Origin of the sequence: Streptomyces sp. NPDC005962, from assembly GCF_040629205.1 — a bacterium.
GTDB lineage: Bacteria > Actinomycetota > Actinomycetes > Streptomycetales > Streptomycetaceae > Streptomyces.
Genome location: NZ_JBEXVE010000010.1, coordinates 54,583 through 112,108, shown reverse-complemented (window position 1 = coordinate 112,108; position 57,526 = coordinate 54,583). Strand labels below are relative to the sequence as shown.

Here is a 57,526-nt window from a genome sequence, read left to right as displayed (position 1 = left end):
GTAGTTCACGATGCCGAGTTCGAGCGGGGCCGGATGGGTGAGGACGGTGCCGGTGGCGGGGTCCTCCAGCCGCGCGTAGTTCTTGATGTGCCAGTAGTTGGTGCGTGGCGCGGTGACCGAGACCAGGTACTCCCAGGAGTCGACCGGCCGTTGCTGCCGGATGAGGTTGCCGAGGTCGGGGTTGAGCCCCACCGCGTCGTGGCCGATGTCGTCGAGGAAGCGGATCGCCTCGTCGGCGCTGCCCAGATACGTGTCCTCGTACAGCTCCAACGACAGCTCCACGCCGGCGTCGGCGGCGTGGTCGCCGAGTTCCCGGAAGCGGCGTACGGCCAGGTCGCGCACCCCGGGGTCGGCCGAGGCCACGTCCCCGGGCACCGTCCAGAACCACAGCGCCCGCTGCTGCTCGGCGGTCAGGGTGTCGTGGAGTCCGAGGCAGACGATGTCCGCGCCGAGGGCGGCGGCCGCGTCGATGGTCCGGTGCGAGAAGGCGAGGTTGCGCTCGCCCCGCTCCGGGTGGATGACGCTCTGCCGGACCACGCCGACCCCGGGCACCGCGAGCCCGGCGTCGTCCAGGACCTCGCCGAGCGCGGTCAGCCGGGCCGGGTCCAGGTCGCCGAGCGGCAGCCAGGCGGTGGACAGTTCCAGGTGGGTGAAGCCCTCGTCGACGACGGGCTGCAGGAGTCGGCGCCACTCGTCGGGGTCCAGCTTCTCCACCGGGGTGCCGTCCGCCGCGTGCGGCGGGAACTGGAGCATGGCGGCGGCGATCGGCCAGTCCTCGGGCGTGTGGGGCACGGCGAGCCGGGACGGCACGGCCAGGGACGGCCGCTCGGTGTGCACGGGTGTCTTATCCAATGCGAAGACCTCCGTTGATGTTGTAGGTCGCGCCGGTGATGTACCCGGCGTCCTCGCCGAGCAGGAACTCGATCAGCGCGGCGACGTCGCGCGTCGTACCGAGCCGCCCGACCGGCAGCTGCGCCAGGAACGTGGGCTTGCGGTCGTCGGTGATGCGGCCGCCCATGATGTCGGTGTCGATGGTGGCCGGTGCGACCACGTTGACCGTCACTCCCTGCGAGGCCACTTCCAGCGCGAGCGCGCGGCTGAACGCCTCCATCGCGCCCTTGGACGCGGCGTAGGTGGACTTGCTGTACGTACCGCCACCGTTCTGCATCGCCGTCGACCCGAGGCTCACCACCCGGCCGTAGCCGCGCTCCACCATGCCGGGCACGACGCGCTTGCTGACGACGAAGGTGCCGGTGGCGTTGATCCGCATGACGCGTTCCCAGGTGGCCAGGTCCACGTCGAGGAAGGAGAGCGGCGAGCTGATGCCCGCGATGTTGGCCAGCGCGGTGACGGGCGGCAGTTCCGTCTCGAACGTGGCGACGGCGGCGTCCACGGAGGCGGGGTCGGCGATGTCCGCGACCACACCGGCCGCCGCGACGCCGTGTTCGGCGCCCAGCGCGGCGGCCACCTTCTCGACCTCCGCGTCGACGTCGAGCAGGCCGAGGCTCCAGCCCGCGGCGGCCAGCCGCGCCGCCAGCGCGCGGCCGATGCCGCGCTCCGACGCCGCTCCGGTGATGACCGCCGTGCCGCGCTGCCCGGGTTCGTGGTCCGTCATGTCGTGTCCCTCTCGTCGTCGTGTTCGTTGGAATGGCCCCAAGTGCCTTGTGGGAAAGGGCCGTTGACCGTCTCGTCGGGATGCTCGCCACGGCTCACCGCGATCAGCGAGGCCATCACGCTCGCCGAGACGGCGGCGGTGTACTGATCCGTCCAGCAGAGCGAGTGCGGGGCGAGGATGACGTTGTCCAGCCCGGTCAGCGGGCTGTCCGCCTTCAGTGGCTCCTCGGTGAACACGTCCAGGCCGGCCCCGGCCAGCCGCCCGTCCGACAGCCGCGCGGTGAGCGCCCCCTCGTCGACCACCACGCCCCGCGAGACATTGACCAGCCGGGCGGTCGGCCGCATCAGCGAGAGTTCGCGCTCCCCGATGAGACGCCGCGTACCGGAGTTCGCGGCGACGGTGACCACCACATAGTCGCTCTCGGCCAACACCCCTTCCAGGGAACGGAGTTCGATGCCATTTTCGACCGCCTCACGGCCGCGGTCGCTCCGGTTGTACGCCAGCACCCGCAGCCCCTGCGCACGCACCCGGCGCGCGGTTTCCAGGCCGATACCGCCCAGTCCGACGATGCCCACCGTCGCACCGGTCAGCCCCGCGCCGCGCCACACCCCGCGTTCCGCCCACCGCCCCTCCCGTACCAGGCGGTCCTTGACGACGAGGTGGTGCGACAGCGCGTACAGCAGCGCGATGACGGAGTCGGCCACCGGCCTTCGTACCGCGGCGGCCGTGTTGGTCACCAGCACCCCGCGCCGGGCGCAGGCATCGGTGTCCACGGCGTCGAAACCGGCGCCGAAGCGCGCCACGTGCCGCAGCCGCCCGGAGACCGGGATGGACTCGGCCGAGACCCGCTCGTGGCCCAGTACGAGGACCGCGTCCGCCGCTTCGAGCTGGTCGGGCCGTAGCTCCTCGACCTCCTCGTCCAGCACCCGCCACGCCAGCCCGGCGTCGGTCAGCCGGGACAGTCCGATATCGCCGAAGACGGTCGTGCCGTCCCGCTCGGCATAACCCCGGGTGACCACGACCTGGTACGCCACGATGTCACCCGTTTCCCTGAGAACCGGCGGCGGTGGAAAGACCGTCGATCGCCTCGATGTCCGCCGGGGCGAGTGCGAGCGCGACGGCCGACAGGTTCCGCTCCATCCGGTCCCGGTGCGCGGACTTCACGGTCACGGCGACCCGGTGGTGCAGGTTCCAGGCCAGGACCACGTCGCGTGCCGAACGGTCGTAGCGCCGCGCGATATCGGCGAGCACCGGGTGGTCGAGGTCGGTGCTGCGCAGCGGGCTGTGCGCGCTGAGCACCACGCCGCGCTCGCGCAGCGCTTCGGCGAAGTCCGCGTCGTAGTCGCCCGGACCCCACTGCACCTGGTTGACGGCGGGATACACCCCGGTGGCCTCGTGCAGGGCGTCGATGAGCTCGATGGAGTAGTTGCTGACGCCGATGGCCCGTACGAGCCCCTCGTCGCGGGCGCGGAGGAACTCGCGCCAGCTGCTGACGCCCGGGAAGCCGCCCGGTGGCCAGTGGATCAGCCATAGGTCGGCGTAGTCGCAGCCGAGCGCGGTGAGGCTCTCCTCCAGCGTCAGCCGTTCCCGGCCGACCTGGTCGGGCGGCATCTTGGTGGTCACGAACAGTTCGGACCTGGGCAGGCCGCACGCCGTGAGCGCCGCGCCGACGGCGGCTTCGTTGCGGTAGCGGGTGGCGGTGTCGACGAGCCGGTAGCCGACCGAGAGCGCGGTCAGCACGGCCTCGGTGGCCGTCTCGCCGCGCATCGGATGGGTGCCGAAGCCGAGCAGCGGCATGACGCGGCCGCCCGCGTCGGCCGTGGGCACCCGGCCCGCTCCGGGCCGGAGGTTTCCGGGCTGGAGGGTCGTATCCATGACGGTTCTCCTCGTTGAGTGGTGGCGGGCCGGTGTCGGCGGGGCGGTTCCGGCGGGGCGGTTCCGGCGGGTCAGTGCAGTTCGACCAGGCGCAGTGGCGTCCGCGCCTGCGGCTCCGCGCCCGAGGCGGTCACCACGGCGGTCTCCGCCAGCTCGACCGCGCCGCCGCCCGGCGCCGTGACCCGGGTCCGTACGCCGAGCACCATGCCGGGCTGGGCGACCACCGCGCTGTCACGCGGCAGCGGTGGCGCCGCCGCGCCACCGCGCAGCGTGACGATCCGGCATGCCGCGGTATGCCCGGCGGCCTCGCGGTCGAACGCCTCGTAGCCCTCGCGGAGCGGCTCGCCCGGCCGCAGCGCGGCCAGCAGCGAGGCTGTCGCGGCGGCAGAGGTGTCCCCGGCGGCGCGCAGCGGGGCGTCGGGCTTGCCGAGTACGGCGCTCGCGGCGGCGTATCCGGCGACGCCCTCCAGCAGGGGGTGCAGGACGTAGCGGACGGGTGTCCCGGCGATCAGCCGGGCGGTGCCGGGGTCGTGGCCGCGGACGGTCACCAGATCCGATCCGGCCGCCGGGCCGTCCGTACCGCCGTCGCCGCCGTACGGGTCGTACCAGCCCAGCAGGCCACCGGCCCGGCGGATCGAGCGGTCGACGTTGCCCGACAGTTCCCGTACGTCCATGCCGACGCACAGGTGGTCCATGACCGCGGTGTAGCCGACGGCGGCGAGTTCGGCGGCCGCGGCGAACGCGGGCAGTTCACCGGGCCCACAGCTCGCCAGCTCGGCGAAGAGCAGGTCGGCGGCGGGGCGCAGCCGTATCCCGGCGGGGACGGACGCCTCCCACGGCAGGGCGGCGTCGGCACCGACGGCGCCGTCGGCCACACCGCAGGCGTGCAGCGCGGCGGTGAGGTCGCCGTCCGCCGCGCTCGCCACCGTGCCGTCGGTGGTGAGCAGGACGGCGGCACCGTCGGCGAGGCCGGGAGCCGATCCGAGGGCGTACCGGCGCCCTCCGGGCGAGGTCAGCAGCAGGGCCGCGAGGCCCGCCTTGTCCATCTGTTCGCGGAGCCGGTCCAGCCCGGTTCCGGCCTGGCGCGTGGCCGTTGTCGCCACGGGACCACCGTCCTTCCGAATGTGCGGGGCATGTGCGGGGATGTACGGGTGCGGGTCAGCGCTTGAGCGGTTCGAAGGCCGTCTCGCGGATGCGCAGCGCGGCGAACCCGGCCGCGGCGGAGGTGAGGACGAGGTAGAAGGCCGGAATCCAGGTGCTGCCGGTCGCGACGATCAGCGCGGTGACGAGCAGCGGGGCGGCGCCACCGAAGATCGCGGTGCCGATGTTGTAGCCGAAGCCGTAGGCCACGGTGCGGATGCGGGTCGGGAACAGCTCGGCGAGCGTCACCTGCATCACCCCGTTGGTACCGGCGAAACACAGCGCCATCAGGACCGCGCCGACCGTCGCCAGGGCGAAGGACCCCTGTGTCAGCAGCCAGTAGCAGGGGAAACCGATGACGACCATGCCGAACGCCGAGACGGCGAGCATCCTCTTGCGGCCCACCCGGTCGGAGAGCCGCCCGGCGTACAGCACGGCGAACGTGCCGACGGCGAGCATGATGCCCGTGACAAGCAGGCCTTCCAGCGCGGAGAAGTGCATGTCGTTCTTCATGAACGAGGGCATGTAGATGAACAGGATGAAGTAGCCGGAGCTGTTGAACAGCGGCAGCACGATCGTCATCAGCATCGCGCGGCGGGATTCCCGGCCGGAGAAGGCCTCGCGGAGCGGGCTGCCGGTCACCCGGCCCTCCTCCTCGGCCTTGGCGAACTCGGGCGATTCGTCGGCCAGGCGTCGCACGATCAGGCCCAGGACGCCCAGGGGCAGGGCGAGGAGGAACGGCAGCCGCCAGCCCCAGGCCTCCATGGACGAGCTGCTGAGCACGGCGGTGAGCAGGGCGGTGAACATGGTGCCGAGCAGCATCGCGATGAACGTGGCGGCGTTGGCGTAGGAGACCACCTGGCCCCGGCGCCCCTCTCCGGCGTGTTCGGCGAGGAACGAGTTGCCGTTGCCGACCTCGCCGCCCATCGCGAAGCCCTGCACGAAGCGCAGCAGCACCAGGGTGATCGGCGCCCAGGCGCCCGCCACGGCGTAGCTCGGCAGGGCGCCGACCAGGCCGGTGGACAGGCTCATCATGATGATGAGCACCAGCAGGACCCGCTTGCGGCCTATCCGGTCGCCCCACGACCCGGCGACCGCGGCGCCCAGCGGGCGGAAGAAGAACGGGATGGCGAAGGCCAGGAACGTCAGCAGAACACTCGTGGCGGGGGCGTCGCTGGGGAAGAACACGACCGCGAGCGTCCCGGCCACGAAGCCGTAGACGGCGTTGTCGTAGAGCTCGATGAAGACGCCGATGAGGCCACCGATGATCGATGCTCTCGTCGCTTTCGTCTTCGGCGCCGGGGGCCTCTGTGCGACCGGCGGGGCTTCGGAGACCTTGCTGTTCACGGGGACTACCTTTCTCAGAGGTGACGCCATTGTCACCGGAAGGAAATTTATGGCCGTCGGGCCGCCAGGGGGGAGGGGGCGGGCGGAATTCATGGGCGTCGGAGCAGGGATACCGAATGCGCGAGTCCGGAGACTGCCTCTCGAATGGTGTCGGAGTCCAATGCGAAGCTGGCCCGGAAATGGCCGGGGCAGCCATAGGCGTCACCGGTGATCACCACGACGCCGGAGGTCTCCAGGAGGTGCTCGGCGAAATCGGCGTCGGAGGCGAGCGCCGTCCCCGAGGGGGTCACGGCACCCGTCAGCGCGGACGCGTCGGTCCATACGTAGAAGCCGCCGCGGGGAACCGACGGGCGCAGCCCCTCGATCGCGTCGAGCCCGGACACGAGCAGGTCCCGGCGCTCGCGGTAGATCGCCACCGTACGGTCGATGAACCCCCGGCCGCCGTCGAGCGCGGCGCCCGCGGCCGCCTGGCTCACCGACGACGGGCAGGAGGAGCTCTGCGACTGGAGCGTGCCGATCGCCCCGCACAGCGACGCGGCCCCGGCGCCGTAGCCGATCCGCCAGCCGGTCATGGCGTACGCCTTGGACACGCCGTTGACCAGGAAGATGCGTTCCCGCAGGTCGGGGGCGACGGTCACGGCGCTGGGGACCGGCTCCGCGCCGAAGTTGATCTCGTCGTAGATTTCGTCGCACAGCAGCGAGACATGCGGGTGCGCGCGCAGGACATCGGCGATCTGCCGCAGTTCCTCCTCGCTGTAGACCGCGCCGGTGGGGTTGTTGGGCGTATTGAGCACGACCCATTTCGTCCGGTCGGTGATGGCCGCGCGCAGCCTGCCCGGGGTGAGCTTGTACCCGTCCGCAGCGGTGGCGGCGACGACCACGGGACGCCCGCCGTTCACCGTGACCATGTCCGGGTAGGACACCCAGTACGGTGCCGGGACGATCACCTCGTCGCCCTCGTCGAGGGTCGCCACGAACGCCAGGAAGATCAGCTGCTTGGCGCCGCCGCCCAGGCAGATCTCGCCGGTGCCGTAGGAGTGTCCGGTCTTGCGCCGCAGCCGGGAAATGATCGATTTCTGCAGAGCGGGCGTGCCGTTGGCCGAGGTGTATTTCGTCTCGCCCTCGCGAATTGCCGCGATCGCCGCGTCCTTCACATGGTCCGGCGTATCGAAATCGGGCTCACCGATCGTCAGCGGAAGAATTTTGCGGCCCGCCGCCTGAAATGCGCGCACCCGGTCCGCGACCCGGGAACTGGGCGATTCCCTGACGCGCGACATCCGCTCGGCCAGGACGGGGGTCCGCGGTACCTCGGGAAAGGACATCCCTTTCCTCCTTCGATGGTGCGAGTGCGATGGATGCAAGGTGTCGAGATGAGAGTGCGGGTGTCAGGAGAGTGCGGTGTCAGGAGAGTGCGGGTGTCAGGAGAGTGCGGCGAAGGCGGTGCGGGCGCGGAGCGCGACCCGGTCCAGGAGCCGCCGTCGCTCCAGATAGGCGACGGTGGCGGCGGCCGCGCTGGTCCGGCGGAAGCGGATCTCCTGCCCGGGCCTGAGCTGCGCCGCGACATCGAGGGCGCGCGAGGTGAGCACCGCGAGCACCGGGTAGCCCGCGGTGATTCCCCGGCCGCGCATCAGGACAAGCAGCTCATCGCCCGCGGGGACCTCGACCGCCCCGACCGGCACGCCCCGCGAGAGCACCTCGCCGGTGACGGAGCGCTGCGGCACATGCCCGGCCACGCGGAGGCCGACATGGTTGATCCGTGGGGTGACCGTGTACGGCGAGTCGAACAGCCGCTGGAGCCCGGTGCCGAACTCCGCGGCGTCGGGTCCCTCGATGACCTCCAGCACCGCGGGCACCCGGCCGATGTCGCGGGGGATGCCGAAGTCGAAAACGGTGGCGCCGAAGGCCCGGTTGACCAGCGGTGGATGGGAGCGGTGCAGGGAGAGGGACATCCCGGAGGTCACCGGGGTGCCGAACTCGATCATCGAGTCCGGCGCACAGCTCCCCATCAGCAGGGGCACGTCGAACGACCCGTGCACGGCGACGTACGCGCGCAGTCCCGTCTCGGCGATGCCCACCCGGACCGTCTCCCCCGCCCGCACCGACAGCGGTGACCACGCGGGGTGCGGCAGGCCGTCGACGGCCGGTTCGGCGGGCGCGCCGGTGACGGCCATGAGGACGTCGTGGCTGGGCCGGAACGTGACACCGAAACCGGTGGCCTCGATCAGCGGCGCGGTCGGCGCGTTGCCGACCAGGGCGTTCGCGGCGCGCGCGGCGAACTGGTCGAGTGCGCCGTTGACCGCCAGCCCGCGCGCGGGGCCGGAGGCGCGGCCGAGATCGGTCACCACACACGCCGTCGCGGCCTCCACGTACAGCTCGGGGCGGTCAGTCATGGTTCCGGTAGCGCATCGGGACGCCGAGCAGACCGGCGTACGTGGCCTCGTCCACGGGGAAGAACCGGACCCGGTCCCCCGGCCGGTACGGCACGACGGCCTCGCCGCCGTCGGCCCCTCCTGCCCCACCGGTCCTATCTGAGCCATCCGTCCGCAGGATGGTCAGCGGCGTACGGCCGATCTGCCGCCAGCCACTCGGCGCGGCGACGGGCCCGATCACCGCCTGACGTCCCGCGACGGAGATCGCGCCCGGCGGCACCCGCAGCCGGGGGGTGGCGAGCCGGGGAACCGGGACCCCGAATTCCGGACCGTCCGTCATGGCCGACGCGGCGGGCCCGCCCAGACAGCGGATGAGATGTTCCTTCGCGCAGACGAGGCCGACGACCTCCGCCACCGGGACACCGACCACACCGGCGACCCATTCCAGGTCGGGACCCGCGTCGCCGCCGAACAGCACCGGCACGTCGATCACGCCGGGGGACGGCACCGCGCTCCCCACGCAGGGGGCGGCGTCCCAGGAGCGGATGTACGACATGATCGCGTCGCCCGTGGTGTGGTACGGGTCGAACTCCACGAGCACCGCGTCGTACGTCGGCACGGCGGACACCGTGGGGTGGATCTCGCCACGGTTCAGCCATCCCGCGAGCCGGTGCACGGCCGCCCACACCTCGTCGGTGTCCTCGCCGTCGACGGTGACCCGCAGCGCGGCGTCGCCGCACGGCGATATCCCGATCGTGGGCGTTGTCCGCATGGCCGTCCTGCCACCCGGGTCACGCCGCCGGTCACGCCACCTGAGCGCGGGCATCCAGCACCTCGTCCAGTGGCGCCACCGCGACTCCGGCGTCCAGCAGTTCGCCACGGATGCGCCGCGCGAGCTCCAGCGCGGCGGGGCCGTCGCCGTGCAGCTGGACGCAGTCCGTGCGGACCGGCAGGTCCGTGCCGTACCGGCTGGTGATCACCCCTTCGGTCACCATCCGGACGGTCCGGCGGGTGACCTCGTCCGGGTCGTGGAGTACGGCGCCGGGTTCGGACCGGGACACCAGGGTGCCGTCGTCCTCGTACGCCCGGTCCGCGATGCCCACCATGGCCATCCGCAGACCGCGTTCGCGCGCGACGGCCGCCATCTCGCCCTCCTGCATGAGGATCACGAGGGACGGGTCGAAGGCCTCCACCGCGTCCGCCACCGCCTCGGCGTAGTCACGCCGGACGACCACGAGGTTGCCGAGGCGGCCATGCGGCGCCAGATGGTTGACGCGGGTGCCGTGCGCGCGGGTGAACGCGGACAGCGCCCCGATCTGGTACAGGACGTCGGTGCGCACCTCGTCCGGTGTCAGGTCCATCGCCCGGCGCCCGAAGCCCACCAGATCGGGGAAGCTCGGATGCGCGCCGACACCGACGCCACGCTCCACGCAGGCACGCACCGTCGCGTCCATCACCCGCGGATCTCCCGCGTGGAATCCGCACGCGACGTTCGCCGAGGTGAGCAGATTCAGCAGCTCGGCGTCATTGCCCATGGTGTAGGACCCGAAACTCTCTCCGAGGTCGGCCACCAGATCGACGACAGGCACAGCGAGGCTCCTTCCCGCAGGGGTCGGGACGGCGTCCGACCAGGTCGGACGCTCACACGAACCGGCCCGGCAAGGGACCGTGTCCAGCTGGACACTAGGTCCGGCGCGGCCCGGGAAGAAGAACACATCAGGAAGACCCATGGCTGTAGTGCGGTTCCCGATGGCTCCCGCCGGACCGCGCGGCGTCGCCGTCGGAGTCGGCGGTGCCCACCTCACATCGGCGACGCCGGGGGAGCCGCTACTTCGCGTACCACCCGCCCAGGGTGTTCGGTCCGGCGTCCGCCGCTACCCGCAGCGCGTCGGTGGAGCCCAGGAGGGCGGGCGGCAGATAACCGGACCGGACGCCCAGCTCCCACCCGTGCACCTGGACCGCGAGAGCGGCCACGGCGACGGCGCCGACCGGCAGCAGGCTCCTGGGCGAGGGATCGGGTCCCGCACCGTCCCCGTGCTCGGCGAGCCGGGCCACCAGAGCCTGCTCGAAGGTGTGCTGGTCATCGTCGAGCAGCGCGCGCAGCAGACGCTGGTCCGGTGTCAGGCCGCCGACCGCGTCCAGTCGCCGGGCCGCCTCGGCCCGCTCGTCCGCGTCCGGCTCGCACAGCGTCACGGTGGGCCAGTCGCGGGGCAGATGGCCGCTCTCCTCGGTCAGATAGCCGCACAGCGCGTCCATCGCGGCGACATCGGCCGGTTCCGACGTCGAGGTCAGCTTCGAGTACGGCACGCCGTCCCGGATCGCGGGCGCGTAATCCCCGCGCAGCAGCAGCCCGATCACCCGCTGCCATTCCCACACCGCGCCGCTGACCAGGCACATCGCAAACGTATCGAGCCATGTCCCGGCCGTGGGTGCCTGCTCGGCGACATCACGGAAGTCGATGTCCTCACTGCTGAGCCGCTCGCCGATGAGCGGAAATTCGATCTCCTGGTCGCCGCCGGGGAAACAGCCCACGCTCAACACGCCCAGGGAGCACTCCGCCGCGGTCCGCAGTGCCGCGCGCGACAGCTCGTCGCCGAGGGCGGGGTCCTCGACAGCACGGGCGGCGACGTGGTCGAGGAGTTCGTCCCGCATCTCCTTCATCCGCTCCGGGGACGGATCGTCGTAGCGCAGCCCGTGCCACCGCCCCAGGGTCCGTCCCGCGATGTCGTCGAGTGCCTGGGCTATACGCCCTTCACCGACCGCGTGGCACGTCACTTCCCGCATCGAACGCCAACTCCTCTTGATCCTCTGGCTGGAGGTGGCACGCTAACAGCGGCATCGGACAGTGGGGGCCGTCGTGTGAGCAGCCGTCAGCACCCGCTGCCCGGGCGGCGGGAGATCACGCGCCCGTGGCCACCGCCACGCCCAGCAGGAGCAGGACGACGCCGGTCGCCACGCTCAGCCTCCGCTGGACCGCCGGGCGGGAGACCAGGGCGCGCCCCCGGTTGACGAGCCAGGTGAACAGCAGATACCAGCAGGCATTGACCAGGGCCCACAGCACGCCGAGAGCGGTGCTGGCCAGAAAGACGGGCCCCGTGGTCGTGACGAACTGCGGCAGCACCGACACGGCGAACACCCCCGCCTTGGGGTTGCCGAGGCACGTGCCGAGTCCCATGAGGTAGCCGCCCCGGAAACCGCCTCGGCCCGCGCTCACACCGGCCGCGCCCCCGGCGTCACCGACGCCCGGCGGAGCCGAGCGTGCGGCCAGCAGCGTCCGCACCCCGAGCGTCACCAGCACGATGCCGCCCACGATCCGGACGGCGGCGTAGGCGCGGGGGCTCGCCATCAGGACGGCCGACAGCCCGGCGGCCGCGGCCACGGACCACAGCACGAGCCCGGAGGCGTTTCCGGCGATGGTGCCCCTGGCGCCGCGCAGGCCGCCCGCCAGCACCTGGCGGACCATGACCGCTTGCCCCGCGCCCGGCAGCATGGCCAGCAGCCATGTGGTGAGCAGGAACGCGGGCAGGTTGCTGAACACGCGAGGCCTTTCCGGAGCATCGGTTCGTTCGGACGTCGTCCAGCCTCGCTCACCAGCGGACTTAAGGGAACTTAAGAATCATGGGCACAGCATTAAGCTGATTACATGCCCGCACCCGTGGACCCCGGACAACTGCGGCTTCTGGCGTTGATCCAGGAGCTCGGCTCGCTGACCGCGGCGGCTCAGGCGCTGCGGCTCACTCCCGCCGCCGTCACCCAACAGGTGGTCAGAGCCGAGCGCGCATGGCAGGTGCCGCTGGTCGTCCGCGGCCCGCGCGGAGCGAAGCTCACCGAGCCCGGCGCGCTGCTCGCCGGCCACGGGCGGACCATCGACGCGGCGGCGGAGCGAGCCGCGACCGAGATGGCCGCGCTGCTGGGCCATCTGTCACTGCGGCTGCGCGTCGGCGCCTTCCAGGCCGCCGCCCTCCACCTGGTGCCACCGGCGCTGATCGCGCTGCGCCACCGTCATCCGGACGCGGACGTCTCCGTCGTCGACGTGATGTCCATCCGCGGCCTCGACGAGCTCGTCGCCAGGAGGCTCGACATGGCGGTCGTCGCCACCTGGGGCCCGGCCCCGGCACTGCCCCCGGAGATCTCCCCCCACCGGCTGCTGCACGACCCCATGGTCGTGGTGCTCCCCGACGACCATCCGCTCGTCGCCGCGACACCACCCGGCGCCCCGCTGCGCCTGGAGCGGCTGCGCGACGAATCCTGGGTCGCGATCCTGGCCGGGCACGTGGCCCGTGAGCAGTTCGACCGAGCCGCGGACGAGGCGGGCTTCACCCCCAGGGTCCGCTTCGAGACCGAGTCCTACGACGTCGCCCAGGCCCTGGTCGGCGCGGGCAGCGGGGTGGCCCTGGTCTCCCGCCTGGCGCTGACCGACACCCCGGGAACGACCCACCGCGAACTGATCCGGCCAAGGCTGCACCGCGAGATCCACGCGCTGACCCAGGCCGACACCGCCCTCACCCCGCTGGTGGACGTGTTCCTCGGACTGCTGCGCGACGTCGCACACGAACGCACCACCACCTGGCACGAGCCCCCCGCGAGCGGCTGACGTCACTCGGCCGGGCGCTTTCGAAGGCCCTGTTCGAGAACCGCCGGGAACGTTGACGCACCAGCCGCCACGGTCTACCTTCTGATCGATCCGCCGAACTCTGTTCGAAATACCGATCGAAATACCGGCACCATCTGGTGTCCGGCCACCTCTCTCATGCCGTTCGCCCGGCTCATTCATGCACCTCCCTTGGAGACCAAGATGAGTGCGATGCTCCGCCCCGGCCCCCAGCCGTCCCGCCGCCGCTTCCTCGGCATGGCCGCCGCCACTCCCCTGGCGGCGACCGGCGCCCTGGCGCTCGGCGCCGGAACAGCCCACGCCGCCGACTCGGCCTATGCGATGTGCTACTTCACCGAGTCGACCAGCCTCGGCGAGGGCACCGACTACGGCCTTCACCTCGCCGTCAGCGCGGACTCCCTCGAATGGACGCCGCTGAACCAGAACAACCCCCTGGTCACCCCCACCGCGGGCGCCCTCGGTCTGCGCGACCCGTTCCTCCTGCGCAAACGGGACGGCACGTTCGTCGTCCTCGCCACCGACCTCAAGGGGACCGACTGGAGCTACAACAGCCAGTACATCCACGTCTGGGACTCCGCGGACTTACGCACCTTCACCGGCTACCGGCGGCTGAAGCTGCACGGCATGACCACCCACAGCTGGGCCCCCGAGGCGTTCTGGGACGCGGGCAGAGGGCAGTACGCGGTCATCTACTCCTCGGTCGACTCCAGCGGCCACAACGTGATCATGGTCAACTACACCACCGACTTCGTCACCGCCTCCGCCCCGCAGGTGTTCTTCGACCCCGGCTACGACGTGATCGACGGAGACATGGCGGTCGGCGTGGGCGGCTACAACTACCTGTTCTTCAAGAAGAACCAGACCCTGGTGGCGGCCCGCTCCACCTCCCTGAACCCGGGCAGCTTCACGGAGTTCGGCGCCGGTGTCGCCCACGGCGGCACCGAGGCCCCGACCGTCTACAAGTCCCTGACCTCGAACGCCTGGTATCTGTGGGGCGACACCTACACCCCCAACGGGGTCTTCTACGCCTGGCGGAGCACCGACCTGGCCTCCGGCACCTGGACCGCGCTCGACCAGAAGACCTACGCCCAGCCCGTCAACTCCAAGCACTGCGGCATCACGACGATCACCACGGCCGAGTACAACAACCTGATCGCCCGGTGGGGCGCCCCGGCCTGGAACCGGCTGAAGTCGTACAACTACCCGGCCCGTTACATCCGCCACTCCGACTATGTCCTGCGCATCGACCCCATCTCCACGACGACCGAGCGCCAGGACGCGACCTTCCGCGTCGGCTACTGAACCGTCCGGGTCGCGGTCGCGCCGAAATCCCCTACAGGTGTGTGACGCAGACCACCTGAGCCCGCGGCCCGCCACGCCGGCCACCTCCGCACCCCCGGGTGCGCATCGCCTCAGCTCACGTCGATGCCGATGAGACAGGTGTCGTCGTCGGTGTCGGAGCGCGCGTGGGTCAGCAGGACGTCGAGGTGCTCGCCGAGTTGCGGGGTGGCGGCGCCGACGGTGGCCAGGAGCTGTTCGAGCGCCTTCTCCACGGAGCGGTCCCGGCGTTCGATCAGCCCGTCGGTGTACATCAGCAGCCGGTCTCCGGGCACCAGGCCGAGCAGGTTCTCCTCGTACTGCGCCTCGGCGACCGCGCCCAGCAGGATGCCGCCGGGCAGCGGCAGGGCCGCGGCGGTGCCCTCGTGGATCAGGACCGGGGGCGGATGACCGGCCCGCGCCCAGGCCAGCACGCGGGTCTGCGGATCGTAGACGCCACAGACCACGGTGGCCGTGACGTGTTCGGTGAGGTGGTGGGCCACCGTGTTCAGCCAGCCCAGCAGCTGGGCCGGTCCCGCGCCCGTCGCGGCGAGACCGCGCAGCGCGTTGCGCAGGACCACCATGCCCGTCGCCGCCTCGATGCCATGGCCTGCCACATCGCCGACCGCCAGCAGCACCTTCTTATGGGGCAGGACCACGGCGTCGTACCAGTCGCCGCCCACCAAGTGCCCCTCCTCGGCCGGGCGGTAGCGCACCGCCACATGCAGTCCCGCGATGGCGACCGGCGCGTGGGACGAGGGCATGATGGCCCGCTGCAGCTGGAGGGCCAGCCGGTTGCGTTCCGCGGCGTGCTCCTCGGAGTCGGCGAGCTGGTCGCGCGTGGCCGCGAGCGCCACCTCCGTCCAGTGCTGGCTGGAGCAGTCCTGGTAGGCCCCGCGCACCGCGAGCAGATGCCCGGCCGGATCGGTCACCGGCTCCGCGACGACGCGGATGTGCCGGACGGCTCCGTCGGCCCGCTGGAGCCGGAACGCGGTCGAGGCGGAGTGCCGGTGGTGCAGAAGGGTGCGCAGGAAGCGGCCGATGGCCACGGAGTCATCGGGGTGCGCGTGGTTGTTCAGCCGCTCCACCGGCACGGGGGACGCGGTGGGCGGGAGGCCGAAGAGCGAGAACAGATGTCTGTTCCACAGGATCTCGCCGCTGACCGCGTCCTCCTGGAAGCCGCCGATCCGGCCGAGCCGCTGGACGTGTTCGAGCAGGGCGGCAAGCCGTGCCGCCTCGCCCTCCGGCCGCCAGCTCAGCACCACCGCGTCCCCGTAGCGGCCGATGCCCACGGAGACGATCCAGGTCAGGGACACATCGTCGACGAGGACACGCAGGGCGAACCGCTCCGCGCGGAACGGCCGGCCCGTCGCGTGGACCCGCGACACGTGCTCGTAGAGACCGCCTTCGCTGGCCGTGAGGGGGTACGCCTCCAGCAGCCGCATACCCGTGATCATGGTGCGGGGGCGGCCCGCCGGATCGGCGAAGCGCTCGTTGACGTAGGCGATGGAGAAGTCGGCCACCTGGTCGTGGTCGTCGAGCACCGGCCGCAGGATCAGCACCGGGTCGAGCAGGCCGTCGGCGAGATCCATCGCGGGACCGGCCGGGAGCGCCGTATCGGCGGTGGTACCGGCCGCCGTCTCCGCCGTGCCGGGCAGGGCGTGGGCGCACAGCTCGGCCAGTGCGTTCAACTGGCGGCCGACCGGGGCGGACAGCGGGGGCCGCGGGTGGGGCCAGCACACCTCCAGCACACCGAGGACGCGGCCGCCCAGCTCGGCCGGGAGTATGGCACGGGCACCGTCGCTGCCGTGGCGCGTTCCGATGGCCGCCACGTCGGTGGGCATCGCCGCGAACCACCGCGTCCGCCGCTCGGCCATGGCGCGCTGAGCGGGCACCCGCAGGCCCGGCGGGACGAACCGCCACCGCTCGGCCTCGCCGCGCGGAAAGCCCGCGTGCCCGGCGAGGGCCAGCGCGTCGCCGGACACCACGGCCCACAGCGCCACCGCGCTCACTCCGAGCGGCGCGAGCACCTGCTCGATCAGCGTGTCCACCACCGTCTGGGGGTCGCCGGTGAGCGAACCGGCCTCGGCCGCCCGCAGCCGCAGGACGTCCGGAGGGCTGTGGTGTGCGCCGCCAGGCCCCTGCGGTGCGCCGAACAGCGCCCGGGCGACCGTGTCCCCGGCCGCCCCGTCGACCACGTCGGCGGCCAGCTCCAGAAGCGGCTGCCCGGCGGCCTCGGCCAGCTCCTCCAGATGGCGGGCGGCCCGTGTCGGGCCGCCGTGGCCGCGTTCGACCAGGATGCCGGTGGCGATGCCGATCAGGGTTCGCGCGTCCGCGGCCTCCTGTACCGCGGTGAGTTCGCCGCGCAGTCGCTCGACGGTGGCCGCAAGCGCGTTCAGACGCCGTTCACGCCCGCTCACCGGTGCAGCCAGCGGCGCACGCAGGCCACGAGCTCATCGGCGTCCAACGGCTTGGTGATGTAATCGCTGGCCCCGGCGGCCAGCGTCTGTTCCCGGTCGCCCGCCATGGCCTTGGCGGTCACCGCGATGATCGGCAGATCGGCGTACTCGGGCATGGCCCTGATCGCCGCGGTGGCGGCGTAGCCGTCCATCTCGGGCATCATGATGTCCATCAGCAGCAGCTCGACCATCTCGTGGCGGGACAGCATCTCCAGCCCCTTGCGCCCGTTCTCGGCGTGCAGGACGCGCATGCCGTGCAGCTCCAGGATGCCGGTGAGCGCGTAGACGTTACGGGCGTCGTCGTCCACGATGAGCACCCCCCGCCCGGCGAGGTCGCCGTCCGCGCCCGCGTGCGCGGCCCCGGCAGCGGCGAGAGCCGGTACGGAGGCGGACGGCACCAGGGGCAGGACGTCGGCCGGATGGTCGGCCGTCAGATGCAGCACGACGCGCTCGCGCAGCTCGTCCAGGCTCGGCAGCAGCTCCCATGGCTCACCCTGGAAACGGTCCGTCAGCCGCCGGTTCCACGGGGGGTCGAGCCGCCGGGTGTGGTGGGCCAGGACCGGCACCTGCCGGGCGGCCGGTACGCCGTCCAGCTCGTCGAGGAAGCGCAGGGCGGCCTCGTCGGGCATGTCGAGGCCGAGGACGACGCAGTGGCACAGCTCGTCGGTGAGCGCCGCGACGGCCTCCCGCGGATCGGCCACGGTCCGCACCCGCACCGCGCCGGTGGCCTTGCCACCGGCCGCCAGCTCGGCCACGGCACTCTCGACCAGGAGCGACAGCAGCCCGTGCGGCCGCTCCTCGACCACCAGCAGCAGGCGCTGCTCCGCGACACCGGCGGCCTGCGACGCCGGGAAAGGCTCCTGCCCGTCCTCGCCCCGCGGCGGGTCGGGGAGGCGGAACCTGCCGACGGGCAGGTAGAACGTGAAGGTGCTGCCCTCGCCGAGGGTGCTGGCGGCGCGGACCGCCCCGCCCAGCAGATGGGCGATCTCCCGGCTGATGGACAGGCCAAGCCCCGTGCCGCCGTACTTGCGGCTCGTGGTGCCGTCCGCCTGCTGGAACGCGGCGAAGATGGCTTCGAGCTGCTGCTCGGCGATGCCTATGCCGGTGTCCACCACCCGGAACGCGAGCGCGGGCCCCTGGCCGCGGACCTCCCGGGGCAGATCGGATTCCGCGGCGGGCGCGATGCGCAGCTCCACGCAGCCGGATTCGGTGAACTTGACCGCGTTGGACAGCAGATTACGCAGCACCTGGCGCATCCGGGAGTCGTCCGTGACCAGTTCGGCGGGGACGGCGGGCGAGACGCTGATACGGAAGTCGAGGCCCTTTTGCGCCGTCATCGGCCGGAAGGTGGCCTCCACATAGTCGAGCAGCCGCTGCAGCGGCACCCGCTCGGGCTCGACGTCCATCTTCCCGGCCTCGACCTTGGACAGATCCAGGATGTCGTCGATCAGCTGCAGCAGATCGGAACCCGCCGAGTGGATGACGCCCGCGTACTCCACCTGCTTGGGCGTGAGGTTCCGGGCCGGGTTCTGCGCCAGGAGCTGCGCGAGGATCAGCAGGCTGTTGAGCGGGGTACGCAGCTCATGGCTCATATTGGCCAGGAACTCCGACTTGTACTTGGAGGCCAGCGTGAGCTGCCGGGCCCGTTCCTCCAGCTCCTGGCGGGCCTGCTCGATCTCCCGGGTCTTGGTCTCGATGTCGCGGTTCTGCGCGGCCAGCAGGGCGGCCTTGTCCTCCAGTTCGGCGTTGGAGTTCTGCAGTTCGTCCTGGCCTACCTGCAACTCCTGGGAACGCGCCTGGAGCTCGGCGGTCAGCCTCTGGGACTCCTCCAGCAGCTCATCGGTCCTGGCGTTGGCCACGATGGTGTTGACGTTGACCCCGACGGTCTCCATGAGCTGATCGAGGAAGTCCCGGTGGACCTGGGTGAAGCGGCTGACCGAGGCCACCTCGATGACGCCGAGGATCTGCTCCTCGACCACGATGGGCAGGACGAGGAGGCTGGACGCCTCGGCCGCGCCGAGTCCCGAGGAGACGGTGACGTAGCCGGGCGGGAGCTGCTCGATGGCGATGGTGCGGCGGCTGCGGGCCGCCTGTCCGACGAGCGACTCGCCGAGCCGGAACCGCACCGGGCGCTCCCCGGAGTCCGCGGCGGGCAGTCCGTAGGAGCCGAGCAGCCGCAGTTCCACCCCGTCCGGGGCCTCGTGGGCGAGGTAGAAGCCGCCGTACTGGGCGCCGACCAGCGGGGTCAGCCGGTCCATGACCAGGTCGGCGACGACCGTCAGATCGCGCTGGCCCTGCATCAGCCCGGAGATGAGGGCGAGGTTGGTCTTGAGCCAGTCCTGCTCCTGGTTGGTCCGGGTGGTCTCGCGCAGGGACTCCACCATGGCGTTGATGTTGTCCTTGAGCTCGGAGACCTCGCCGGAGGCGTCCACCGTGATGGAGCGCGTCAGATCGCCCTCGGCCACGGCGCTGGTGACCTCGGCGATGGCCCGGACCTGCCGGGTCAGGTTCCCGGCCAGTTCGTTGACGTTCTCGGTCAGCCGCTTCCAGGTCCCCGAGACGCCCTCGACCTCGGCCTGACCGCCGAGCCGCCCTTCGCTGCCCACCTCGCGGGCCACGCGCGTGACTTCGGCGGCGAACGAGGAGAGCTGGTCCACCATCGTGTTGATGGTGGTCTTCAGCTCCAGGATCTCGCCCCGCGCGTCCACGTCGATCTTGCGCGTCAGATCGCCCTGCGCCACCGCCGTGGTGACCTGGGCGATGTTGCGGACCTGGTTGGTCAGGTTGTTCGCCATGGAGTTGACGTTGTCGGTGAGGTCCTTCCAGGTGCCCGCCACATGGGGCACCTGCGCCTGGCCGCCGAGTATGCCCTCGGTGCCGACCTCACGGGCCACCCGCGTCACCTCGTCCGCGAACGCCGAGAGGGTGGTCACCATGGTGTTGATCACCCCGGCGAGCGCGGCCACCTCGCCCTTGGCCTCGACGGTGATCTTCTGCGACAGATCGCCGCGGGCCACCGCCGTCGCCACCTGGGCGATGGACCGCACCTGACTGGTGAGGTTGGACGCCATGACGTTGACGTTGTCGGTCAGGTCCTTCCAGGTGCCCGAGACGCCCCGGACGGTGGCCTGGCCACCGAGGTTGCCCTCGGTGCCGACCTCGCGGGCCACCCTCGTCACCTCGTCGGCGAAGCCCGACAGCTGATCGACCATCGTGTTGATGGTGGTCTTCAGCTCCAGGATCTCGCCCCGCGCGTCCACCCGGATCTTCTGCGACAGATCGCCCTGCGCCACGGCGGTGGTGACCTCGGCGATGGACCGCACCTGGGCGGTGAGGTTGTCACCCATCACGTTGACCGACTCGGTGAGGTCCTTCCAGGTGCCCGAGACGCCCTGGACATCGGCCTGGCCACCGAGCCGTCCCTCGGTGCCGACGTCGCGGGCCACGCGCGTGACTTCGGCGGCGAACGAGGAGAGCTGGTCCACCATCGTGTTGATGGTGGTCTTCAGCTCCAGGATCTCGCCCCGCGCGTCCACATCGATCTTGCGCGTCAGATCGCCCTGCGCCACCGCCGTGGCCACGCGCGCGATCGACCGCACCTGGGCGGTGAGGTTTCCGGCCATGGAGTTGACGGAGTCGGTCAGATCCCGCCAGGTGCCGCCGACGCCCGGCACCTGGGCCTGGCCGCCGAGGATGCCCTCGGTGCCGACCTCACGGGCCACCCGCGTCACCTCGGCCGCGAACGAGGACAGTTCGTCCACCATGGTGTTGATGGTGTTCTTCAGCTCATGGATCTCGCCCCGGGCCACGACCGTGATCTTCTGCGAGAGATCGCCCTTGGCCACCGCCGTGGCGACCTGGGCGATGTCGCGCACCTGCGTGGTGAGGTTGCCCGCCATGGCGTTGACGGAGTCGGTGAGGTCCTTCCAGGTGCCGTCCACCCCCGGTACCGCGGCCTGGCCGCCGAGACGGCCCTCGGTACCCACTTCCCGGGCGACCCGCGTCACCTCGGAGGTGAACAGCGACAGTTGGTCGACCATGCCGTTGAAGACGGTGGCGATCTCCCCCAGGAGGCCGTCCCGGTCGGTCGGCAGATGAGTGCCGAAGTCGCCGTCCCTGACCGCCGTGAGACCGACCAGTAACTGCCGCAACTCCGGTTCCGCGACCGTGCCGACACCACGTCCCTTGGCCGTGCGCGGCACCGCGCGCTGTCCCGCGCCGGAACTCGCCACCATGGTTCTCCGCCCCTCGAGTAGCGGTCCCGTCTCACCGGGCGCCTCTGAACGAGAGACCGGCGAGCCTACGGCCCGGGAGTGATCAGACGCTCCGAAGCGTCATACTGCCACATTTGCCGTCCGGCAACTATTGACGAACAGGCCCGCCCACCCAAAGGCTGACGCGTTCGAGCGCCACCGTGACAGCGATGAGCGGAGGTACCGAAGATAATTGTCGTACGACAACTGTTGTCGCAGTGACGCATAGAATGCGCGCGCGGTGATCACAGACATCGCCGCACCTCCGGCGCGTTTCAAGAAGCAGGACGATGTGGACAAAATTTCTATGGTCGAGCAGGCGCTGCACACAGCCGCACCCCACGCTCTGCTCGATGTCGTCACGGCCGCCCTGGCGGAGCAGTACGGCGCCGAGCGGGTCGAGCTCCGCATGGTGGACTACGGGATGCGGTCACTCCAGACCGTGGGCCCGGAGCCCCGCGGCGCGGAGCCGGTGCCCATTCAGGGCAGCCCCCAGGGCCGCGCCTTCGGCTCCCAGGAACCGTGCGTCACCCGGCACCCCCGGCACGACGCGGTGACCGTGCACCTTCCGATGACCATCCGCGGCGACCGGATGGGGGTGCTGTCCGTACGGCTGCCGGCCGAACATGACGCCCGGCCACAGATATCCCGCCTCCAGGCGGTCTGCGCGGCCCTCGGCCGCGAGATCCTCGTCGCCGAGCGCGACACGGACCTCTACCTCCTGGCCCGGCGCGCCACCCGGCTGACCCTGGCCGCCGAGATGCAGTGGCAGTTGCTGCCCGGCCACTCCTGCGCACGTCCGGAGTTCTCGCTCGGGGCGCATCTGGAGCCCGCGTACGCGATCTTCGGCGACAACTTCGACTGGTCGGTCTCCGCCGACCATCTGACGCTCGTCCTCACCAACGGCATGGGAGAGGGCATCGAGGCGTCGCTGCTGACCAACCTCGCCATCAACGCCCTGCGCAACGCCCGGCGCGCGGGCCTCGACCTGTGCGATCAGGCCAGCCTGGCCGACCAGGCGGTCTACGCCCGCTACCGGGGCGCGTGCTATCTGTCGGCGCTGCTGCTGCAGTTCGACCTCGCCACCGGGGACGTGGAGGTCGTCGACGCGGGGTCGCCACGGATGTGGCGCCAGCGGGAGGGCGCGGTGGAGTCCGTGCGATTCGACGCGCAGCTGCCGCTCGGGATGTTCGAGGACACCGTCTATGTCGGCGAGCACTTCACCGCCCGCCCCGGCGATCGCCTCCTGTTCGGGAGCGACGGGGTGTACGAAGCGCTGTCCCCGTCCGGCGAGAACTACGGGGAACGGGCACTGGCCCGCGCCCTGGGCAACACCCGGCTGCTGCCGCCGACCCAGGTACCCCAGGCGATCCTGCATCAGCTGGCCGGCTTCCGCTCCGAGAGTCCGCTCGACGACGACGCCCTGGTGGTCTGCCTCGACTGGTACGGGCGGAAGGAGCGGAGCGGATCGGGCGAAGGGGGCGCGCCGGAAGGGGATTTCCCGGGGATCGTTGCCATTTGACAACTGTGCCCGATTGACAACAATCTAGGAGCGTCGCGCCGCAATTCCTTCGGCGCTCGGAGCGTCGCGCCGGACTCCTCCGGCGCACGCGGGCGGCAGCCGATGACAGACGGGGGCGGGCGGTGGCGCACCGGACGGACAGGCATGCGCGCCCGCGCCGGGCGGCGCGCTCAGGCGAACCGGACCGCTCCGTCCGCGGCCTCCCGCTGATGGCCCGACTCCGTCTTGTCCACGGCCTCCTGGAACCCCGTCAGCCCTTCCAGCAGCGCCTTGCGGGCGGTCGGCGTCATCGCGGCAATGGCGGCCAGCAGGGCTTCCTCCCGGCGGGCCCGCAGCTCCAGCAGGTACGCCTTGCCATGGCTGGTCAGCCGCAGTTCGAGCTCCCGGCGGCTGACGGGGCTGGGCGCGCGCTCCACGAATCCGAGGGCCTGCAACCGGTCGCACAGACGGCTCACGGAGGAGGGCGCCGAGCCCAGAAGCTCCCCGAGCGTGCGGAGGTTGATACCCTCCTCGCGCTCCAGGCTGTACAGCACCCGCAGCTGTGACGCCGACACCGGAGACGAGGAGACGGCGTCCCGCCCCCGCTCCCACAGCACCTCGAGCGACTCGATCACCTCGCACGCCATCTGAGCAGCGTCGCGGGACCGACGGTGAGAGGGTGCCGGATTCACGCCCATAACAGTGCACTCCGAATCAGCGTCTTCGGCGCCTTCGTGCCGACCCGGCGCCTTGCTCCCTCCGCAACCATATCCCCGGTCCGGCACCCGCCCCCCTCGGACCTGTATACGGCCGCGCCGGAGACCCCTTGGGTAGGGTGGTACGGGCCTCCGGCCGCTCGTACGGAGTTGTCCGGGGCCGGGGCCGGGCCCTGTCCTTCCTCGATCGGGGTGACGCCGTGGTGACCGCCGAAGCCGTCGCCGGTCCCTTCACCCACCCTGCCCTCTTCTACCGGAACGACGAGGACTACCTGGCCGGGACCCTGCCCTTCGTGCTCGACGGGCTGCACGCCGCCGAGCCCGTCGCGGTGGCCGTGCCCGGCGCCGCCCTGCGGCTCCTGCGGACCGCGCTGGGGCGGGACGGCGAGCGCGTGCGGTTCCTCGACATGACCGAGGCCGGGCGCAACCCCGGGCGGATCATCCCCGCGGTGCTGCGGGACTTCGCCGACCGGCATCCCGGCGGCCGGGTCCGCATCATCGGCGAACCCATCTGGGCCGGTCGCACCGCGGCCGAGTACGGCGCGTGCGTCCAGCACGAGGCGCTGATCAACCTGGCCTTCCTCGGCCGTGCGGTCACCATCCTGTGTCCGTACGACACCGGCGGGCTGGACGCCGACGCGCTCGCCGACGCATGGCTGACCCACCCCGTGATCATCGAGAACGGCCAGGAGCGCCCGAGCCACGACTACGCCCCCCAGCGCGCCATCGCGGCCCACAACGAGCCACTGCCCCCGCCCGCCGGGATCGCCGCCTTCTCCTTCGACGCGGACCGTCTGCCCGTCGCCCGTGAGTTCGCGGTCACGGCCGGTGAACGGCTCGGCCTCACCGGTCAGCGCCTGGGTGATCTGGCCCTGGCGGTCGCCGAGCTGACCACCAACAGCGTGGTGCACGGTGCGGGCCGCGGCACGGTGCGGGTCTGGGCACGGGCCGGACAGGTGCTGTGCCAGGTCGAGGACGGCGGCCGCCTCAGCGACCCCCTCGCCGGGCGCCGCCCGGCCCCACCCGGCCAGATCGGCGGCCGGGGCCTGCTCATGGTGCACCAGGTGGCCGACCTGGTCCGCGTCCACACCGGCCCGAACGGCACCACCATCCGCTTCCACCTCGGCCGGTAGCCCCTTTACCCGAGGCCGTCCCAGAACGCGCAGTGGTGGCGGAGCCGCACCGTGTGGGTGGGGACGACGCGGTCCGGTGCGAGGGACAACGCCGTCTGCCGGGACCAGTGCGGGGACGACGGGCCGTTCGGGTCGGCGGTGCGGGCGAAACGGGTCCAGTAGTCGATCATGGTGTCGGCCAGCCGGTGCTGCGCCGCGGTCAGGTCGCGCGGTCGGCCGCCCAGGTCGAACAGGTAGGGCAGTTCGCTCGCGTGTGGTGCGCCGAGCGGGAACGGCGGGGCGCCCGGGGTGAGCGGCGGGGCGTGTTCGTCGGCGAACTCATAAGACCAGACGGGTACTTGGGCGGCGAGAAGGCGACCGGTGTGCGCCGTCGGGCAGGCGAAGTCGGCGTCGCCGATGACCGCGCCGAACACCGGGCCCCCGTCGGTGCGGTGCACCGGGTACTCGCGGACGATCGCCTTCGCCTGCCCCGGGGAGGGGAAGAAGGTGGCCGCGACGTCGGGCCAGGTGCCGGGAGTGACGGGGTTACCTGCCTGGACGATCCCGGCGGCCCAGCCGTTGCCCTCGTCGTGATTGCCGCCGAGGAGCACGGGGACGCGGTGGAAGCGGCCCGCGGCGATCGCCGCCGCGGGATCGCGCGGCAGCAACGGGGTGGCGTAGGCGGGCTGTTGATCGGTGTCCTGCGCCGCGAGCAGACGGGAGACGTGCACGCGCCGCAGACAGGCCAGGACGTCGCGGGCAGAGCCGCAGCCGACCTTCGCCGCGAGGTCCGTGCCCGTGGCGCGCGCCGTGGACAGGGGGACGGAGGACGGGGCGAACGGCCGGTCGGGGCGGCCGGTGCACGGGCCGCTCTCGATGACCGCCCGGTCGAAGAGCCCCTCGGCGGCGGGCGAGGCGAGCTGGGCGCAGACGCTGTAGCCGCCCGCCGACTCACCGGCCAGCGTCACCTTGTGCGCGTCGCCGCCGAAGGCGCCGATCTCGGCGCGGACCCAGCGCAGCGCCGCCTGCTGGTCGGCCAGGCCGAAGGTGCCGGAGCCGGGCAGCCCGCCGTGGGCGAGGAAACCGAGGGCCCCGAGACGGTAGTTGACGGTGACGACCACGACGTCGCCGCGGGTGGCCATGCGGTGGGCGTCGTACGAGCTGCCCGTCCCGGTGGTGAAACCGCCGCCGTGCAGCCACACGATCACCGGCCGGGGGCGGGCCGGTGCCGCGCCGTCGGGTGTCGTGACGTTCAGGTGGAGGCAGTCCTCGTCGGTGCTGCCGCCGGGCACCTCACCGGCGGCCTGCGGGCAGGCGCTCGCGGGACGGGTCGCGTCCCGTACCCCGGACCAGGGAGCCGCGGGGCGGGGCGGCGCCCAGCGCAGCCTGCCGACCGGGGGCGCCGCGTAGGGGATGCCCTCGAAGGTGCGGTAGCCGTCGTGGGCGGCGCCCCGTAACGGGCCGTCGTGGGTGCGTACGGTCGTGGCGGCGGCGGGCCGGGCGGGCCCGGTCGGCGGCCCGGCCGGTGGTCCCGCGGACCAGGCCGTCGTGAGCACGGCGGTCAGGGCGCAGCCCAGGGTGGTCAGGACGCGGTGCATGGTCATCGTCTCCCCGTTCGGTCAGCTGCCGCCCATGCCGCCCTGTGCGGCGATCATGGTCGTCGGCAGCGCGCGTACCGCTTTCTCCAGTCCGGGCGCGAGGGCGGCGAGCTGCCCCGTGCAGGCGTTGATACGGGCCCGGAAAGTCTTCTGGTCCTGCCGGGAGACGACCGCGCGGATACCGCCCGCCGAGGCCAGCGCCAGCAGCGCGGCGTCGGCGGCGGGGAGCTCCCGCACGGGGCCGTCCCCGTACAGCGCGGCGGACACGCGGGCGCGGAGTGCGGCGGACACGGTGGGGTCCGTCACGGTCAGCCGCCGGGTGCCGAAGCGGGTGCGGGGCGCCGTCACGGTGAGGAGCCCGGCCGCGGCGAGCCGGTCCTCCACCTCCGTCAGGGTCCGCTTGCGGTGGCGACGTACGAGGTGCTTCCAGCCGTGCCCGTCGGCGGCGTCGCGCAGAACGCCGTCCAGGACGGGGTCGCCGGTCGGTTCCGCTCCGGACACGGCGACCGCACCGGCCACCTCCCCCAGCCGGCCGCGCAGCGCGAGGTCGGCCAGGGCGGCGGCACGGACCAGCAGCTCCGTCCGGGAACGGTCGTACGGGCCTTCGGCCGCGTCGTCGTGGGCGAGCAGATACATGAGGCAGGCCAGGTCGTCGGTCACACCTCGACGCTATGGCCGGCCACCCCGGCCACGGATCGGCCGCAAGAACGGACCGGCACTGGGAACACAGGAGGACCGCGGCCCGGCCTCCTCCTTGAGGAGGAGCCGTTCCGGCGCCGTCAGGGGCGGCGCGGCGCCACGAGTCCGTGGTCGTAGGCGGCGACGACGGCCTGGACGCGGTCGCGCAGGCCGAGTTTGCGCAGCACCGCGGTGACATGGTTCTTGACGGTGGCCTCCGACAGACGCAGCCGCTGGGCGATCTCCGCGTTCGACAGCGCCTGCCCGATCAGGGTGAGCACCTCCCGCTCACGCCCGGAGAGGTCCCGCAGGGAGGGCGGCGGCGCCGGGTCGGCCGTGCTGCGCAGGAACCGGTCGAGGACGCGCCGCATCACGGTCGGCGCCAGCAGGGCGTCGCCGCGTGCGGTGAGGCGGATCGCGTCGACGAGATCGGCGGGGCGGATGTCCTTCAGCAGGAAACCGCTCGCCCCGGCCCGGAGGGCGGCGACGACGTGCGCGTCCACGTCCCAGGTGGTCAGCACGAGCACCCGGGCCCGGCTGCCGCTCTCCGCGATCTGCCGGGTCGCCTCGATACCGTCCACGACGGGCATGCGGACGTCCATCAGCACCACGTCGGGCGCCAGTTCCCGCGTCAGCCGCACCGCGTCCCGGCCGTCGGACGCCTCACCGACCACCTCCAGGTCGTCCCGGGCGTCGATGATCATGCGGAACCCGGTACGGACCAGCAGCTGGTCGTCGGCCACCACCACGCGCAGCGTCATGACACGCCATCCACCGGCAGCCGCGCCGCCACCTCGAACCCGCCCTGGGGCAGCGGACCGGCGCGCAGGGTGCCGCCCACGAGCCGGGCGCGCTCCTTCATCCCCACCAGGCCCCGTCCCGCTCCGGCCGTGGCCGAACCGCCCTGCGCCGTACGCCCGTTGTCGACCACCGTGATCTCCACGCACTCCCCTTCGACCGTCACGCGCACGCTCACCTCGTCGGCCCCGGCCGCGTGGCGCAGCGTGTTGGTGAGGGCCTCCTGGACGATCCGGTACGCCGCCAGGTCCACGGCGGCAGGCAGCCCGTCGGTGGCGCCCGCGCGGCGTATGTGCACGGTCATCCCGGTCGCGCGCACGGTGTCGGCCAGCTCCTCCAGGCGCGCGAGCGAGGGCCCCGGCTCCCGCCGCTCCCCGGCCGGGTCCTCCCCCTCATCGGGTTCGTCGGGCCCGAACGCCCGGAGCAGCAGCCGGAGTTCACCGAGCGCCGAGCGGGCGCCCGTCTCCACGGCCCGCAGCGCCTGCCGGGCCTGTTCGGGCCGCCGGGTGAACACATCGTCGGCGGCGCCCGCCTGGATGACCATCACCGACAGGGTGTGCGCCACGACGTCGTGCACCTCGCGCGCGATCCGCGCGCGCTCCTCCACCACGGCCCGGCGCGTCTCGGCCCTCATCCGTGCCTGCTGCGCCGCGCGCCACTGCCCCGCGGTCCACGCCAGGACGACCGCCAGCAGATAGACCGCGATCCCCGCGGGGCCGCCGCCCGCCCCGAACGCCAGCGGCGCGGGCAGGCACATCGCCGCGAGCGCCCGTACCGACACCCGCCGCGGCCTGGTGGCCGACACCACGCACAACGCGACCTGCGCCGCGAGCAGCGCCCCCGTCAACGTCACGGCGGGCAGCAGCGCCCACACCGCGAGCCCGGTCGCCGCGTTCACGGCCAGTACGGCCAGTACGGCGGCCGGGGCGCGGGCCACCCACCTCAGGGCGCAGACCTGCGCCAGGACCAGGGCCACCGCCATGGCCAGCCGCCCGCCATGCCCCGCACCGGCGACGAGCACCGACGTGCCGAGGACGGCGAGCACCAGACCGGCCGACCCCCACCACAGCGCCCGGGCCGCCCGGGGCGACAGCTCGCCCCGCGCCTCCCCGGCGACGGCGTCGTCGGGCCGTCCGCTGCTGCGTTCCACGCCCCGACCCTACCCAGCGGCGCGGCCCTGGCCTGCCCATCCCTCGTCCGCTCCCTCCGGCGCGCGCGACCGGGGCGTGGCTGGTCTGCTGGTTCCGGGGGATTTGGGATGTCGTCCCCGTACCCCGGAGAGATCCAGATGAGCAGCTGTCGCGTCGCGCAGGTCGCTTCCGCCGGTGGTGCGTTGGAGATCGTCGAGCGGGAGGTGCCGCGGCCCGCCCCCTGCCATGTGCGGATCGCCGTGGAGGCCTGCGGGGTCTGCCACAGCGACAGCGTCTTCGTGAACGCCCAGGTCCCGGGCGTGCGGTTTCCCCTGGTGGCCGGACATGAGATCGCCGGACGCATCGACGAGCTCGGTGCGGGCACGGATGACGTCTGGCGGGTGGGCGACCGGGTGACGGTGGGCTGGTTCGGCGGCAGCTGCGGCCACTGCCCGCCCTGTCGGCACGGCGACTTCATGGTCTGCGAGAACCTGAAGATCCCCGGATTGACGTACGACGGGGGCTACGCCGAGGCGGTGATCGCGCCGGTGGACGCCCTGGCCCGGATTCCCGACGCGCTGTCCGCGACCGACGCGGGCCCCCTGGCCTGCGCGGGGGTGACCGCGTACAACGGGCTGCGGCGCAGCTCGGCCCGGCCCGGCGACCTGGTCGCCGTACTCGGCATCGGTGGCCTCGGCCACCTGGGGGTGCAGTACGCGGCCGCGATGGGCTTCGAGACCGTGGCCATCGCCCGCGGAGCCGCCAAGGCCGACCTCGCCCAGCGGCTCGGCGCGCACCACTACATCGACAGCACGGCGGACACCTCCGTCGCGGACGCGCTGCGCTCCCTCGGCGGCGCCAAGGCCGTGCTGGCCACCGCCGCCAACTCCGACGCCATCACGGCGACCGTGGACGGGCTCGCCCCCCGCGGCGAGCTGGTGGTCATCGGCGTGGACGCCACCCCGCTGGGAATCAACCCGACCCAGCTGCTGATGGCAGGCCGGATCGTCCGTGGCCACCCGTCCGGCACCGCGCAGGACGTCCAGGACACCATGGCGTTCAGCGCACTGCGCGGCATCCGCCCGATGGTCGAGACCGTGCCGCTCGACCAGGCGGACGAGGCGTACCGGAAGATGATGTCCGGGGCCGCCCGCTTCCGGATGGTGCTCACCACCCGCTGACGCGCCCCGTCGTGCGGCGCGTGCCGGATCGTCTCACTCCACGTTGACGGTGATCGTCTTCGGGCGCTGATATTCGGTGAGTGCCAGCACGCTCATGTCCGTTCCGTGGCCGGATTCCTTGCGCCCGCCGTGCGGGAGCTCACCGGTCTGTTCCAGGTGGCAGTTGACCCAGACCTCCCCCGCGTCCAGCCGGGTCGCCAGCCGCAGGACGGCGGAGGTGTCCCGGCCCCACACACTGGCGGCGAGCGCGTGAGGCATACCGTTCGCGGCCGCGACCAGGTCTTCCACGGACTCCACCGCCTGCACCGTCAGCACGGGACCGAAGACCTCCTCGACGACCGCGGGGTCGTCCTCGGGGACGTCGGCGAGGATCAGGCCCGGCCGCCAGTAGCCACCCGTCTCGCCGTCGCCGGTGTCCACCGGGGCCTCCTGACGGATACCGGCCGAGCTCGCGCCGACGATGCCGTCGAAGCGGCGTGCCTGGTCGGGATTGTTCAGCGGCCCGAAGTCCCGCCCGGCCCGTCGGCGGCCCATCGCGTCGGACAGCTCCTGCACCGTACGGTCGTAGCACTCCCGCAGCGTCAGCACCCGTGCCGGAGACGCGCAGCTCTGCCCCGCGTTGTACGTGGCCGCCGCCGTCAACCGCTCCCAGGTGTCCTCGGGGGCGTCCGGCAGCACCACCGCCGCGCAGTTCCCGCCCAGCTCCAGGCTGACCCGGCGCAGTCCGGCGCGCGCGACGACGTCGAGCCCGCCCGTACGACTGCCGGTGAACGCGATCGCGTCCACCCCCTGGCACTCCACGAGCGACCGGCCCGTCTCCCGGTCGCCGGGCAGGACGGTGAGGACGTCCGGGCCGAGGGTCTCCCGGGCGTGCTGTGCGGCCAGCAGCATGCTGTCCGCCGTCGTCTCGGCGGGCTTCACCACAACGGTGTTCCCCGCGGCGAGCGCGGGGGCGAACCGCCACACCGCCATCATCAGCGGGTAGTTCCACGGCACGATCGCCGCGACCACTCCGAGCGGCTCCCAGCGCACCCAGCTCTCCCGGCCCGGCAACCGGTGCCCGCTGCCCGGCGTCAGGTCGCTGCGGATCGCTCCCGCGTAGAAGCGCACGAGATCGATGCCCCCGGCGACCTCACCGACCGCCTCCGGCCTGGGCTTTCCCGTTCCGGCCTGCTCGGCCGCCACGTACTGTTCGGCGTTGTCCTCCATCAGGGCCGCGAAGGCCAGCAGCCGACGCGACCGCTCGCCGGTCGTCAGCCCGCTCCAGCCGGGCTGCGCCGCCCGGGCAGCGGACACCGTCGCCCTCACCGCCCGCCGGTCGGCGGCCGGTGGCGCGGTGCGGGGGAGGCCGGTCCGAGGATCAGTAAGGGCAGCTGAGGCCGACGTGGTGCCCATCGAGATGTTCGACATGGCCTCGCACTACCCAACGGACCGACATTGCACTCTCATTACCATTGGCAGGGCAGGTATTTACCATCGAGGGGAGGGCGGTGCCGGGTCAGCCGAGGGTGAGCAGCTGCTCGTAGAAGCCGCCGAATCCCCCGTCCCGGTCGATGAGATGGATCTCCTGAATCCAGTGGCAGTCGCGCCCGGTCTTGTCGGTGCGGCGCAGCGGGGTGTCGTTGGCGGGGGTGATGTACGACTCGGTGTCCGCGCCGTCGATGGTCTCGTGCGGGAACTCGCCGACCAGGTGTCCGGCGTGCCAGCCGCCCAGTTCCCAGCCGGCCTCGGTGGCCAGCCGTTCGACCTCGGTGTGCAGCTGCTTGCCGGTGATGTGCGGGTCGCTTTCGAAGTGGCGTTTGCCCGCCGCGAAGAGCGTGGCCAGATCGTCCCGCAGGCGGTGCTTGACCGGGTCCTCACCCAGGACGAAGGTCCGCCCGAAGTCGGCCTCGTACTCCTCGAAGATCGGCCCGAAGTCGGCGAACACGATGTCGTCCGCGCCGATCACCCGGTCCGGCGGGTTCTCCCGGTACGGCAGGAGGGTGTTCGGCCCGGAGCGCACGATCCGCTTGTGCCAGTGGCGGGTCGTACCGAACATCTCGTTCGCCAGATCCCGGATGCGGTCGCTGACCGCCCGCTCGCCCTCGCCGGGCGCGACGAGCCCGCGCTTCCCGATCTCAGCGAAGAGCCGCTCCGCCTTCGCCTGGGCTTCCAGCAGCCGTGCCGCGCGTGTTTGTTCGTCATCCGCCATGCTGGCGAACGTACGGTCGCCTGTCCGGCTGCGGCAAATCGAAGCGAATCCGCACGTGGCGGCCCACTTCCACTGGCCGGTGGCCGAGCGACAGGGGGCGGTACGGAGGTCACCGGTCCGGGTCCTGTCGGCGAAGGCCGTCGAGGATGACGCTCATCAGCGGCCGCGCCGTCGACTCCCACTCGCTCCGCTCCAGTCGGCCGAGGTAGGCGATGAGCATCAGAACTCCGTGGGCGTCCACATCCGTGCGGAGGGAACCGGCCGCCTTACCCGCGTCCAGCAGCTGAGCGAGGGCGCCTTCGATGGGGTTCTCGCTGTGGGCGACGAGGTCCTGCCACGCCACCGGTTCGAGCGCCGCCAGGACGCCGCACTTGATCTCGGCGTAGTCGATCACCCGGTCGAGCCAGTGCCGCAGGGCCTCCACGGGCTCGTGTTCCACCAGCAGCGCGGAGGCCGCGGTCACGAGTTCCTCGACATCGCGACGGTAGACCTCGGCGAGAAGCGCCTCCCGGTTGGGGAAGTTCCGGTAGAGCGTCCCCTGCCCCACACCGGCGCGCTTGGCGATCTCGTTGAGGCGGACGTCGCTGGACTCGGCGACGGCGGCGCGGGCGGCCTCCACGATGCGGGTCCGGTTCCGCGCCGCGTCCATACGGCGTGCCGGGGCGTTCATAGATACCACCTCCCGGATGACCGTACCCGAGCCGACCTTCCACTCAAACGCACATACGACCCAGGACGCCTGATCACCTGGTGCATGCCAGGCAAGAGAGCCTCTGCCGCTCGCATCCGCGAAAGCATGCACAGTACATGCACACCTGCCGGGCGGGGCACCGGGAAACTGCCCGGCAACGCCGTTGTACCGCCCGGAATTTTGGCGTTCGGGAGCAAAAACGTGCGCCGGTTCGCGCCCGGCGTGCTGCCGCACGTACTGGCTGGGTGAAGAGGTCGGCTCTTTCGACAGCCGTCGGGAGACGGCGTGGAGGAAAAGGTGGGGTCACGGATGCAGGTGCTGCTCGTCGAGGATGATGCCTCGATCGCCAAACCGTTGGTGGACGGCCTGGCGCACTACGGGTTCGCGGTGGACTGGGTCGGTACCGGCGCCGCCGCCCTCGACGCCCCGCGGGGTGAGATGGTCCTGCTGGATCTGGGGCTGCCCGACATGGACGGTATCGACGTGTGCCGGCGCCTGCGGCAGGACTGCGATGTGCCCGTCATCATGCTCACCGCCCGGCGGGAGGAAGCGGACCGGGTGGTGGGGCTGGAACTCGGGGCGGACGACTATCTGCCGAAACCCTTCAGCCTGCGCGAACTCGTCGCCCGGATGCGGGCGGTGACCCGGCGCACCGCGGCGGGCGGCAAGCCCGGTGCGCCGGGTGCTCCGGGTGGCCCGGGGACGGCGCGGCCCGGGGAGTCGGTGCAGGTGGTCGGCAACCTGACCATCGACCGGCGGACCCGGCGGGTCGAGCTGGCGGGCGAGCCCGTCACGCTCGCGCCCAAGGAGTTCGATCTGCTCGCGCTGCTGGCCGAGGACCCGGGCGCGGTGTGCTCGCGGCAGCGGATCCTGGACACCGTGTGGGAGACCCATTTCTTCGGCCCGACCAAGACCCTGGACGTGCACATCTCGGCGCTGCGCCGCAAGCTCGGCGACCCCGGCCGCATCGAGACGCTGCGCTGTGTGGGGTTCCGTCTCGTCGTACCGGCACAGGACGGGCTGGACGGGCCGGATGCGATGGCGGACACGGACGTGGACGCGGACTGAGGCCGGTCGTCACCTCCGGGGCCCGGCGGGCGGTTTGTGCTGCTTGGTACCGAAGTCGGTGCCAACCGCCGTGCCGCCCGCGGCCACCAGCCGTACGACGACGTGGAGACCGCCCCCGGGGGCCCGGTCGAGCGTGATCTCGCCGCCACCGGCGTGCACCAGCTGCTGGACGATGGCCAGCCCGAGCCCGGAGCCCTCGTGGGAGGAGTCCGGGGCGCGCCAGAACCGGTCGAAGGCGCGCCGGCGCTGCTCCTCGGTCATGCCGGGTCCCTGGTCGATCACATGGAACTCCACCATGGGCTCGCCGCCCCCGTCGCCGCGGGTCCGGGCGCCGGGGGCGGTGGCCAGGGTGATCGTGCTGTGGAACGGGGCGAAGGACAGGGCGTTGGCGAGGAGGTTGTCGATGATCTGCTCCAGGGCGTCCGGGATCGCCCGGGCCCAGCCGACCGGCGGTCCGGTGACCGCGACGGTGACACCGTGCTCGGCCGCGAACCCGGCCCACATCTCGGCCCGGTCCCGGAGGACTCCGTCGAGGTGCACGGGCCCGGGGGTGGTCGCGGAGTCCTCCAGGTGGGCGAGGGCGAGCAGGCCCTGGACCATGCGGGTCAGCCGGTCGATCTCCTCGACGGCCGCGTCGACGGCGGCGTGCGCCCGGGCGCCGAGCCCCATCCGCAGGGTCTCCAGCTGCAGGCGCAACGCCGTGAGCGGGGTCTGGAGCTGGTGCGACGCCTCCGCCGCGAACGACCGCTGGGCGCGCAGCACATGCTGGAGCCGGGTGGCCGTGCGGTTGAACGACCCGGCCAGGCGGCGCAGTTCCGGCGGCCCCAGATCGGCGGCCAGCGGGGCGGAGAGGGCACCGTCGTACCCCAGTTGCGCGGTGGCCCCCTCCAGCGCGCGCACCGGGCGGGTGATCCAGCGGGCCAGCGCGAAGGCGATGAGCACGACCATCGCGAGCACGGCGACACCGATCACGGACAGCGTCCACCACGCCTTGTGTATCCGGGTGTCGACGCTCGTCGCGGGCGAGGTCGTCCACACCGCGCCGCGCACCTCGGGCCCCACGGTCACCGGCTCGGCCACGGAGACGAGCGCACGGCCCTTCGCGGGGCCGCGGAACATGCCGACCGAGCGCTCGTTGCGCAGCGCGGCCGTGACGGCGCGGTGGACGGTGGCTCCGTGCGCCGCGGCCGCGGCCGGTCCGGCCGTGGGGTTGTCGGAGTCCGTGAGGACCTCGCCGTCGAGGCTGAAAACCACCACCCGGCCGCCCATACACTGCGCGTACTCGGTCACGAAGGCGGCGAGGGTGGGGGTGCGGCCGGAGGGGACGTCCTCCTCGATCAGTTCGGCCACCATGAACGCGTCCCGCTGGGCGGAGTGGTACAGATGGGACACCTCATTGCGCTGAAAGAGCACGCCGAGCGGGATCTCAAGCCCCAACAGGACCAGCACGGTCAGGGAGAGATAGCTCAGCAGCAGCCGTCGAGTCATCGTGCCACGTCCTTCATCACATGCCGACGGGCCGCCGACGGCGGCCCGTACCGGGGGGAATCGCGGAGGCGGCGGCGGTTCACCCGCCGGCCCGGCACTCCTCCAGCATCCGCAGGAACCCTCGCACTTCGGTGAGGGCCCGTGGGTCGAGATCGGCCATGAGGATGTCCTCGCGCGCGGCCGGGAGCCGCCCGGCCGTCTCGCCACCGGGCCCGTGGACGGTCGTGCCGCCCGCGCACGGCCGGTGCGCGGGCCCGCCCACGGGGTTGACGAACAGCGCGTACATCGTGTTCTCCAGTGCCCGTGCGGCGAGGTAGACGGCGGCCCGGTGCTCGTTGCCGGCCGCGAAGGCGCCGGGACACAGGTAGCCGTGGGCCCCGGCGAGGGCGGCGGCCCGCGCGTGCTCGGGGAAGGAGAGGTCGTAACAGATCCCGAGCGCCAGCCGCCAGCCCTCGACCACGACGGCCGCGCCCCGCCCGCCCGGTGTGAACAGGCCGCGTTCGTCGGCGTGCCACAGGTGCTGCTTGTCGTACGCCACGACCGGCGCACCGGCGGGGGCGACGGCCAGCACGGAGTTGGTGAGGGTGCCGTCGTCGCGTCGTACGGCGGCTCCGGCCAGCACGGTCACGGAATGGTCCGCGGCGGCTTCGGCGAGCGGGTCCAGGCGCTGGTCGGCGACCCGGCCGAGGGCGTCGGCGCTCACCTCGTGGCGGTCGGGGGCGGCGGCGAGCCCGGGCAGGTCGTATCCGCACAGGTGCAGTTCGGGGAGGACGAGCACGCGGGCACCGCCGTCCGCGGCGCGTGCCGTCAGGGCGGCGGCGCGGCGCGCGTTGCCCGCCACGTCGCCGGGTACGGACTCGGTCTGGGCGGCCGCCACCCGGAGCGGGGCGGCGGGCAGGGCGGGAGCGGCGGTCGGGTTCATCGGGGTACCCCATGAGTGACGGGGGCGGTGCGGGCGACGGAGCGCGCGCCGAGTCCGGTGACCGCCGCGTATCCGGGCTCGGCGCCGTCCCGTTCGACCCGTACCCGGCAGCCGCCCAGCCGTTCCACCGGCAGCCCGGCGGGCAGCGGCAGATCGCGGAGGAAGTCGCCGTGCGGGGAGGGCGGATGGGCGCCGAGCGATACGGTCCCGCCGTCGGCCGTCAGCAGGCTCACCCGCCACCGGCCGTCCCCGTCTCCCGCCGGGCCGGTGGCGGCGATCCGCAGCGTCCCGGCGGGCAGCCACCGCGCGGAGGCGACGACCTCGGTGCGCCGTACCGGCGTGCCGAGGGTGTGCATCGCCCCGTGTTTGACCAGCGGCCGCAGGGCTTCCTCGGGCAGATGGGCGGCGACGACCTCGCCCGCGTACAGGGTGTGCGCCGGGAACCGTACGGTCTCGCGGAGTACGCATTCGAGCGCGACCACACCGCCCCGCACCCAGGGCGTGCCGGTGGCCTCGGGCTCGCCGAACCGGATCAGCTCGCTGCCGGTCTTGTCGATGTCGGCCACGGAGAAGCTGCCCGCGAAGTCGGCGACCGCGGCCTGGTCCTCCGAGCACAGGGTCAGCGAGAACTCCCCGGCCGCGGCGAGCAGCGCCCGGGAGGCGGCTCGCGGGCCGAGCACCACGGCGGCGTACAGGGGCGCCTTGTTGACGAAGTAGGACCACTCGGCCGCCATCACGTTCGCGGTGTCCTCGTGCCGCACGGAGACCAGGCCGACCGTGCTGGTGAGCTTCTTCCACAGGTCGCCGGGGACGTTCGGGGTCATGGTGTGCTCCAGCCTTTCGAGGCCGCCACCACTCGCGGTCGCGAGCCGGTGGCCAGCCGGAAGCCGACGGGGTAGAGGGGGCTGGGGAACGCGCCGTGGCGTCGGCGGGTGCGGGCGAGGTCGCCGAAGCGGGCGAAGCCGCCCCCGCGTGCCACCCGGTACCCGCCACCGGGGGCCGCGCCGGTGCGGGCCCCGGTGTGGACCAGGTCGTCGGCGACGTACGGGCCGCCGGGGTACGGGCGGTAGGTGTCGGCCACGAACTCCTCGACGTTCCCTGCCATGTCGAAGGCGCCGAACGGTGAGCGCCCCGCCGGGAAGGAACCGACCGGGGTGGTGGTGTGCACGCCGGTCTCCCGGGTGTTGGCCGCGGCCGGGTCGAAGGTGTCGCCCCACGGGTATTCCAGGCCCGATGGGCCCCCCGCCGCGTACTCCCACTCGGCCTCGCCGGGCAGCCGCCACGGATGGCCGGTGCGCTCCGAGAGCCAGGCGGCGTAGGCGTCGGCGTCCTCGGGGCACACTCCGGCGACCGGGTGGTTGCCCCGCTCGTACGGGTAGGCGCCCAGGTACCAGGTGGTGGGCCGCCGGGGGCGGCCGGTGTCCGCGAGGAAGTCCCGGTATTCGGCGTTGGTCACCGGATAGGCGGCGATCCAGAAGTCGGCGAGTTCGACCGGGTGCGCCGGTGTCTCCTTCTCGATCCACGCCTCCTCCACCCCGACGTGCGCCCACGCGTCGGTCACCGATGCCACCCGGTGCGGCGGCAGCCCGACGCGTACGGCGCCGCCGGGTACGGCGCGGGTGGCGGGCACCGGGCCGATCCGGGGGTCTCCGAGGAGCGCGAGCAGCCCGCCGGCGGCCAGCCGTTCGGCGAGCGGCCGGGCCGGGTCCTCCACGGCCTCGGCCAGCCCGGACGGGGTGAGCGCGGTGAGCCGGGCCGCGGCGTCGGGGGCGGGGCGCAGATGCCGTGGATCGGCGAGCTCGGCGTGCTCACGGAAGTGGGAGGAGACAGAGAAGGAGGGGGAGGAATCCGAGGGGGACGAGGCCGTCGTCCCGGTGGCGCTCATGCCCCCGCTCCGTGGAGCGGGCCGAGGGCGAGGGTGTGCCCGGCGTGACGTGCCTTGGCGGCCAGATAGCGGGCGTTGTCGTCGGTCAGGTGCAGTTCGGTCGGCACGGTGGCCGTCACCTCGATGCCGTGCTCGCGCAACTGCCGTACCTTGTCCGGGTTGTTGGTGAGCAGCCGGACCCGGCACAGGCCCAGCGCGCGCAGCATGGCCGCCGCCGTGCCGTACGTCCGCTCGTCGGCGCCGCGGCCGATGAGCCGGTTGGCCTGGTAGGTGTCGATGTCCCGGTCCTGGAGCAGATAGGCGTCCAGCTTGTTGTAGAGGCCGATGCCGCGCCCCTCCTGGCGGAGGTAGAGCACCGCCCCGCCGTGCTCGGCCACGCGGCGCAGCGCCTCGTCGAGTTGGGGGCCGCAGTCGCACCGGGTGGAGCCGAAGACGTCGCCGGTGAGGCATTCGCTGTGCAGCCGGACGAGGGGGACGTCCGTACCGCGCGGTGGCACGAGGCAGGCGAGGTGCTCCCCGGCGTCCGGCAGTCCGTGGAAGGTGACGAGTTCGGCGCGGCGGCGGTGGGCGCGGGCGAGGGGGATCGTGACGCGCGCCCGTACGCTCGCCCCGGCGCCGGAGTCGGTGGGGTCCTCGTGACCGGCGGCGCTCAACCCGCCACCCGCTCCGACTCGCGGACCGTCCGGGCCGCCTCTTCGGCCAGCTCGCCGATGTCCCAGGAGCGCAGTTCCCGGACCGTACCGCGGTGGTCGCGGCCGACGACGGACAGCCGTCCGTCCCAGCCCGCGACCGCCATGCGCCGCTCGTCCAGCCGCGCCATGCAGGACAGCCCCTGCCGGAACTCGGCGACGAGGCGGCCCTGGGACAGCGTGGCGGCGCCGTCCCCCCAGTCGTCCCCCCAGTCGACCTCCCAGGCGTAGAGGCCGAAGTCGTACGAACCGGCGAGCACCACGGGGGCCCGCGGGTCGCCGAGCAGGCCCACGCATTTGACGGACTCGTCGGGCCCGAGCAGGGTCCGCACCTCCGTCACCCGGACGCCGCCCCGCTCCCCCGGCGCCAGCAGGCCGACCTTGACCGTGTGGTCGCGCGACGCGGACGCGGCCACCCGTCCGCCCAGCTGGGTCACCGCGTTGACCAGGTTGCCGTGCTGCCAGAGGGGCACCCGGTCGTGCAGCGAACCGGCGGCGACGGTGCGGTCGGTGGCCGCCGAGAGGAAGCCGTCGCCGAGCGCGGACAGCGACTTCACCGATCCGCCGTGCGGCTCGCCGCGCTCGGTCACGGCGAGCGTCACCGGGTCCAGAGCGATCAGCTCCCCGTTGTAGGTGCCCGCGACGAGCCGGCCCCCGGTGAGGCAGAGCGACGGTACGGGCGCCCCGAGACCTGGGCTGACGGACCGTTCGGCGCTGTGGGGGCCCCGGCGGACCACATGTCCGGCGTAGGTACCGGCGTACACGGCGCCGTCCCCGGCGGCGAGCGAGAGCACGGGACCGTCGCAGAACTCCCGGGCCCGCACGGGCGGGGCCACGGCCCGGGCCTCGGCCCCGTCGGTGTCCATGGCGAGCACCAGGCCCGAGTCGCAGCCGATCAGCAGGTCGTCGCCGCGTACCGCGAGCGCGTTGACACCGTGGCCCGGCCGGTCCGGGGCGCTCAGCTCGGCCCCGGTGGCGAGGTCCAGCAGATGCGGACCGTTCCAGAAACTGCCCGCGGCCACCAGGCCGTGCGCTGTGGCCACCGACCGCGGCCACAGCCGGGCGTCGTGTACGCGCCGGACCCGCTCCCCGGTGAGGTCGAAGACATGCAGCGAGCCGTCGTACGCGCCCACCACGAAGGAGCGGTCGTCGTCCGCCCAGGCGACGGCGCGCGCCGCCGTGGTCGAGACGGCCACCGTCCGTACCCGTTCCAGCCGTGGGGTCAGCAGGTCCACGGCACCGTCGTCACGGGTGACGGCGAGCAACGCGCCGGAGTGCGACCAGGCGCAGCCCTCGACGGAGGAGGCGTAGTGGCGGGTGGCGGTCCGGGCGTGGCGGGGCGGGTGGCTGAGCGGGCCCGGTTCGCCGACGGCCACCATGCCGTCCTCGCCGACCGTGGCCACCAGGCCGTCACGGCTGACCGAGACCATCATGCAGTGGGCACCGTGGGTGGCGATCCCGGCGAGCAGCGCACCGGTCGTGGTGTCCCACAGGGTGGCCCGGCCGTCCTCGGAGACGCAGATCAGCCGCCGTCCGTCGGGCATCCAGGCGACCGCGTTGATGTCGTCGGTGTGCCGGGCCAGCACGGTGACCAGGCGGTGCCGTCCATGGTCCGGCACCCGCCACACCGCCACCGTCTTGTCCGCTGACGCCGTGGCCAGCAGCGAGGGCTGGGTGGGGTTCCAGGCGGCGGCGTTGACCAGGCGGCGGTGGCGCAGTTGGGTCAGCGGTACGGGGCGGATCGGCTCGGAGGTGTCCCACACCAGGACGGTGCCGTCGTACGAGCAGGTGGCGAGCCGTTTGCCGTCGGCGCGAAAGGCCACATGGGTGACGGGGGCGGCGTGGCCGCTCGGATCGGAGCGGAGCTCTATCGCGCGCATCGTGATTCCCTTCCTCGGCGGTCTGTCGTCACGCGCTCGTCCTCGCGGAGTGGTCGTGGTGTTCGCGGTCGTGGGCGTGGTCGTGGTCGTGGTCGTGGGCGTGGTGTTCCAGGACGTATGCGGCCGGGCGGCGGGGCAGCCAGTGGTCACGGAGCTTGCGGAACCGCAGCTTCTTGGGGCCCCGGTCCAGCCGGTAGAGCGACAGCAGCCCGGTGCGGCAGCCGACGAGGAGGTGGGGCGCCGTGCCGGTGTCCTGAGGAACGATCGACAGGGCCTTGGGGTAGTCGGGAAGGTCCTCCAGCAGGCCGAGGAACGCGCCGGTGAGGTAGTCGTAAGCAGCCAGCTGCATGCCGTAGGAGCTCGCGCACACCAGGTCGTCGGTGACCACGGCGTTCTCCACGGTGTTGGAGAGCAGCTTCAGCCAGCGGGCCACCACACCCTCGCCGATGATCAGTTCCTTCACCCCGCCGTCCCCGGTGAGGTAGGCCCGTCCGTTCCGCATCCACAGACGCTTGGGGTACTCGCCCTGGTCGAACCGCCAGCGCACGCTCCCGTCCGCCCGGTCGAGCAGGACGATGACGCCGTTGCGGGTGATGAGGAGACGGTCGCCGTCCGGTGTGTAGACGGCGGCCCACACCGGCAGCCCGTCCACGGAGAACGTGGCGAGCGGCCGTCCGTCGGCGGCGTCCAGCTCCACGGCGCCCGCGTTGGTCGCCACCAGCACCCGTCCGCCGTCCGGATCGGCGGCGACGGTGTGCGGCAGGGCGGGCAGTTCACGGCTCCAGCGGATCGTGCCGTCGGTATCGGAGCGGAAGGCCCGGTGGTCGCGGGTGATGCCCAGCCAGCCGGAGCGGAGCGGGGCCACCCGCCGGGTGAAGCCGAAGCCGGTGCGGTGTTCCGCCGCCACGTCCAGCATCGGTCCCGCCCCGGAGTCCCGTACCCGGACGACGGTGACACCGGTGTCGGTGGCGCAGTAGAGCGTACGGGGGTCCTCGGGCGATGGCTGGATGTCCCAGACGGCCTGCCGTGCGAACCCCATGGCTCGTACGAAATTCCCCTCGGCGTCGAGCTCGATCACCTCTCCGTCCTGGCACAGCACATACACCTCACCGCCCGCTCCCACGGTCAGATCGGAGAGCTGGTGCGGGAAGCCGGTCACGGTGCGGGCGATCCGGGGCTCCCGGTCGGTGTTGTCGAAGATGTGGAGCTCGCCGTCGAACCCTCCCGCGTAGGCGCGCAGATGGTCGCGGGAGAAGGTGACGAACTCGACGTCGTCGCGGGCGAAGAGGGATTCGGCCTCCTTCTCCCCCGCCGCGTCCACGATGACGATCCCGTTGGCGATGTCGGCGTTCTCCCCGGCACCGAAGTCCTGGGTGGCCCAGAATCTGTCGTGGCGCGCGTCATAGCGCACCCGGTGGATGTTGCCGTCGTCCAGTTTCACCAGGTCGGGGAAGGACCCGTCGGTGAACGAGCCGAAGCGCAGATGGCCTTTCTTGTCGGACACCGCGTGGCGAGTCGGATGGTCGGTGCAGGCCCACTCCATGGGGCTGGGGCCGCAGATGTTCGGGCGGATCTCCAGCACCTCGAAGGTATGGAGATCCACGACGAGCATCTGGCGGTGGTAGCCGCTGGTGACGAAGACCCGCCCCTCCCAGATCCCGATGCCGCGCGAACTCACCGGTGACGGGCGCTCCTTGGGGAGCAGCAGCGACGGATCGCACACGGTCGCCGGGTCCAGCCGGTCCACCAGCTCCAGCGTGTCCAGGGACCAGCGGAGGATCGCGCCCATCCGGTCCTTGCCGATCACCCAGCCGTCGGCGGCGGTGAGGCCGTAGACCGGCCGGCCCTGCGGCACGGCGGGGGACGACGCGACGACGTCCAGCCGTGCGTCGAGCAGATGGATTCGTCCGTGGGTGTCCGAGGCGAGCAGCCCGGTGCCGTCCACGTACACGATTCTGACGATGCGGTCTGTCGGCTTCACGATGGCGATTCCCTGCTGGTCCGGAGGCGGGGTGCGAAGGGCGGCCGGGGCCCGGCGGACGCCCCGGCCGACGGGCCGGTGGCGGCCGGGGCGGGTACAACCGGGGCGGTGGCGGCCGGGGCGGGTACGGGGCCTACTTGTTCGGCTCGACGCCCTGCCGGTCGCCGTCGTCGTCATCGGCGTCGTCATCATCGATGTCGTCGGCGTCGTCATCGGCGTCGTCGTCGTCGCACGAATCGTCGTCGAAGGTGCTGGCGCCGTCGGCCACTGCGGGGTCGGCGGCGGTCTCGGTGACCGCCCGGGTGAGGGCGTCCACCTGCGCGCCGCGCAGCCCGCCCTCGCCGACGAAGGTGACCTTCCAGACCGCGCGGCCGTTCTCCTCGCCCAGCCCGACTCCCGTGACCCGGCCGCCGCCCACATCCTGGAGCACCAGGTCCGCGGCCTGGGCGGCGTTCACCACTTCGGGCGTGGCCAACCCGGACCCGGTGCCGGAATCGGCCTTGGTCTGGGCGACCACGCCCTTCCCGCTCTCGTCGGACTGCCCCTCACCGGCCATGGCAAGCCCGGTCCCGCCGAGTGCCAGACCTCCGGCGGCGATGACGGCCAATAACGATTTCCGCATGAGTGCCTCCTGTGCGTCGGGTGTTTCCCGATTGGTTATAGGAGGCGCGGAGACCGTGTCGCCGTGGCGTTGTCCAAGCCTTATCCGCCCGCTGTCCATTTGCTGTTCTCTGCGTGGCCCTGGCCGACGTTTCGAGGATTCACCGGGGACGGGTCGGCGGGCATTGCTGGACAGCGGTCCGGCCGCCATGGCGGCCGTGGAGAATTCAGGGCAGTATACAGAGTGCGGCGAAGCCGTATCCAGCGCGATGTGCTACACGTCGGTGACGATCCGGGGGCACACACTGGCGTCCGGCCGACAACGGAAGAAGAGGAACGAACTTTTATGAGCCGAGGCAAGTCCGAAGCGGTCTATGACCAGCTCAAGGCTCAGATCCAGTCCCTCCGGCTTCCTCCCGGTGCGAAGCTGAGCGAGGTGCTCATCGGCGAACAGGTCGGCGCGTCCAGGACTCCGGTGCGTGAGGCGATTCGGCGTCTGGCCCGCGAGGGGCTGGTCGACTTCCGTCCCGGTGAGATCGCCCAGGTCGCGTCCATCTCGCTGAGCAGGGTGCGGGCACTGTTCGAGTTCCGCATGATCCTCGAACCGGCGGCGGCACGGATGGTCACCCTCGACGGCATCGCCCGCCCCGAGCTCCTGGAGCCCTTCCGGCGGATCGCCGTCGAACTCGGCGAGATCGCCGCCATCCTCGACACCGCGAGCCGTGAAGAGCTGGTGGCACGCTTCTACGATCTGACCGAGCGCTTCGATCAGTCCGTGATCGCCGCATGTCACAACGAACCCCTGGTGGCGACCATCGCCGACCAACGAGGACAGACGGCGCGGCTGCGCGGGATCTCCCACGCCGACCCCGCTCGACTGCGTCGCTCGCTCGAAGAGCACCAGCGAATGTGCGAGGCGATCCTCAGCGGAGACCCGGAGGCCGCGGCCCGGGAACTCAGCTATCACCTCACCGAGAGCCTGCGGACCATCATCAACGGCCTGACCAGCTCCATCGCAGGAACAGGCTCGCTGGAGATCGACATTCGGCCTTCGGCCTGACTCCGGCCGCCGCAACATCTGGCGGCCCTTTGCCGTGCGCCTGTATACTGGCCGAAATACTGCTCGTGACGGAAGGACGCCCATGCCTGCGATCACGGTGGAAGCCTCGTCGCTGACCAGGTTCAGCAGCGCGGTCCTGACCTCGACCGGCGTACCGGAACCCGACGCCCACCTGCTCGCGGACAGCCTGACCACGGCAGAACTGTGGGGTCACTCCTCGCACGGCATGCTCCGGCTGCCCTGGTACGTCGCCCGGCTGCGCAGCGGAGCGATGAAGAAGGTCACCGCCCCGACGACGGTCACGGACACGGGACCGCTGGTCGTGCTCGACGGCCACGACGGGATCGGTCAGGTGCTCACGAACCGAGCCGTGGAGGCGGGCATCGAGCGTGCCCGGACCCACGGCATCGCCGGCGTGGCGGTACGCAACTCCAACCACTTCGGCACCGCGGCCTATTTCACGCTCAAGGCCGCCGACGCCGGCTGCCTGGCGCTGCTGTCGACCAATGCCAGTCCGGCCATGGCACCGTGGGGCGGGCGGCGGAAGTCGGTGGGCAACAACCCGTGGTCGATCGCCGCGCCCGCGGGCTCCTACGGTTCCGTGGTGATGGACCTCGCGAACACGGCCGTAGCCCGGGGCAAGATCTATCTCGCCGCGGAACGTGGCGAACCCGTCCCCGAGGGATGGGCCGCGGATGAGCAGGGCGTTCCCACCACCGACGCCGACAAGGCGGTGGACGGTCTCATCCTGCCGATCGCGGGCCACAAGGGCTACGCGATGTCGTTCATGTTCGATGTGCTCGCGGGCGTGCTGACCGGCAGCTCTTTCGGAACTGACGTCGCCGGGCCCTACGACCCGGATCGGCGCTCCGGCTGCGGACACTTCCTGATGGTCGTCGATATCGCCGCGATGCAGCCGATCGAGGACTTCACCGCACGGATGGAGACCCTGGTGTCCCGCACCAAATCGGTGCCGACCGCGCCGGGCTTTCCGGAGATCTTCGTACCGGGCGAGATCGAGGAGCGCAACCGGTCCCGCGCGGTGGTCGAGGGCATCCCCCTCCCGCGGAAAACCTGGAAGGACCTCAGCACGCTCGCGGCCGAGGCCGATGTCCCGATGCCCGCTGTCACCGAGCCCGCGACCGTATGAACAGCGGCCGTGTGTACAGCAAGCGTGTGTACAGCGGCCGAAACGCGCATACCCGGTCCTCCCGGACCGCCTGACAACGTACGGAGCCGCCCATGCTCGCCCTGACCGTCTCCCTGCGGGTCCGCCCCGGCCACCGGGACCAGTTCGTGGCCGCCATCACCAAGAACGCTCAGGCGTCGTTCACCGACGAGCCCGGCTGCCGGTACTTCGACGTCACCGTCGACACCGCTGACGACCACCACTTCCTGTTCTACGAGCTCTACACCGACCAGGCCGCCCTCGACGCCCACCGCGCCGCTCCCCACTTCGCCGAGTGGCGCAAGGCAGCCGAGCGGCACGTCGTCCCCGGCAGCCAGAAGAACACCATCACCGAGCTTCTGCTGCACCACGTCTGAGGCCGCGCGTTCACCACCATCCGCACCTGCTGGGTCACCGGCTGACCCACCCCTGTCGAAGGAGCATCGTGTCCGCTGAGTCCGCCCATCGCCGCGACACCTTCCCGCCGTCCGTCCTGCGTCCGGCCGAGTTGGATGCCTTCTCCCGAGGCGGTGGCGCCAGGACGATCCCGCTGGTGACCAGGGCCCGCGGGGCCGAGGTGTTCCTGAGCGGTCAGACCCTGTTCGACGGAGGCGCGGGAATCCCGCTGCACACCCACAACTGCCCGGAGAGCGTGGTGATCCTCGAAGGCGACGCGATCGTCGAGATCGACGGACACGAGTACGAGGTCACGACGTTCGACACGACCTACGTCGACGCCGGCGTCCCGCACCGCTTCCGCAACGCCTCGGATACCGCGCCGATGCGCATCCTGTGGACGTACGCCTCGGTCGAAGCCACCCGCACGATCGCCGAGACGAGCGTCACGACCCGGGTCGACGCCGAGCACCACAGGCACTGAGGCGGCGCCGCGAAAGTGAGATCCCGCCCGATCCTCACTCCGCCGCCCCGGACCGGCGCGGCCAGCAGCTGGGGGCGTGTCTCGCTTTGACCGACCGTTCCGACAAAGAGGGCGGACCGCCGGTGTAGCCTACGGATCAGCTGTCATGGTTCCGAAGTACTGGTCGCCCGTGAGTTTGCGCACGGGCGATTTTGCTGTTCAGAGTCTCTGAGGACCAAGACGATCACCTCCGGCTCCCGCACGGTGCGGGAGCCGACTTCAGTACCCATGGAGGGCACAATGGCCAGCGGAACCGTCAAGTGGTTCAACTCGGAAAAGGGCTTCGGCTTCATCGAGCAGGACGGCGGCGGCCCCGACGTCTTCGCTCACTACTCGAACATCGCCAGCTCCGGCTTCCGTGAGCTCCAGGAAGGCCAGAAGGTGAACTTCGACGTCACCCAGGGCCAGAAGGGCCCCCAGGCGGAGAACATCACCCCCGCCTGATCGTGCACCTGCACTGCGCCCGCCCCGCGACACTAGCTGGGCGGGCGCCGTGCGCGCCGGGGCCGGGCTCACCTGCTCCTGAACGGCTTTCCGTCAGCAGGTGACGTCGGCGGCCGGTACCCGGCAGGGTGAACGTGACCTCGGGCTCAGGAGTCGCTCGGCGCGGACCCGGGGGTGGTGGGCACCGGCTTGTCGAGCATGGTGCAGACCGCGGCGTTCACCAGGGCCTTGTTGGCGGCGCCGGTCTTCGGCGGGGTCAGACCGAAGATCGTGGTGGTGAAGACCGAGACCGTGCGTCGGCCGGACGCGTCGGTGTAGTCCTCGCTGGAGTAGCCGGGGACCTGGCCGTTATGGCCCCAGACGGTGCCACAGGGGGTGTCCACCTTCTCCAGACCCAGCCCGTACCGGCGGTTCGGGAACTCGGACTCCTCGGCGACGGTGGTGCGCATCTCCTTCAGCTGGGCGGGCGGCAGGAGCTTGCCGGACAGCAGCGCGCTGTCGAACCGGGCCCAGTCCCGCGCGGTGGAGACCATGCCCCCGGCGGCCCACTCCGTGCTGGCGTTGATCCAGGTGGTGTCGACGTATCCCGCGGGCCGGGCCGGTCCGGCGAACGCCGTCCCGGCGGGCGTGCCCGGGGGAAGCAGCGGGCCGATGCGGGCGGCGGCCGGTTCGTAGCCGTGGGCGAGTGCGGGACTCTTCGCGGTGCCGGAGCGGGTGCCGGTGCCGGTGACCAGGTAGGTGTGCTTCAGGTGCAGCGGCCCGGCGATCCGCTCCTGGATCAGGTCGTCCAGGGGGTGTCCGGTCGCCTTCTCGGCGATCAGGCCGAGCGCGACGTAGTTGGTGTTGCTGTAGGAGTAGCCCGTGCCGGGTGCGAACAGCGGGTCGTGCCGGACGGCGGCGGCGATCAGCTCCCGGGGCGTCCAGGCCCTGGTGTCCTGGCCCGTGAACGCCTTGAGCGCGTCGGGGTCGTTGATGTAGTTGAACAGGCCGCTGGTGTGGTTCAGCAGCATCCGCAGGGTGATCGCGGCCCCGTTCGGGATGAGGCCCGGCAGCCATTTCTCGACCGGGTCGGTCAACTGGAGCCGGTGTTCGGCGACCAGTTGGAGGACCACGGTGGCGACCATCGTCTTGGTGTTGGAGCCCATCCGGAACGCGTCGCTCGCGGCGAGCTTGTGGTCGGCCCTGGTCCAGGGCGCCTGCCGGGCGATCTCGATAACCCGCCCGTTGCCCTTGTCGACCCGTACGACAACGCCGGGAGCTCCGGCGTCCACGTCCTGCTGGGCGAGCCTTGCCAGTCGGGCCTCCTGGGCTGCCAGCGCGCTGGGCCATCCGGTCGGAGTGCGGGCGGCGGTGCCCTGCGCCGAGGCGGACGTCTCGCAGCCCGCGAGCGTAACCGTCAGTGCCGCGGCCAGGGCCAGCGTCAGGTATGCCTGCCGAGTGTGGCGCGCGTAGGGCGTGTTCGGGAGCATGCGGTGTCCTCCTGGACGTGGGGCTTGGGTCGTCCGACCACTCCAGCCTCCCGGCCACGGGTACGAAGAACACGGGTGCCAGACCCCTGTGATGGTGGACAAACCCCCACTGTGCGGAGCCCGGCCCGCCGGTCATCATCAACGTCTGGCCCGCGATCGCGGCCTGGCGTCGGTCGGCCGGTCGATCAATCGACGCGGCACCGGCGCACGATGAGGGAGCGTGATGACTCACTCCGGCGAGCGCCACTCCCCCGGCGGCCCCGCCCCGCGCCCGGGCAGCGCCCCGCGTTCCGGCCCCGCCCCGCGTTCCGGTCTCGCCCTGCGGGTGAGCCTGCTGGGCTGGTCGCTGGTGCTGCTGCTCGGCGCGGTCCTGGGTTTCGGCCTGCTGACGCTCTGGAGCACCTCGGTGGCAGTCGTCGCGCTCGGGGTCGGCGTCCCACAGACCCTGCTGTCGACCGTCCTGGTGCGCTGGTTCGCCGACCTGCACCGCCAGTGGGCCGCCGACCGTCTGGGTGAACCGGTGGACCGGCCCTACGTGCCGACTCCCGACGGCCGTTGGCCGGTGCGGCTGTGGGCGATCCTGCGCGACCCGGCGAGCTGGCGGGACTGGGCCTGGCTGGTGGCCAACTCGATCACCGGGTGGTTCACCTATGGGCTGTCGTTCCTGTTCTTCCTCTGCGGCGCCTTCTACTTGAGCTATCCGCTGCTGTATGCGCTGACCCCGCCTCAGGTGTTCCGCACGCCGCTGGGCAACGGCTTCCGTCCGCACAGCGTCCAGGAGTCGTTCGCGCTGGTTCCGCTCGGCCCGGTGTTCTTCCTGCTCTGGTACACCACCGCCGTGCGGCTGGCGAACCTCAACGCCCGGGTGATCCGCTCCCTGCTGGCGCCCACCGAGCAGGCACGGCTACGGGCCCGCGTCGCGCAACTGGCCGCCTCGCGGGCCGAGACCGTCGACACCCAGGCGGGCGAACTGCGCCGGATCGAACGGGACCTGCACGACGGCGCACAGGCCCGACTGGTGTCGCTGGGCATGAGCCTGGGCCTGGCCGAACAACTCCTGCCCAACGATCCACAGGCCGTCCAGCAGCTGCTGGCCGAGGCCCGCGCGTCAACCGCCGGTGCCCTGGCCGAACTGCGCGATCTGGTACGCGGCATCCATCCGCCGGTGCTCGCGGACCGCGGCCTGGACGGCGCGCTGAAGGCCCTGGCCCTGGCCAATCCGATACCGACGACGGTGGTCACCCGCCTGCCCGGGCGGTTGCCCGCGCCGGTGGAGTCCGCGGCCTACTTCGCCGTCGCCGAGGCCCTGACGAACGCCATCAAGCACGCCCGGGCCCGGCGCATCCAGATCACCGTGGAGTTCACGCCCCACCCGGGCACGACGGCGGGATCACTGACGATGCGGGTGTCCGACGACGGCCGCGGCGGCGCCAGTCCCGACGGCGGCACCGGCCTGCGGGGCATCGCGCACCGACTGGCGGCCTTCGACGGCACCCTGACCGCCGACAGTCCGCCCGGCGGACCCACCGAGATAAGGATGTCGCTGCCGTGCGCATCGTCATAGCCGAAGACCTCTCCCTGCTCCGGGAGGGCCTGATCAGGATCTTCCAGGCCAACGGCTTCGAGGTCGCCGACGCCGTCGACAACGCACCCTTTCTGATCAGGGCGCTGACGACCCACCGGCCCGATGTCGCGATCGTCGACGTACGGCTGCCCCCGACCTTCACCAACGAGGGCCTGCGCGCCGTGATCGACGTACGCAAGCAGATCCCCGCCCTGCCCATCGTGGTGCTCTCGCAGTACGTCGAGCAGCTGTACGCCAGGGAACTGATGTCGGACCGCGCCGGGGCGGTGGGCTACCTGCTGAAGGACCGGGTGCTGGACGTCGGCCGGTTCGTCGCAGCCGTCCGGCAGGTCGCCGCGGGCAGTACGGTCATGGACCCCGACGTGATCAGCGCCCTCCTCACCCACCGCTCGGCGGACCCCCTCCTGCGGGAGCTGACCCCGCGTGAGCACGAGGTGCTCTCGCTGATGGCCCAGGGCCGCTCCAACGCCGCCATCGCCGGGCGGATGTTCGTCAGCGAGAAGACCGTCAGCAAGCACAGCTACAACATCTTCGCCAAACTCGGACTCGAACCGTCCGAGGACGACAACCGCCGGATACTGGCCGTACTCGCCTACCTGGAAGGCTGAGCCGGCCCCGGCACCGCCGACCCCGGCACCGCCGCTCGCGCACAAGCACACGGCGAGAATTGATACGCATATCGCATGTATATATGCCGGTTTGATGCTGGACGCCGATCCGCTGTCGCTCGGAAACTCTCGGCGTAAGACCTCCGCACCCGGCCCGTCCCGCCCATCGCACGCTCCCGCCCAGAAAACCCAGGCCACCGGACGACGCGAAGAGGACCCATGCCAAGGATCACCAGACGTACGGCACTCACCGCAGCCGCGAGCGCCGTCACCGCGACCGCGTTAACCCCGGCGACGACCGCGGCGGCGACCGACGCCACGACAGCGCGCCGACCGGGAACACCCAAGCTGAATCCGGTTCTGCGCTGCGACCTGCTCACGCGGGTGACGCCGAGGCACAACTGGCTGGTGACAGCCGTCGCCATCCGGTACGCGGCGCCCATCGACCCGCGCGGCGACGTGATCCCGCCCTCCTCGTTCCAGGTCACCGCCACCGTGGGCGGGAAGACCGCGGCCCGGACGGTGACCCGCGTCTACCCGAACACCGCGGCCGAGGTGGACGACCGTGCCCGCCCAGGACGTCCGGGCGACCACCTGATCATCGAGCTCGACCCCGGCGACACCAACGCGCGGGCCTCCGGGGCGACCGACCCGCTTCCGCTCGACCGCGCCTACGCGGTCAGGCAGGTGGCCGACGTAACGGCGCACGGCAACGGCAACGGCAACGGACCAGTGCTCGCGGCGCGTCCGTTCGCCATCCGCAACGATGGAGTCCGCACCCCCGTGGTGGAGGGCTTCACCTCCGGATCGTTCACCGACTCCACCGGGTTCGAGCTGGACTTCCGCCTCCATCAGCCGACCGGGTACCTTCGGCGGCCCGGGGCGGGCACCCGGTATCCGCTCGTGGTCACCCTGCACGGCGGCGGCGAGGTCGCCGACAACAACATGACCCAGCTCACCGCCAACCGGATAGCGGTCGCCTTCGCCAAGCCCGAACGCCAGCGCAGGAACCCGGCATTCGTGCTCGCCCCGCAGATCCCGCTGCCCCGCCCCATGGACGGCCCGGACGGCACGGACTGGACCGACGCCAAGGTGCGGGGCGCGTTGGTCGCGCTCATCGACGCCACTGCGGCCGCGTACCCGGTCGACGCGGACCGGCTCTACCTCGTCGGCCTGTCGTCGGGCGCGCGGGGAATCCTCGACCTGCTCCCGAAGCAGCCCCGCAGATACGCCGCGGCCCTCGCCACCGCGGGCTGGGGAGACCCGTCCGTCATGGCCGGGATCGCGCACATCCCGCTGTGGGCCGACCACTCCGTCGACGACCCCACCGTCCCCTACAAGGAGGGGCGCTTCGGCAAACCCGGCACCTGGACGCTGATGAACGCGCTGGAGGACTCCGGCGCCAAGGTCACCCGCGGGGAATGGGGCAACGACCTGCCCAAGGCGGACTTCGAAGCCCGGTCCCGGGCGCTGCTGAGCCAAGCCCGCCGTACGGGCAGCCATGCGCTGTTCACCAGCTACCCGGCCGGAACGACGCCGGTGAACCCACACGGGGCCTGGGCGCAGACATACGAGAACGACGTCGTCATCGACTGGCTCTTCGACCAGTCGCGCTAGCCGACCGGGCCTTCCCCTTGCCACGGGGACCCGCTCACCGCGCGGTGTACCCGCCGTCCGCGTAGACCTCCGAGCCAGTCATAAAGGTGGAATCGTCGCTCACCAGGAAGGCGACGACGGCCGCGATCTCCTCACCACGGCCCAGCCGTCCGATCGGGGTGCCGTCCAGCATGGCTTCGTGGCGGGCCGTTCCCTCGTACCGCTCGAGCAACTGCCGGGTCCCGATGAATCCGGGGTGCAGGGAGTTGACGCGCACTCCGGATTCCGCCCAGTGCAGCGCCGCGTTCTTGGTGAGCGTGCGAACGGCCCCCTTCGCCGCGTGGTAGGCCGCGCTGTTCCCCATGCCGCCCACCGTGCCGAGGATCGAGGACAGGTTGACGATCGATCCGCCTCCCGAGGAGGCGATGAGCGGGCCGAGGTGCTTCATGCCGAGCCAGACCCCGGTGGAACCGATCGACATGACCGCCTCCCAGTGCTCGACCGTCTCGTCCTCGACCGTGGCGATGCTGCCGATGGCAGCGTTGTTGACCAGCCCGTCCAGTCGGCCGTACTCACTCCGGATGAGGCTCGCCACCTCGATCCACCGCGACTCCTCGGCCACGTCGAGCCGCGCCGTCACATGCCGTCCGGGCGTGCCGTCCAACTCGGCGGCGAGAGCGGCGCACGCCTGCTCGTCCAGGTCGGTGAGCACCAGGTGGGCGCCCTCCTCCGCGAGTCTGGCCGCCGTGGCCGCGCCCAGCCCCCCGGTGGCGCCGGTCACGCACACGACCTTGTCCCTGATGCGTTCGTCTACCGCTGGCACAGCACACCTCATTCATCGGGTCAGCCGAGGCTGACGAGCGTCTTCCCGGTCGTCCGACCGGCGATCATCTCCGTCAGCGCGTGCGGAGCCGACTCCAAGCCCGCGAAAACGGTCTCGCGATAGTCCAGCTCGCCGCTGCGCAGCCACCCGGTCATCCGGTGCCGCATCCGCTCCATGAGATGCAGGTTGCCGCTCCCGCGGAACCCGCGGAGGGTCAGGTCCTTGGACACCGCGAGGAACAGGTTCCGCGGCCCGGCCGGGCCGGACTCGTACTCCGAGATGGCGCCGCACATCGCTACCCGCCCGCCCCTCCTCAGGTGCGACAGGGCGGCCTCGAGGTGGGTCCCCCCGACGGAGTCGAAATAGACGTCGATTCCGTCGGGCGCGAGGTCGCCCAGCCTTGCCCCGATGTTCCCCGCGCGGTAGTTGAAGGCGTCGGCGCCCAGGCGGTCGCGCAGCCAGTCGACCTTGTCGTCGGTGCCCGCGCTGGCCACTACCCGGTTGCCCATGAGCCGGGCGATCTGCACGGCCAGGCTGCCCACCGCCCCCGCGGCGGCCGAGACCCAGACCGTTTCCCCGCCTCGCAGCGCGTCGACGACGTGCAGACCGGCGTAGGCCGTCAGCCCCATCCCGCCCAGCGGGCCGAGATACCACCGCGGCTCGCATTCCTCGACGTCCAGGCGTGTCAGGGTGCCGAGTCCGCCGAGCTGCTCGGCACCCGCCTCCACGACGGCGTACTCGCGCCAGCCCTGGGCGTGCCACACGACGTCACCCGGGGCGAAGCCCTCGGCCCGGGACTCCACCACCTCGCCCACGGTCATGATGCCGTCCATGGCGCGGCCGGGAGGGAAGGCGGCGAAATATCCGGAGGGCGCGTCGGGACGCAGCCGCAGCCGGAGCCCGGGGTCCACCGATGTCCACGTGTTGCGTACGAGCACCTGCCCCGGCCCGGGCCGGGGCACAGCGACCTCGACCACCTCGAAGTCGTCCGGACCGACGCCGCCGACCGGGTACGTCCTGACCCGGATCTCCCGTCCTGTCCGCATCATGCCGGTACCGGCTTCGGCGCGCAGCACTGTTCAGTGCCTCCGGCGTGGCTGGCGGGGATCACAGCGAGGACCATACTGAACCAATATCAGTTTGGTTTGACCCAGTGCAACGGTAAAGCGTGTCTTGACCGCCGAAAGTTGGCCGACCCTGACCTCACTCCTCAGTCCCGCATGACCTCGGGTTCGTGCCGCCGCAGCAGGCGGGCCACCGCGAAGCCGCAGACCAGCCCGATCGCCAGAAGCACACCGAGGTCGATGCCCCACTGGGTGACGGTGTGGGCCCACAGCGGGTCGACCTCGTCCGGCTTGTCGAGATCCCAGGGCGGCATGGTGTGCGCGAGGTCGAGCGTCGTCCCGGCGCCCGCGACCGCCCAGCGGGCGGGCATCAGCCAGCCGATCTGTTCGATGCCCGGAGAGTCGAACAGCTTGAAGAGGACCCCGGTGAAGACGACCTGGACGACGGCGAACATCACGAGCAGCGGCATGGTCTTCTCCGCGGTCCTCACCAGCGCGGAGATGACCAGGCCGAACATCATGGCGGTGAAGCCCAGCGCGCTGATGACCACGCAGACCTCGACGGCCGTGGGCATGAGCAGTCCTTGGGCGGGCAGCTGACGGACGGAGAAGCCGATCGCGCAGATGACGACACCCTGCATCGCGGTGATCAGACCGAGGACGATCACCTTCGACATCAGATACGCGGACCGGGACAGCCCCGTGGCCCTCTCCCGTTCGTAGATCACCCGTTCTTTGATCAATTCACGCACGGAGTTGGACGCGCCGGAGAAGCACATGCCGACGACCAGCACCAGCAGGATCGTTCCGGACTCCTGGTTGTAGCGGAAACGGCTGCCCGGCGGTGGTGGGGCGAGTCCGAAGGTCGCGGGAATCAGGCAGCTCACTCCGCCCAGCACGGCCGGGAGCAGCAGCATCAGCACCATGAAGCCCTTGTCGGAGGCGATGACCGACACATAGCGGAGCATCAGCGTCCACAACTGACCGATCCAGCCCTGTGGTTTGGGCTTCAGAGCTCGTGCGGGCGGCTGCGTCGCGGGGGCGCCCGGCTGTCGCGGCGGTTCGGCCGAGTCGATCTCCGCGGCGCACCGGTCGTACTGCCGGGACGCCAGCCAGCGCCCGCCCCAGTCGTCGTCGCGATGGTTCTCGAAGGCGGAGAACACATCGGCCCAGCTTTCGTGACCGAAGTAGTCCAGGGCCTCGCCCGGGGGACCGAAGTACGCCACGGAGCCACCGGGCGCCATGACCAACACCCGGTCGCACAGGGCCAGTTCGGCCACCGAGTGCGTCACCACCAGCACGGTGCGGCCGTCGTCGGCGAGCTCCCGCAGCAACTTCATGACGTCACGGTCCAGGCCCGGGTCCAGACCGGAGGTGGGCTCGTCGAGGAAGAGCAGGGAGGGCTTGGTCAGCAGTTCCAGGGCAACGGACACCCGCTTGCGCTGACCGCCGGAGAGCGAGGCGATCTCCTTGCCCCGGTGAACGTCGAGTTTGAGCTCCTGGAGCACCTCGTCGATACGGGCCTTGCGCTCGGCCGCCTTGGTGTCACCGGGAAAGCGGAGCCTGGCGGCATACTTCAGAGCGACGTCGACGGTCAGCTCCTTGTGCAGGATGTCATCCTGCGGGACGAGGCCGATACGGTGGCGCAGCTCGGCGAACTGGGCGTAGAGATCACGGTGGTCGTAGAACACCTGACCACGGTCCGCGGGCCGGTAGCCGGTGAGCGCGCGCAGCAGGGTGGACTTCCCGGAGCCCGACGGCCCGATCACCGCGACCAGCGACTTCTCGGGGACGCCGAAGGAGACGTCGTCCAGGATGGTCTTGCCGCGCCCGACGGTCACTGTCAGGTTGCGGGCGGTGAAGGAGACCTCCCCGGTGTCGACGAACTCCTCCAGCCGGTCCCCGGCGAGACGGAAGGTGGAGTGGCCGACGCCGACGATGTCATGCGGGCCGATGATCCGGCGGCGGTCCACGGGCTGCCCATTGACATAGGTGCCGTTGTGACTGCCGAGGTCGACGATTTCGAAGCGGCCGCCGGGCAGGGGCCGGAACTCCGCGTGGTAGCGGGAGACATACGGCCCCTCCACCATGAGTTCGTTGTCGTCCGCGCGACCGATGCGCAGCCGCTGCCCCAGGACGAGTCGGTGGACGCCCGAGGGTTCCCGGTCGAGGGAAAGGGTCGCGGCGGCTCCACGGGGCTCGGCCGTGGGTCCTTCGGACCGGTGGGTGTCCCGGGCCCCACCCGCGTCCACGGGAGTCCGGGGAACGTCGGCACGGGCGAGGTCGGATGCGGCGTGGTGGAGGTCGGATGCGGCGTGGTGAGAGAGGGGCCGGAACAGATCCTCGCCATGGGCCACCGCCCCCATGGGGGCTCCCGGAACCTCCCCCGCCCGGGGACCCGGTACCACCGGGGGCGTGGCAACGGCCTCCGACGTGCCCCGATCCGTGGCACCCGGGGCCATGGGACGAGCCTCGCCCTGGGGCAGCCCCGCGCCTGCCCGAACATCGGCACGCGCCTGATCGTCACTCACCGCCGCCGCCACCGGCGCTTCGGTGAAGTCCAGCCGCGTGCCGGTGGAGACGTCTCCCAGCCGGATGATCGAACCGCGGCCGATCTCGATCCGCTGGATACGGTGCCCGTCGGCGAACGTGCCGTTCGCGCTGCCGAGATCTTCGATGACCCACGTTCCGCCGTCGCAGCGGATCACGAGGTGCCGGCGGGAAACCCGGCGGTCGATGCACGAGATGTCGGCCTGCTGATCACGCCCGATGGTGTAGCTCCGGGACGCGTCCAGGGTCCAGGTGCGTCCAATGGCATGCAGTACAAGTTCCGGCACGTCTGCCCCAAGTCGGTCGTGTGCGCCGAGCCGTCGTCTGTACGAGGACAGACGACGGCTCGGACGGTTCCTGCGGTTCCGGCGTGCGCCCGGACGTCCCGCGTGCGGATGAGCGTCATACGGGTCTGCGACCCGGTCCCGGGCACGTCGGCCCCTACGATCATGGCCGGTATGGAAGAGGGCGCGGGACATCCGGAGGTTGCGCGTCATCGCACGGAGTCGGGGTCCCTGAGGCCCGGAAATCCGAATGTGCCTGGTGGCAGTGTGCGTTGCGCCCGGCTGCGTGTGTAACAGGAGTGTATTAGGAGGCGGTTGGACGGAACGGCTCACCGGCGGGTTTGATCTTGGTGACCGGAAACGCACCCCCAACCCGTACTGAGGAAGAAACAATGCGCGTTCACAAGCTCACCTTCGCGGCTCTCGCCGTTGCCGCGGGTCTCTCGCTCACGGCCTGCCAGAACGACGACGACGGCACGGCACAGAGCGACCCCTCCTCCGCGTCCTCCACGTCCTCCGCGTCTTCCTCGGGTGGCGGTTCGGGCTCGGGCGGCTCGGATCAGGGCAGCGGGAAGGACTCCGGCGAGCAGGGCACGTCCGCCGGGACCGGCTCCGACGAGAACGGTGAAGCCGACAAGTGCCGCACCGACGAGCTGGAGGTCACGGCGGCGGACCGCACCATCGACGGCGACGGCGAGGGCACCGTCGCGGTGACGCTGAAGAACGGTGGCGGCCGGGACTGCGCGATCTCCGGGCACGCGGGCGTCGACCTGAAGACCAACGAGGGTGCGCTGTCCGCGAAGCGCAGCGGTCAGCCGGCCGACACCCACATCCTCAAGGACGGGGAGTCGACGTACTTC

General features: G+C 71.8%; 49 protein-coding genes (2 of these 49 running past the window's edge). 15 read left to right on the top strand and 34 right to left on the bottom strand.

Annotated features, from left to right (window positions below; genetic code table 11):
- From ABZ370_RS18765 to ABZ370_RS18710, 12 genes are all read right to left on the bottom strand, one after another.
- Positions 1-852, bottom strand: partial view of a sugar phosphate isomerase/epimerase gene (locus tag ABZ370_RS18765; RefSeq protein WP_358621846.1) — the 5' portion only. It extends 135 nt beyond the left edge of the window; the window shows 852 of its 987 coding nt (coding positions 1-852); the start codon lies at positions 850-852; its stop codon lies beyond the left edge, outside the window.
- Positions 845-1,615 carry an SDR family oxidoreductase gene (locus tag ABZ370_RS18760; protein ID WP_358621843.1) on the bottom strand — a complete coding sequence of 257 codons (771 nt, stop codon included), beginning with the start codon at positions 1,613-1,615 and terminating at the stop codon, positions 845-847. The genes ABZ370_RS18765 and ABZ370_RS18760 overlap by 8 nt, the downstream gene beginning before the upstream one ends.
- Entirely contained in the window at positions 1,612-2,649 is a 1,038-nt protein-coding gene (locus ABZ370_RS18755) for an NAD(P)-dependent oxidoreductase (RefSeq protein WP_358621841.1), read from the bottom strand. Before ABZ370_RS18755 ends, ABZ370_RS18760 begins: the two co-directional genes overlap by 4 nt.
- Positions 2,650-2,653: 4 nt before the next feature.
- Positions 2,654-3,490, bottom strand: a complete 837-nt coding sequence (locus ABZ370_RS18750) for an aldo/keto reductase (RefSeq protein ID WP_358621839.1) — start codon at positions 3,488-3,490, stop codon at positions 2,654-2,656.
- Positions 3,491-3,561: 71 nt separating this feature from the next.
- Positions 3,562-4,593: a M24 family metallopeptidase gene (locus ABZ370_RS18745; protein ID WP_358621836.1), complete on the bottom strand. Its 1,032-nt coding sequence runs from the start codon at positions 4,591-4,593 to the stop codon at positions 3,562-3,564.
- 55 nt (positions 4,594-4,648) lie between these two features.
- Positions 4,649-5,977, bottom strand: a complete 1,329-nt coding sequence (locus ABZ370_RS18740) for an MFS transporter (protein WP_358621834.1) — start codon at positions 5,975-5,977, stop codon at positions 4,649-4,651.
- An 89-nt stretch (positions 5,978-6,066) separates the two neighbouring features.
- The gene (locus ABZ370_RS18735; RefSeq protein WP_358621832.1) at positions 6,067-7,299 is read right to left on the bottom strand and encodes an aminotransferase class I/II-fold pyridoxal phosphate-dependent enzyme; all 1,233 of its coding nucleotides are present in this window, start codon (positions 7,297-7,299) and stop codon (positions 6,067-6,069) included.
- A gap of 96 nt (positions 7,300-7,395) precedes the next feature.
- A complete protein-coding gene (locus tag ABZ370_RS18730) occupies positions 7,396-8,367 on the bottom strand; it encodes a biotin-dependent carboxyltransferase family protein (protein ID WP_358621830.1) in 972 nt (323 codons plus the stop codon).
- On the bottom strand, positions 8,360-9,118 hold the full coding sequence (locus ABZ370_RS18725) for a carboxyltransferase domain-containing protein (protein ID WP_358621828.1): 759 nt from the start codon (positions 9,116-9,118) through the stop codon (positions 8,360-8,362). The genes ABZ370_RS18730 and ABZ370_RS18725 overlap by 8 nt, the downstream gene beginning before the upstream one ends.
- 31 nt (positions 9,119-9,149) lie before the next feature.
- Entirely contained in the window at positions 9,150-9,935 is a 786-nt protein-coding gene (locus ABZ370_RS18720; protein WP_358621826.1) for a 5-oxoprolinase subunit PxpA, read from the bottom strand.
- A gap of 238 nt (positions 9,936-10,173) precedes the next feature.
- Complete coding sequence (locus ABZ370_RS18715) at positions 10,174-11,130, bottom strand: immunity 49 family protein (RefSeq protein WP_358621823.1); 957 nt, start codon at positions 11,128-11,130, stop codon at positions 10,174-10,176.
- A gap of 115 nt (positions 11,131-11,245) precedes the next feature.
- Entirely contained in the window at positions 11,246-11,884 is a 639-nt protein-coding gene (locus ABZ370_RS18710) for a LysE family translocator (RefSeq protein WP_358621822.1), read from the bottom strand.
- 105 nt (positions 11,885-11,989) lie between these two features.
- On the opposite strand from ABZ370_RS18710, the gene ABZ370_RS18705 reads away from it, so the two are divergent.
- Together ABZ370_RS18705 and ABZ370_RS18700 are read left to right on the top strand one after the other, a co-directional pair.
- Positions 11,990-12,940 carry a LysR family transcriptional regulator gene (locus tag ABZ370_RS18705; RefSeq protein ID WP_358621820.1) on the top strand — a complete coding sequence of 317 codons (951 nt, stop codon included), beginning with the start codon at positions 11,990-11,992 and terminating at the stop codon, positions 12,938-12,940.
- Positions 12,941-13,150: 210 nt separating this feature from the next.
- Complete coding sequence (locus ABZ370_RS18700; RefSeq protein ID WP_358622272.1) at positions 13,151-14,260, top strand: AbfB domain-containing protein; 1,110 nt, start codon at positions 13,151-13,153, stop codon at positions 14,258-14,260.
- Between the two features lie 110 nt (positions 14,261-14,370).
- Here the strand turns inward: ABZ370_RS18700 and ABZ370_RS18695 are convergent, their stop codons facing one another.
- Positions 14,371-16,695: a SpoIIE family protein phosphatase gene (locus ABZ370_RS18695; protein WP_358621817.1), complete on the bottom strand. Its 2,325-nt coding sequence runs from the start codon at positions 16,693-16,695 to the stop codon at positions 14,371-14,373.
- A complete protein-coding gene (locus ABZ370_RS18690; RefSeq protein ID WP_358621815.1) occupies positions 16,692-20,969 on the bottom strand; it encodes a HAMP domain-containing protein in 4,278 nt (1,425 codons plus the stop codon). Before ABZ370_RS18690 ends, ABZ370_RS18695 begins: the two co-directional genes overlap by 4 nt.
- Before the next feature lie 310 nt (positions 20,970-21,279).
- On the opposite strand from ABZ370_RS18690, the gene ABZ370_RS18685 reads away from it, so the two are divergent.
- Entirely contained in the window at positions 21,280-22,509 is a 1,230-nt protein-coding gene (locus ABZ370_RS18685; protein WP_358622269.1) for a PP2C family protein-serine/threonine phosphatase, read from the top strand.
- A 170-nt stretch (positions 22,510-22,679) separates the two neighbouring features.
- On the opposite strand, the gene ABZ370_RS18680 is transcribed toward ABZ370_RS18685, so the two are convergent.
- Positions 22,680-23,186 carry a MarR family transcriptional regulator gene (locus tag ABZ370_RS18680; protein ID WP_358621813.1) on the bottom strand — a complete coding sequence of 169 codons (507 nt, stop codon included), beginning with the start codon at positions 23,184-23,186 and terminating at the stop codon, positions 22,680-22,682.
- Between the two features lie 218 nt (positions 23,187-23,404).
- On the opposite strand from ABZ370_RS18680, the gene ABZ370_RS18675 reads away from it, so the two are divergent.
- On the top strand, positions 23,405-24,337 hold the full coding sequence (locus ABZ370_RS18675) for a sensor histidine kinase (RefSeq protein ID WP_358621810.1): 933 nt from the start codon (positions 23,405-23,407) through the stop codon (positions 24,335-24,337).
- Between the two features lie 5 nt (positions 24,338-24,342).
- On the opposite strand, the gene ABZ370_RS18670 is transcribed toward ABZ370_RS18675, so the two are convergent.
- The 4 genes from ABZ370_RS18670 to ABZ370_RS18655 form a co-directional block, all read right to left on the bottom strand.
- On the bottom strand, positions 24,343-25,920 hold the full coding sequence (locus ABZ370_RS18670) for a carboxylesterase family protein (RefSeq protein ID WP_358621807.1): 1,578 nt from the start codon (positions 25,918-25,920) through the stop codon (positions 24,343-24,345).
- A gap of 15 nt (positions 25,921-25,935) precedes the next feature.
- On the bottom strand, positions 25,936-26,574 hold the full coding sequence (locus ABZ370_RS18665) for a GPP34 family phosphoprotein (RefSeq protein WP_358621804.1): 639 nt from the start codon (positions 26,572-26,574) through the stop codon (positions 25,936-25,938).
- Between the two features lie 119 nt (positions 26,575-26,693).
- Positions 26,694-27,353, bottom strand: coding sequence for a response regulator transcription factor (locus tag ABZ370_RS18660; protein WP_358621802.1), 660 nt, complete (start codon positions 27,351-27,353; stop codon positions 26,694-26,696).
- Complete coding sequence (locus ABZ370_RS18655) at positions 27,350-28,540, bottom strand: sensor histidine kinase (protein WP_358621800.1); 1,191 nt, start codon at positions 28,538-28,540, stop codon at positions 27,350-27,352. The genes ABZ370_RS18660 and ABZ370_RS18655 overlap by 4 nt, the downstream gene beginning before the upstream one ends.
- Positions 28,541-28,678: 138 nt before the next feature.
- On the opposite strand from ABZ370_RS18655, the gene ABZ370_RS18650 reads away from it, so the two are divergent.
- Complete coding sequence (locus tag ABZ370_RS18650) at positions 28,679-29,701, top strand: alcohol dehydrogenase (RefSeq protein ID WP_358621798.1); 1,023 nt, start codon at positions 28,679-28,681, stop codon at positions 29,699-29,701.
- A gap of 33 nt (positions 29,702-29,734) precedes the next feature.
- Here the strand turns inward: ABZ370_RS18650 and ABZ370_RS18645 are convergent, their stop codons facing one another.
- The 3 genes from ABZ370_RS18645 to ABZ370_RS18635 all read right to left on the bottom strand — a co-directional run bounded on the left by ABZ370_RS18645 (position 29,735) and on the right by ABZ370_RS18635 (position 32,562).
- Entirely contained in the window at positions 29,735-31,096 is a 1,362-nt protein-coding gene (locus ABZ370_RS18645) for an aldehyde dehydrogenase family protein (protein WP_358622266.1), read from the bottom strand.
- A 103-nt stretch (positions 31,097-31,199) separates the two neighbouring features.
- Positions 31,200-31,892 (bottom strand): M24 family metallopeptidase, encoded by a 693-nt coding sequence (locus tag ABZ370_RS18640; protein ID WP_358621796.1) that lies wholly within the window; start codon positions 31,890-31,892, stop codon positions 31,200-31,202.
- 109 nt (positions 31,893-32,001) lie between these two features.
- Positions 32,002-32,562, bottom strand: coding sequence for a TetR/AcrR family transcriptional regulator (locus tag ABZ370_RS18635; RefSeq protein WP_358621793.1), 561 nt, complete (start codon positions 32,560-32,562; stop codon positions 32,002-32,004).
- Between the two features lie 330 nt (positions 32,563-32,892).
- On the opposite strand from ABZ370_RS18635, the gene ABZ370_RS18630 reads away from it, so the two are divergent.
- Positions 32,893-33,651, top strand: coding sequence for a response regulator transcription factor (locus ABZ370_RS18630; RefSeq protein WP_358621790.1), 759 nt, complete (start codon positions 32,893-32,895; stop codon positions 33,649-33,651).
- A gap of 9 nt (positions 33,652-33,660) precedes the next feature.
- On the opposite strand, the gene ABZ370_RS18625 is transcribed toward ABZ370_RS18630, so the two are convergent.
- The 8 genes from ABZ370_RS18625 to ABZ370_RS18590 form a co-directional block, all read right to left on the bottom strand.
- Positions 33,661-35,139 (bottom strand): HAMP domain-containing sensor histidine kinase, encoded by a 1,479-nt coding sequence (locus ABZ370_RS18625; RefSeq protein ID WP_358621787.1) that lies wholly within the window; start codon positions 35,137-35,139, stop codon positions 33,661-33,663.
- Positions 35,140-35,218: 79 nt separating this feature from the next.
- Positions 35,219-36,061 (bottom strand): carbon-nitrogen hydrolase family protein, encoded by an 843-nt coding sequence (locus ABZ370_RS18620; RefSeq protein ID WP_358621785.1) that lies wholly within the window; start codon positions 36,059-36,061, stop codon positions 35,219-35,221.
- The gene (locus ABZ370_RS18615; protein ID WP_358621782.1) at positions 36,058-36,885 is read right to left on the bottom strand and encodes a flavin reductase; all 828 of its coding nucleotides are present in this window, start codon (positions 36,883-36,885) and stop codon (positions 36,058-36,060) included. Before ABZ370_RS18615 ends, ABZ370_RS18620 begins: the two co-directional genes overlap by 4 nt.
- A complete protein-coding gene (locus ABZ370_RS18610; protein ID WP_358621779.1) occupies positions 36,882-37,946 on the bottom strand; it encodes an SUMF1/EgtB/PvdO family nonheme iron enzyme in 1,065 nt (354 codons plus the stop codon). Before ABZ370_RS18610 ends, ABZ370_RS18615 begins: the two co-directional genes overlap by 4 nt.
- A complete protein-coding gene (ribA, locus tag ABZ370_RS18605) occupies positions 37,943-38,599 on the bottom strand; it encodes a GTP cyclohydrolase II (protein WP_358621777.1) in 657 nt (218 codons plus the stop codon). The genes ABZ370_RS18610 and ribA overlap by 4 nt, the downstream gene beginning before the upstream one ends.
- A complete protein-coding gene (locus ABZ370_RS18600) occupies positions 38,596-40,515 on the bottom strand; it encodes a WD40 repeat domain-containing protein (protein ID WP_358621774.1) in 1,920 nt (639 codons plus the stop codon). Before ABZ370_RS18600 ends, ribA begins: the two co-directional genes overlap by 4 nt.
- A 28-nt stretch (positions 40,516-40,543) precedes the next feature.
- Complete coding sequence (locus ABZ370_RS18595; protein WP_358621771.1) at positions 40,544-42,496, bottom strand: PQQ-binding-like beta-propeller repeat protein; 1,953 nt, start codon at positions 42,494-42,496, stop codon at positions 40,544-40,546.
- Between the two features lie 133 nt (positions 42,497-42,629).
- Positions 42,630-43,118: a hypothetical protein gene (locus ABZ370_RS18590; RefSeq protein ID WP_358621769.1), complete on the bottom strand. Its 489-nt coding sequence runs from the start codon at positions 43,116-43,118 to the stop codon at positions 42,630-42,632.
- Between the two features lie 324 nt (positions 43,119-43,442).
- Here ABZ370_RS18590 and ABZ370_RS18585 point away from each other — a divergent pair, with 324 nt between their 5' ends.
- The 5 genes from ABZ370_RS18585 to ABZ370_RS18565 all read left to right on the top strand — a co-directional run bounded on the left by ABZ370_RS18585 (position 43,443) and on the right by ABZ370_RS18565 (position 46,687).
- Entirely contained in the window at positions 43,443-44,156 is a 714-nt protein-coding gene (locus ABZ370_RS18585; protein ID WP_358621766.1) for a GntR family transcriptional regulator, read from the top strand.
- A gap of 82 nt (positions 44,157-44,238) precedes the next feature.
- Complete coding sequence (locus tag ABZ370_RS18580; protein WP_358621763.1) at positions 44,239-45,306, top strand: Ldh family oxidoreductase; 1,068 nt, start codon at positions 44,239-44,241, stop codon at positions 45,304-45,306.
- A 92-nt stretch (positions 45,307-45,398) separates the two neighbouring features.
- Positions 45,399-45,701 carry a putative quinol monooxygenase gene (locus tag ABZ370_RS18575; protein ID WP_358621761.1) on the top strand — a complete coding sequence of 101 codons (303 nt, stop codon included), beginning with the start codon at positions 45,399-45,401 and terminating at the stop codon, positions 45,699-45,701.
- Positions 45,702-45,769: 68 nt separating this feature from the next.
- The gene (locus ABZ370_RS18570; RefSeq protein ID WP_358621759.1) at positions 45,770-46,204 is read left to right on the top strand and encodes a cupin domain-containing protein; all 435 of its coding nucleotides are present in this window, start codon (positions 45,770-45,772) and stop codon (positions 46,202-46,204) included.
- Positions 46,205-46,483: 279 nt separating this feature from the next.
- Positions 46,484-46,687, top strand: a complete 204-nt coding sequence (locus ABZ370_RS18565; RefSeq protein WP_010982331.1) for a cold-shock protein — start codon at positions 46,484-46,486, stop codon at positions 46,685-46,687.
- A gap of 146 nt (positions 46,688-46,833) precedes the next feature.
- Here ABZ370_RS18565 and ABZ370_RS18560 read toward each other — a convergent pair whose 3' ends face one another.
- The gene (locus ABZ370_RS18560; RefSeq protein ID WP_358621754.1) at positions 46,834-48,156 is read right to left on the bottom strand and encodes a serine hydrolase domain-containing protein; all 1,323 of its coding nucleotides are present in this window, start codon (positions 48,154-48,156) and stop codon (positions 46,834-46,836) included.
- Positions 48,157-48,379: 223 nt separating this feature from the next.
- Between ABZ370_RS18560 and ABZ370_RS18555 the strand changes: the two genes are divergently transcribed.
- The 3 genes from ABZ370_RS18555 to ABZ370_RS18545 all read left to right on the top strand — a co-directional run bounded on the left by ABZ370_RS18555 (position 48,380) and on the right by ABZ370_RS18545 (position 51,966).
- Complete coding sequence (locus ABZ370_RS18555; RefSeq protein ID WP_358621751.1) at positions 48,380-49,720, top strand: sensor histidine kinase; 1,341 nt, start codon at positions 48,380-48,382, stop codon at positions 49,718-49,720.
- Entirely contained in the window at positions 49,705-50,349 is a 645-nt protein-coding gene (locus tag ABZ370_RS18550; protein ID WP_358621748.1) for a response regulator transcription factor, read from the top strand. Before ABZ370_RS18555 ends, ABZ370_RS18550 begins: the two co-directional genes overlap by 16 nt.
- 219 nt (positions 50,350-50,568) lie before the next feature.
- Positions 50,569-51,966 (top strand): PHB depolymerase family esterase, encoded by a 1,398-nt coding sequence (locus ABZ370_RS18545; protein ID WP_358621746.1) that lies wholly within the window; start codon positions 50,569-50,571, stop codon positions 51,964-51,966.
- A gap of 34 nt (positions 51,967-52,000) precedes the next feature.
- On the opposite strand, the gene ABZ370_RS18540 is transcribed toward ABZ370_RS18545, so the two are convergent.
- From ABZ370_RS18540 to ABZ370_RS18530, 3 genes are all read right to left on the bottom strand, one after another.
- Complete coding sequence (locus tag ABZ370_RS18540; protein ID WP_358621744.1) at positions 52,001-52,768, bottom strand: SDR family oxidoreductase; 768 nt, start codon at positions 52,766-52,768, stop codon at positions 52,001-52,003.
- Between the two features lie 20 nt (positions 52,769-52,788).
- On the bottom strand, positions 52,789-53,844 hold the full coding sequence (locus ABZ370_RS18535) for an NADP-dependent oxidoreductase (RefSeq protein ID WP_358621741.1): 1,056 nt from the start codon (positions 53,842-53,844) through the stop codon (positions 52,789-52,791).
- A 134-nt stretch (positions 53,845-53,978) separates the two neighbouring features.
- Positions 53,979-56,669, bottom strand: a complete 2,691-nt coding sequence (locus ABZ370_RS18530; protein ID WP_358621738.1) for an FHA domain-containing protein — start codon at positions 56,667-56,669, stop codon at positions 53,979-53,981.
- 389 nt (positions 56,670-57,058) lie between these two features.
- On the opposite strand from ABZ370_RS18530, the gene ABZ370_RS18525 reads away from it, so the two are divergent.
- Positions 57,059-57,526, top strand: partial view of a DUF4232 domain-containing protein gene (locus ABZ370_RS18525; protein ID WP_358621735.1) — the 5' portion only. Its footprint extends 189 nt past the window's final position; 468 of the gene's 657 nt are visible here — the first part of the coding sequence; it begins with the start codon at positions 57,059-57,061; the stop codon falls past the right edge of the window.

What these genes read in the sequence shown, in the direction of transcription:
- ABZ370_RS18760 (WP_358621843.1), bottom strand. Translation starts at nt 1,615, where the DNA reads ATGACGGACCACGAACCCGGGCAGCGCGGCACGGCGGTCATCACCGGA.
- ABZ370_RS18555 (WP_358621751.1), top strand. Translation starts at nt 48,380, where the DNA reads ATGACTCACTCCGGCGAGCGCCACTCCCCCGGCGGCCCCGCCCCGCGC.
- ABZ370_RS18575 (WP_358621761.1), top strand. Translation starts at nt 45,399, where the DNA reads ATGCTCGCCCTGACCGTCTCCCTGCGGGTCCGCCCCGGCCACCGGGAC.
- ABZ370_RS18560 (WP_358621754.1), bottom strand. Translation starts at nt 48,156, where the DNA reads ATGCTCCCGAACACGCCCTACGCGCGCCACACTCGGCAGGCATACCTG.
- ABZ370_RS18750 (WP_358621839.1), bottom strand. Translation starts at nt 3,490, where the DNA reads ATGGATACGACCCTCCAGCCCGGAAACCTCCGGCCCGGAGCGGGCCGG.
- ABZ370_RS18670 (WP_358621807.1), bottom strand. Translation starts at nt 25,920, where the DNA reads ATGACCATGCACCGCGTCCTGACCACCCTGGGCTGCGCCCTGACCGCC.
- ABZ370_RS18715 (WP_358621823.1), bottom strand. Translation starts at nt 11,130, where the DNA reads ATGCGGGAAGTGACGTGCCACGCGGTCGGTGAAGGGCGTATAGCCCAG.
- ABZ370_RS18600 (WP_358621774.1), bottom strand. Translation starts at nt 40,515, where the DNA reads ATGCGCGCGATAGAGCTCCGCTCCGATCCGAGCGGCCACGCCGCCCCC.
- ABZ370_RS18565 (WP_010982331.1), top strand. Translation starts at nt 46,484, where the DNA reads ATGGCCAGCGGAACCGTCAAGTGGTTCAACTCGGAAAAGGGCTTCGGC.
- ABZ370_RS18635 (WP_358621793.1), bottom strand. Translation starts at nt 32,562, where the DNA reads ATGAACGCCCCGGCACGCCGTATGGACGCGGCGCGGAACCGGACCCGC.
- ABZ370_RS18690 (WP_358621815.1), bottom strand. Translation starts at nt 20,969, where the DNA reads ATGGTGGCGAGTTCCGGCGCGGGACAGCGCGCGGTGCCGCGCACGGCC.
- ABZ370_RS18660 (WP_358621802.1), bottom strand. Translation starts at nt 27,353, where the DNA reads ATGACGCTGCGCGTGGTGGTGGCCGACGACCAGCTGCTGGTCCGTACC.
- ABZ370_RS18630 (WP_358621790.1), top strand. Translation starts at nt 32,893, where the DNA reads ATGCAGGTGCTGCTCGTCGAGGATGATGCCTCGATCGCCAAACCGTTG.
- ABZ370_RS18730 (WP_358621830.1), bottom strand. Translation starts at nt 8,367, where the DNA reads ATGACTGACCGCCCCGAGCTGTACGTGGAGGCCGCGACGGCGTGTGTG.
- ABZ370_RS18705 (WP_358621820.1), top strand. Translation starts at nt 11,990, where the DNA reads ATGCCCGCACCCGTGGACCCCGGACAACTGCGGCTTCTGGCGTTGATC.
- ABZ370_RS18725 (WP_358621828.1), bottom strand. Translation starts at nt 9,118, where the DNA reads ATGCGGACAACGCCCACGATCGGGATATCGCCGTGCGGCGACGCCGCG.
- ABZ370_RS18700 (WP_358622272.1), top strand. Translation starts at nt 13,151, where the DNA reads ATGCTCCGCCCCGGCCCCCAGCCGTCCCGCCGCCGCTTCCTCGGCATG.
- ABZ370_RS18545 (WP_358621746.1), top strand. Translation starts at nt 50,569, where the DNA reads ATGCCAAGGATCACCAGACGTACGGCACTCACCGCAGCCGCGAGCGCC.
- ABZ370_RS18645 (WP_358622266.1), bottom strand. Translation starts at nt 31,096, where the DNA reads ATGGGCACCACGTCGGCCTCAGCTGCCCTTACTGATCCTCGGACCGGC.
- ABZ370_RS18590 (WP_358621769.1), bottom strand. Translation starts at nt 43,118, where the DNA reads ATGCGGAAATCGTTATTGGCCGTCATCGCCGCCGGAGGTCTGGCACTC.
- ABZ370_RS18585 (WP_358621766.1), top strand. Translation starts at nt 43,443, where the DNA reads ATGAGCCGAGGCAAGTCCGAAGCGGTCTATGACCAGCTCAAGGCTCAG.
- ABZ370_RS18625 (WP_358621787.1), bottom strand. Translation starts at nt 35,139, where the DNA reads ATGACTCGACGGCTGCTGCTGAGCTATCTCTCCCTGACCGTGCTGGTC.
- ABZ370_RS18610 (WP_358621779.1), bottom strand. Translation starts at nt 37,946, where the DNA reads ATGAGCGCCACCGGGACGACGGCCTCGTCCCCCTCGGATTCCTCCCCC.
- ABZ370_RS18620 (WP_358621785.1), bottom strand. Translation starts at nt 36,061, where the DNA reads ATGAACCCGACCGCCGCTCCCGCCCTGCCCGCCGCCCCGCTCCGGGTG.
- ABZ370_RS18640 (WP_358621796.1), bottom strand. Translation starts at nt 31,892, where the DNA reads ATGGCGGATGACGAACAAACACGCGCGGCACGGCTGCTGGAAGCCCAG.
- ABZ370_RS18680 (WP_358621813.1), bottom strand. Translation starts at nt 23,186, where the DNA reads ATGGGCGTGAATCCGGCACCCTCTCACCGTCGGTCCCGCGACGCTGCT.
- ABZ370_RS18650 (WP_358621798.1), top strand. Translation starts at nt 28,679, where the DNA reads ATGAGCAGCTGTCGCGTCGCGCAGGTCGCTTCCGCCGGTGGTGCGTTG.
- ABZ370_RS18580 (WP_358621763.1), top strand. Translation starts at nt 44,239, where the DNA reads ATGCCTGCGATCACGGTGGAAGCCTCGTCGCTGACCAGGTTCAGCAGC.
- ABZ370_RS18615 (WP_358621782.1), bottom strand. Translation starts at nt 36,885, where the DNA reads ATGACCCCGAACGTCCCCGGCGACCTGTGGAAGAAGCTCACCAGCACG.
- ABZ370_RS18735 (WP_358621832.1), bottom strand. Translation starts at nt 7,299, where the DNA reads ATGTCCTTTCCCGAGGTACCGCGGACCCCCGTCCTGGCCGAGCGGATG.